Raw genomic sequence first — 57,671 nt, forward strand, 5'->3', positions numbered from 1 at the left:
GGAGGTGGCGTCCTCAGGACGGCGCCGGCGGCCGTTGCTCATCGTCGGAGTGACGGTGGCCGTGCTGGCGCTCGGTGGCGTGGCCTTCTCAATCGTCCGACGTTCAATGCAGCCGGAGCCGTCGCCATTGCCGCCGAGTGTGGATGTGAATCCGCAGCCTTAAAGCACTCGAGCGTTGGCTTGCCGTTGGCGGCGCGCCATCTACAAGAAATGTTCGCTGGCTCTCGCCGATGGGCCTGAGTAGTTCGGTACTCGTTTCCGTCGCACAGCGTCCCGCCACTGCCTGGGATACGGCGGCGGAGGACACACGAGCTGGCATTGCCGAACCTGCGACGCCTTGCTCGGTGGGCCGCCGATGGCGAAGCACTGCACGGCATTAGAGGGGATCGGGCAGCACCTGGCCGCCGTCCATCGTTGAGCAGCTAGGGTCCGGCGGCGCAGGCACGAAATTCGAGGTAAGCGAGGCCAGGGTGTGACCGATGTCGTCTCCAAGCGACGCCGGGGACGGTCTGGTGACGCCCGGCTGACGCCGCGGGCGCAGCGTTGAGGGCCGTGATGGCCCTGCCCCCGCAGCATGTCTCCGACCCGCCGGGCGCCCGGCGCGCCTTGGAACGAGCGCGCCCCGGAACCGAGCCGGGCCTGGGGGCGCCCCGCAGCCCGGTCGCCGGGATGGCAGCCCGGCCGAGCGCGGTTCCCGTGCAGCGGGCCTGCGCCGGCGGCGGGAGCGGGGGCGGGGGCGATTGCCATTGCGACGAGAAGGAGGAGCCCGCCGCGGCCCCAGTCCAGCGGCGGGCAGGAACCTCCGGCGGTGCCGCTCCGGCGACGGGCCTGGCTGCCGGCGTCGAGGACGTCGTCCGCGGCAGCGGCGCCCCGCTGGACGCCGGCCTGAGAGCCAGCATGGAGGCCGCGCTGGGCGCTGACCTCGGTGCCGTGCGCATCCACACCGGCCCCGGACCCGCCCGCTCGGCCCGGGCGCTCAACGCGGTGGCCTACACCACCGGAACCCACGTCGTATTCGGGGACGGGGCCTATGCCCCCGCGACCACCGAAGGTCGGCGCACACTCGCCCACGAACTCACGCACGTCGTCCAGCAGTCACGGGGACCAGTAGCCGGTCAGCCAACCGCCGACGGGCGGCTCGCGCTGAGCGCGCCCGCCGACCCCTTCGAGCGGGAGGCCGATCAGACAGCGGCCCGGGTGATCGGGCGGATACCGCCTGCCACGGTGCCGGCGACTCCCCGTCTGATCCGGCCGGCGTCGCGGGGCGGAACCGCCCCAGTGCAGCGTCTCGCCCAAGGCGAAAGCGAATACAAGGGCCTGAAATGCGACCTCGACCACCTGGACACCGAATGCGGAGGAGCCGCTGCGAGTTGCCAGACGGTCGCCGAATACTGCAAGAAGTACCCGGACGCCGCGGCCATCGACACCTTGCACGCCAACGCCGTAGCTGGTGCGACACAAAAAAAGGAGAAGCTCCCGAATGCCGCCGCCAACCTGCTCCACTTCCTCGACGGCTCCGGCACCGAGCGGGTGCTGCCCGTCCCGCTGGTGCGCGACCACCCGGCGACCAAGGACAAGCTGGACGGCGAGCACCTGCAGAAGTTCCTGGAGGGCGCCAAGAAACGCTTTGACAAAGGCGAGCTGAAGATCGGGGGCACGGTGGACATGAAGTGGACCGGTACGGCCAACGCTTTCACGGGCAGTCTCGACGACGACCTTGGCCTGGCCCTCGGCGGGTACACGCTGTGCTCCAAGGTGACCGCCAAGGCGGAGAACCCGAAAGACGTCGGAGGGAACCCGGATTTCCTATGGGTGCACCTGGAACCCTGGACGGTGCAGGCGTTCGATTGCTACAACTGGGACCCCGGCAAGGGCATCAACTTGCCGGGCGCCACGGACAACGACCTGTGCTGCCTGCAGAATGCAGGGAAAGGCAAGCACTTCCGGGTCCACACCGATGCCTGGTCGCGCCCGTCTCAGCTCGAGGCCATCCGCATCGTCCCCGAGAAGCCTGCCGCCCCACCGCCGCCCAAGAAGGAGAAGAAGGAGGAGTCCAGCCGGTAGACCGGGTGCCCCCGCCGATTTAGAGCGGATGGACTGGAGCGCCTCCGTCTACCGCACAGGAATAGAGGCTCCCCGTCCACTATGAGGCCTTCATAGACAACAGACACAGCCGGGAATAGCCCGGCCTCGGTCTACCTTTCGGGCAGCCTGCCCTAGAGCACCTCGACGCCCGGCACCGGCCCGTCCGATGTGGAGGCCGTTGGGGTGGCCGTAAAATAACTTGCTGACGGCGGGGATTACTCGCAGGTGTGGGCAAAATGTGGGCACGGATGAGAAAAGCGGCCTCGGTAGCTAGTACCGAAACCGCTTCTGAACTGCTGTTTTGACTTGTGGAGCCTAGGAGATTCGAACTCCTGACATCTGCCTTGCAAAGGCGAATCACTGTGCTGTTCAAGGGGTTACAGTCTCCCCAACCTGCGTAAACACATGACAGCGGTTCACGGTAGTTATCTGTAACTGTGTCCATTATGTGTCCACGATGCGCCCAGAACCGGTCAGATCAGCGGAACGCCTTGTTGAACTCGCGGAAGTTGCCTGCAGGTAAGTAGACCCCGAATCACGGGCGTTTATACGGGGAAAATACGGAGTAGCCGCAACTACTGCGGACGGCGGCAGCCACAGAATCGAACTTAGTCGTCGCCACCCTGCCAGTTGCCACCCTGCGAGTCGCCGTCACCACCGTGCCAACCTGGGCGCCATCCGTCCCAGTGCGGCCCCCACCATCCGGGCCCGTTCACGCATGCGGATGCATACCCGAAAGGGCCGGTGACGCAGGCACCTGGACCATGATCTGCTGACGCTTGACCCGCGCCGGCGACCGTGAACGCCGCCGGCACTGCCAGCGCGCCGAGTCCCACCGCGGCCTTTCGGAGAATTTCTGACCAGCTCATGCTGCCTCCAATCTCGCCGACCCGCGTATTGGTGAATGTCCCTGGGCGAGCCCGTTGAAACGCGCAGGCCTGACCAAACCTGACCCAGCCCACGGGAGCAACTGCAACCATCGACGGTCAGTGACGACTCGCCCGCTACCGGTCCGGCCTACCACCGGGTGCCGTCCATCCCCGGAATCACGCACCGGCCGTCAGCGGCCACCCGCCCAATCAGCATGCCGTCATACCCCGTGCACGATGAGTTGAGCGCCTCACAGGTGTTGATGGACGTGATCACCTTGTCGGGGCCGCAGGCGGAGCCGGGTCCTGGCGGGTCGGCATTGGCGACGGGGGTGCTGAAGCCCAACGTCAGTATTGCTGCGGCAGCAACGACGAGTGAGCGAGTCGCGTCGAACATGATCGGTACCTCCGGCCAATGGCCCCCGACAAGCAGTAATGCTACCCGTGTGGTCCTAAGCCGTTTCCGATGATCGCGCGCCAGATTTGCTAGGTGAGCTGGAAATGCACACCGACGCAGTGCCTGCCGGCACGTTCGCCTGCGCGGCCGTTTTCCTGTGGACAATCCACCAGTCCCGTTCTGGACGCCCAGCCTCTAAGCCCTAATCGCTCCCGGCGGCAGCCACAGTGTCGCGGTCAACGAGGACTGTTGGTTGCCGCTGCGGACGCTCAGTTCGACAACCGCGATCCACGAACCATCCGCTCGCCTGACCCAAGCCAATTGGCGGGCTGGCATCTCGTAATCGATCTGTAGGCCGCCGGCCTTGACCCAGAGGGGTAGTTCGTCGCGGCGAGTCCCGGAGGTTGGCAGGCAACTCGTGTTGACCATGGCTGTGCGATCGCAGGGGATCAGGGTTCGATAGCCGGCGATGTTCTCCCACGACTCGAACATGCATTCGATTATCGCATTGAGTGGGTGCCACCGGGACGTCGACCGTGATGGACCGGCCAACGGACCGACTACTCGACTGGCGGCTCACGACCACGCAGACTCATTCGCGTGAATTGTGAACTGTGCCACGAACCCATCGACCCCCCGGCCCTGTATGTCCCCGTACGGCGACACATCCCCAATGCGGTGATCTTCAGACCCGAGTCAGACCGCGGCGTCCACATCACCTGTCTCGCACTGAGCGATAACGGATAGGCGACTCTGGCACTGGCCAATCGGTCTACGCGAATTCATCCTCGAACAGAACTGAGCCCTCAAGTCGGCAGCTGGCGTTTGGCCATGATCAGAATCAAGGCCTGCACAGCGTCCATTGCGACCTATCTAGATATCGACAGACGCAGCTCCACAGGGGCACACTGCTTGACATGATCGCAATGACCGAAAAGCAGATCATCGACGAACTCTACGGCCGACTCGTCGCGTCCTACCAGCAGGTCGAACCGGACCAAGTCCACCGCATCATCGAAGAGGAGTACGCCCGGTTCGAGGGCAAACCAGTGCGCGACTACGTCCCGCTGTTCGTGGAACGTCACGCCAAGCAAGTGCTCTCTAGCCTCGGCGCCGCAGATCTTCCTCGTCAGGAAACCGTCGCCCCAGCGCTCTGAGCATTCGATCAATCACACCCAAGTCACGCTCAGTTCTGCAGATCGCGCGACGTTCATCGCTGGCCGCGGCCACGGCGTCCACCGCCATGCACCTTGTCAACTGACGTGTCTGTACAGCAAGAAGCGCCTGCAGCTCGGATTTCTCCTGCTCGAGGACGCCGCGATAATACTCGGCTTGAGCCATGTCAGCCACGCCCGCCAAGTGATGCCGCCCCAACATTCGAGTCAACATAGCCCTGGCGGTCAGCGAGTGGGGAGGATTTCTCACACTCGGCTTTTGGGGCAGTCATTCCAATATGGACACAACAACATCTCAACCAAATGCCTCGCAACACGAAGGCTGCGATGATGCGAGTCGTGGACGATGCAAACACCGCGCAGGCCCGCGTTCTGCTGGCCGCGCTGTGGGAGCAGGTGAACGAAACGTCATCGAAGCTCGAAGCAGCCGAACACCGGCTGGCGCATAAACACTCGCAGCACTGCCGACGGGCCGCAGCCGACCTGCGACATGAGCTCTACCACACACATCGATTGATCGACGGGCTGCATCGTCGCTTTCCCGCGACGCGCCCGGAACGCACCGCCACGCCATAGCGGCCACGCAGACAAGGCGACTGGCGTCATGACTGGTCTTTCGGATTCAAAGACTGGCACCAGCGCAACACGGAGTGGTCCGTCACTGCCCGACACTTCCCCAAGACGCGGTTGAATTAGCAGCATGAGCGGGCCACTGGCATGGACCGAGGCCGACGACGAGGGCGTGATGAAAGCGAGCCGGTTTGGCCGGCTCTACCGCATCTACGCCATGAGCGGTGACCAGTGGATGGCGACCCTCTACAACGCCGAGAACCCACAGTGGACGATCACTCGGGGTTGGGCGCCGAACACAGAACGAAGCCATGGAGATAGCCGAAGAGTGGGACGAGTGCTTAGCAAACACCAGGACCATATCCCGCGCGCCACTTACTTAGCGGAAAGCAGCATTGCGCAAAGGAATCGGGTTCTAGGTCCAGCGTTTGTCCATGATCTCCATCAACGCCAGCCGCGGCAAAGACCAACGGTTAGGGCCGCCGGCGCATCGACGGGATCGCGAGTGCCAGCAGTCCGCGGATTGTTCCTTATTACCGATGGGATTACTCGAAAGTGTGTCCATGGCGTGTCCACGGACAAGAACAGCGGCCCTGGCGAGTAGTGCCAGAACCACTGTGACCTGCTGTTTTACTTGTGGAGCCTAGGAGATTCGAACTCCTGACATCTGCCTTGCAAAGGCAGCGCTCTACCAACTGAGCTAAGGCCCCTCGATGGTGTCCGATTGAGCTGTGTGCCAGACCTCGGCGCCGTGGTGGCTTCGCCACACGAGCACCGCCGCGATGGCGGCCGCGGCGCTGATGAACAGCACGACCAGCCTCAAGGTGCACCCTTCCGGTGAGGGAGTCGGTTGTACCGACTTCCGTGGGCCTAGGAGGACTCGAACCTCCGACCTCTTCGTTATCAGCGAAGCGCTCTAACCGCCTGAGCTATAGGCCCGGAACTGGCCTTGCGGCCGAGCGATGAGATTACCGTATGGGGTCCTCTCCGCCCAAAACGCGATGCCAGTCGCGCTGACGAGGCAGCAATCAATCCCGGTCTGCGAGCGTTACTTCGATGCCGCCGACCAGGTCTGTCGTCAGGTTGTAGACGAATGCTGCGGTGGTCGCCATCGCCGTCATCAGCACGATGTTGACCAGTCCGATGAGAGTCGCGCCGCCAAAGATGGTGCCGGCCGAAACCAGCTCCCCGCCGCTGCCGCCGCCGCTGGTGAGCAGATCACCGACGTTGCTGTTGAGTTTGCTCCACACACCCATACCGCCGAGCACGAGGTAGAGGAACGCCACCGCGATCATCCAGACGAAGAACAGCGCTACCGACAACACCAGCGACACCTTCAGCACACTCCATGGATCGAAGCGGCGGACTTGCATGTTTGCCCGCAACGGGGCCTGCTGCCGACTGGACGATTCTCCCCGGGTGACGGAAACTGGTTGGCGTGCAGGAGGATTCGCTGCACGCTCAGCTGCGCGTCGCTGTGCCACCTTCGGGCCGGACAGGTCCGGCAACTCGCTGGCGTACGTGTCCGCCGAACGGGTCTCGGTCCGGACGGTCTCGACCACCCGGGGCGCGGCCGGGGGAGCCGCCTTGAGAGGGACATTGCCCAGCGCAGTGACCGCCGTAGTAGTTACTGCAGACGCCGGCGGATTTGCCGAGGCCGCTGGGGTCTTGGTCGTTTCCGCATCATGCGTGGCAGCGGGTCCACCACTGACGAACCGGTTCAGCCGATCATCCAGACTCTGGCCGGTCCCGGCCGGAGGGGCCACCCGCGGTCCGTCGGCGGCGGGCCTGGCCCGGCCACGCTGCCAAGGCGGTGCATCGGTGGCCTGCGTCGCGTCAACGGCTGCGGCCTCGTGCGCCCCGGCACCCGCACCGGTCAGGGCCCCGTTGCTGCCTGTGGGTCCAGCATCGGTACGGGCGTGTCCCGGCTCGTTCGGGGAACTCACCTGACGGCTCCTTCAATCAGGCCGACTGCGGTCAGGCAGCCGGCGGTCGTACTATGCCCCGTCGGTCTCGGGGCCGTCGTCGCTGGCATCAGTCTCTTCCGCGTTGCGCGCGACGGCAATCAGTGTGTCGCCCTCACCCAGGTTCATCAACCTCACACCCTTGGTCTGCCGTCCGGCCTTGCGCACCTGACGTGCCGCGGTCCGGATGACACCACCGCCCGAAGTAATGGCGTACAGCTCGGTCTCGTCATCGACGATCAACGCTCCAACCAGACTGCCACGCTTCGGGTCGTACTGGATCGTCAGGATGCCCTTTCCGCCGCGGCCCTGCGCCGTGTACTCGTCGATTGCCGTCCGCTTGGCGTAACCACCCGCCGTCGCGACCAACAGGTAGGTGTCCGCTTCCACGACGTTGAGCGAGAGCAGCCTGTCGTCCTCGTTGAACCGCATGCCCTGCACACCGGAGGTCGCGCGGCCCATCGGCCTCAGCGCCTCATCGGTGGCCGAGAACCTGATCGACTGGCCGTTGGCGGACACCAGCAGCAGGTCGTCCTCGGCCGAGCAGAGCACCGCGCCGACCAGTTCGTCACCGTCACGCAGGTTGATCGCGACGATGCCGCCGGACCGGTTGGAGTCGAAGTCGACCAGCTTGGACTTCTTCACCAGGCCGTTGCGGGTAGCCAGCACCAGGTATGGCGCGTCCTCGTAACTCTTGATCTGGATGACCTGGGCAATGCGTTCCTCCGGCTGGAAAGCCAGCAGATTCGCCACGTGCTGGCCGCGCGCCGTACGCGAAGCCTCGGGCAAGTCGTAGGCCTTGGCCCGGTATACCCGGCCCTGCGTGGTGAAGAACAGGATCCAGTCGTGCGTCGAGCACACGAAGAAGTGGTTGACGATGTCGTCCTGCTTGAGGCCGGCTCCCTGCACACCCTTGCCACCGCGCTTCTGACTGCGGTACAGGTCGGTCTTGGTCCGCTTGGCATACCCGGTCTCGGTGATGGTCACCACGACGTCCTCGCGCTGGATAAGGTCTTCGTCGGTGACGTCGCCGTCGGCGGCGATGATCCGGGTGCGACGGTCGTCGCCGTACTTGTCGGCGATCTCCTTGAGCTCATCGCGCACGATGGCGCGCTGGCGCTCGGGTTTGGCCAGGATGTCCTCGAGGTCGGCGATCTCGGCTTCGATCTTGGCCAGATCGTCGATGATGCGCTGGCGTTCCAGAGCGGCCAGACGGCGTAGCTGCATGTCCAGGATGGCCTGCGCCTGGATTTCGTCGACGTCGAGCAACTCCATCAAGCCGCTGCGCGCGACGTCGGCGTTGGCCGAGGCCCGGATCAACGCGATGACTTCATCAAGGGCGTCAAGGGCTTTGACCAGGCCGCGCAAGATGTGCGCGCGCTCGTTCGCCTTACGCAGCCGGTAGCGGGTGCGCCGGACGATCACATCGAGTTGATGGGCCACGTACAGCCTGATCATCTGATCGAGGCGCAAGGTGCGTGGCACACCGTCGACGATGGACAGCATGTTGGCGCCAAAGCTGGTCTGCAGCTGGGTGTGCTTGTAGAGGTTGTTGACCACAACCTTGGCGACGGCGTCGCGCTTGAGGTCGACGACGATGCGCAGACCCACGCGGTCGCTGGACTGGTCCTCGATGTTCGAGATGCCGGCGATCTTGCCGTCGCGTACCTGCTCAGCGATCGAGGTGATGAAGTTGTCGTGGTTGACCTGGTATGGCAACTCCGTAATCACAAGGGAGGTACGGCCTTTGGTGTCTTCCTCGATCTCCACGACACCGCGCATGCGGATCGAGCCGCGGCCGGTCTTGTAGGCATCCGAGATACCCTGGGTCCCGACGATCAGACCGTGGGTGGGGAAGTCGGGTCCCTTCACCCGTTCCATCACGGCCTCGAGGGTGCTCTCTTCGTCAGCCTCGTGATTTTCCAGGCACCAGTACACAGCCTCAGCCAACTCGCGGAGGTTGTGTGGCGGGATGTTGGTGGCCATACCGACGGCGATACCGCCCGAGCCATTGGCCAGCAGGTTGGGGAACCGGCTGGGCAGAACCGTGGGTTCCTGCACGCGGCCGTCGTAGTTCGGGATGAAATCGACTGTCTCTTCGTCGATTTCGCGGAGCATCTCCATGGCCAGGGGAGTGAGCCGAGCCTCGGTGTTGTGACTGACGAAGCCATTCGTAACGAATGAGTGGTCATCGGTATCGACGCGAAGGCTGTAGACCGGTTGGACACCGGCGTCGGTGACGGATTCAACCTCTGCGTAGTAGAAGCGGCCGTCGGTCAGATCAGAAGCAATCGCCCGCACATCCGGGTCGGCGATACGACCCAGAATTTCGGCACGGTCCCGCTGCCAGCGCGACAGACGATCGACGTTGTGCCGCTCCAACCATGCGCGATCAGCACCCTCGCTGCCACTGTGTTCTCGGATCAATCGGGCCAGCCCTGGCACGTGATCCTTGTCCAGACCTGCTGGACGAGCGGGCAACTCGGCAAGGAGATCCTGCAGTTTCCGCTGTTTCACCCCGCCAAAACCGATCTGAGACGCAAAGAGCTCAGCATGTGTGCGGTTGGTGACGACGACCTTGTGTTCGCCGGTGGCGTGCAGGTAGCGGCGTGACACCACACCGAATTCCAGCAACATCTGCTGGACGTCGTGGGCCAATTGGGAGCTGCGGGTCGAGTACGAAAGCTGAACGGTGTTGCGCAGCAATGCCGAGCATGATCCGTCCCCTTCGAACAATGCCTGCAGGAACGCGCGCTTGACCATGATCGGCGATTGCCAGAGCCACTGCGGCACCGATTTGTCCGCCGACCGCTGACCAACAAGGCAGCCGAGGCGGCTGTTGCGCAACGCTTCCAGGTTCTGCACATCGAGTTCGAGAAGAGTTGAGCCCGAACGAATCACGCGCTCACTCAGATATCTCTGACCACCGACGACCGCGTCGTAAGCAGCCACCACCGTTTCGAAGAAGTCGCGGTCCAGGTTGTTGAAACCCGCCCTGGACTCGGACACGAACCCTTCGCTGATCAAAGCACCCAGCAGCAGCGCCTCAAGCGTCTCGAACCAGTCAGCGGGACCGAACTCGGTTGCGGGAGTGCGCTGCATCGCTACCCGATCACCCGGGCGGATTTCCTCGATCAGCTTCCACAACAGCGTCGGGACGCCGGCCACATCGACCAAGCAGAGCAGCGGATGATTCGCTGTTCCGGTGACCGTGTAGCCCTCTGAAGTTCGAACGGTGAACGTCTCGTGGTCGCCGGAGTGGAACAGGCGATTGGCTGCAACAAGATCGCCGTGCCGTCCAACGACTTTCAAGTCGATGACGGTGTCCGTATTAGGACGAGCGCCCGGTACGACGTCGGCGATGCGGACCGAATATCCCATCGGCAGTCGAACCAGCGCGTCACCGGTAACGCAATAACGCATGGCCGCGGCGGGGTCATTACCTGGGGAGCCGAAGTTGCCCTGACCGTCGACCAACGGGTAGCGCAGCGACCACGGCTGGGCCATGCGCACCAGGGTGTCGTAGATCGAGGCGTCACCGTGCGGGTGGTAGTTACCCATCGTTTCGGCAACGGAGCGAGCCGATTTCGCGTGAGAACGGTCCGGTCGGAAGCCCGAGTCGTACATCGCGTACAGCACCCGCCGGTGCACCGGCTTGAGGCCGTCACGGACCTCCGGCAGGGCGCGACCGACGATGACGCTCATGGCGTAGTCGATGTAGCTGCGCTGCATCTCCTGCTGGATGTCGACCGGTTCGATGCGGTCGCCTTCTGGGGGCAGGGTGTCGGTCATCGAATTCCTTCTGCGGATTGTTTCACGTTAAACATCGTCTTTTGGTGGTCGGTGCTCTCGCCCGGAATCACAGTGCCGCGGTGTGGTTGTATTCCCACTTCTCGATCAGCGGGCCCATCTCGGAGAGGAACGTGGCCACGTGCGCGGTCGTGCCATGCAGATCCATCGCCTCTCGGGAGTCCCAGTGCTCGAAACAGTGGAACAACGCCGGGTCATCGTAGGTGATGCAGCCCGGTTCAGCCAATGTCGGCTGGACCAGCTTGCGCATGGCCGCGGCCGCCTGATCAGCCGTCTCCGGTGCCACCTTGACCCGGATGAACGCCGTGTGCACTCAGCCCTCCCGGCTAAACATCAAGGAACCGAACGTCTTTGGCGTTCCGTGTGATGAAGCTGCGGCGTGCCTCGACGTCCTCGCCCATCAGGATGGAGAACAACTCGTCCGCCGCGGCGGCGTCGTCGAGAGTGACCTGCCGCAGCACGCGAACCGTCGGATCCATGGTGGTCTCCCACAGTTCCTTGGCGTCCATCTCACCCAGACCCTTGTAGCGCTGGATGCCGTCGTCGGTGTTGATTCGCTTGCCGGCCTTCTTGCCGGCTTCCAGAAGACCGTCACGTTCCCGGTCGGAGTAGGCGAATTCTGGTTCGCTGCGTTGCCATTTCAGCTTGTACAGCGGCGGTTGGGCCAGGAAGATGTGGCCGTTTTCCACCAGTGGCTTCATGAAGCGGAACAACAGCGTGAGCAGCAGCGTGGAGATGTGCTGGCCGTCGACGTCGGCGTCGGCCATCAACACGATCTTGTGGTACCGCAGCTTGGAGATGTCGAACTCGTCGTGGATACCGGTGCCCAGCGCGGTGATGATGGCCTGGACTTCGGTGTTCTTTAGCACTCGGTCGATCCGGGCCTTCTCGACGTTGATGATCTTGCCGCGCAACGGCAGGATCGCCTGGAACATCGAGTCGCGGCCACTCTTGGCCGAGCCGCCGGCCGAATCACCCTCCACCACATACAGTTCCGACTTGGTCGGGTCGGTGGACCGGCAGTCGGCCAGCTTGCCAGGCAGGCCGCCGATGTCGGTTGCGCTCTTGCGCCGCACCAACTCTCGTGCCTTACGTGCCGCCACCCGGGCCTGCGCCGAGGAAACGGCTTTGTTCACCACCGTTTTGGCTTCGGCCGGGTTGGCCTCGAACCAGTGGGTCAGCTGCTCGTTGCAGATTTTCTGCACAAACGACTTGACCTCGGTGTTACCCAATTTGGTCTTGGTCTGCCCCTCAAACTGGGGCTGGCCCACCTTCACCGAGACGACGGCGGCCAGACCCTCCCGGATGTCATCACCGGTGAGATTCGCTTCTTTTTCCTTGAGCAGCTTCTTGTCTCGCGCGTACTTGTTGACCACAGAGGTCAGCGCCGCCCGGAAACCTTCTTCGTGCGTACCGCCCTCATGGGTGTTGATGGTGTTGGCGAACGTGTGCACCGACTCGGAGTATCCGGCGTTCCACTGCATCGCGATCTCGACCTCGTGGCCGACGCCCTTGCCGCCAAAATCGATGATGCTCTGCTGAATAGGGTTTTTGGTGCGGTTGATGTGTTTGACGAAATCGACCAGACCGTCGGGGTAGTGGAAGGTGCGGTGCTTGACCTTGTGCGGAGCCGACGCTTCGGCCGCCTTTTCGTCTGCGGTCTTAGGGGCTTCGGCGGTATCGCCAACCACCTCGTCGACCACCGCGTTGTCCGCCACCCGTTCATCGGTGAGTTCGATGGTCAGGCCTTTGTTCAGGAAGGCCATCTCCTGCAAGCGCCGGGCGATGGTCTCGAAGTCGTAGACCGTGGTCTCGAAGATGTTCGGGTCGGCCCAGAACCGGATGGTCGAACCGGTCTTCTTCGTTTTGTCACCCTGACGGAGCGTTCCCGGCACCGACTTGTCGTACGTCTGGAACCACTCATAGCCGTCGCGGCAGATGTCCGCCTCCAGCCGGCTAGACAGCGCGTTAACCACCGACACACCCACGCCGTGCAGACCTCCGGACACCTGGTAGGCGCCCTCTTCGAACTTCCCGCCGGCGTGCAGCACTGTCATGACGACGTCGACGGTCGGTACCCCTGTGGCATGCATTGCGACCGGGATACCGCGGCCGTCGTCGGTGACTTGAACGCCGCCGTCCTCCAGAATCCGCACATCCACCTTGGTCGCGAAGCCGGCCATGGCCTCATCGACCGCGTTGTCGACGACTTCCCAGATCAGGTGGTGCAAACCTCGTTCGCCAGTGGAACCGATATACATGCCCGGACGTTTGCGAACCGCTTCCAGACCTTCGAGGACCTTGATCGCATCGGCGCCGTACTCGCTGGGAGCGTTCTTTTTTTGGGCAGCCACGTCGGACGCGTCTCCTTGGGTTCGCGGGGGCGGTGAGAACACCGCGCTTAGATCCGTGACGAGTCTACCGGTAGAGACGGGCCGGACCGTCGCTCTGACGTAGTTTTGACCTACCTGTCCGCGCCGTGCGCGCAATTTTTCGGGTCAGCTCGCGTCCGGACGCTCCGGAGCCATCAAGTTGGACGTGTCGGCGCGCTCAGCCGTAGGTGTCGCGGGGCCCGCGCCCGGCGACATGCCGGGGTCCCTTGCGCCACGACGGTCCGGCGGGGCCCTGAATTCTGAGCGATGTGACGACACCGTCCCCCACTGCGGCGGCGATTTTGGCCAACACCTGCGCCTGCACCATCCGCAACTGGGTAGCCCAGGCGGTCGACTCGGCGGTGATGGTCAGGATGCCGTCGCGCAGCGATACCGGCGCCGCGTGATCGGCGATCTGGTCACCGACCACTACAGGCCACTGCCCAAACACGGACCCCTTGGCCATGCGGCCGGACCATCCCCGGGTGCGGGCCAGATCCATGGTGGCCGAGCCCAGCAGTTGCGGATCACGGCGATCCGGCCCCGGGCCAGACCACGTTCTGCGGCCACCGCGACCCCGGCCGCGGGGGACCGGCGTATTGCGGCCCCGGCCGACGTCCTTACCCTGGCTGCGCGCTGCGCCGCGCGCTTCCTCGAGCGTCCGGCGAACCAGATCCATACCCTTCAGATGCGCCAGATGTGGTGGCGGAAAGGCTTTTTGGTTTTCGTCCGCGTCCTCGGTCAACTGTCCACCACCGAAATCCGTCCGCCGTCGTAATCCTGCATCGTGACATTGATCCGGGTGCCGTCCCAGCCCGACGGAACATCGTCCGGCACCGCCGCGGTGACGAGCACTTGCTCCGCTGATTGTGCCACGTCGGCCAGCGCGCGGCGACGCGCCGAATCAAGTTCTGCAAACACGTCATCAAGTAGTAACACCGGATCGGTGCCGTCGGCCTTCAACAGTTCGTACGAGCCCAGCCGCAACGCCAAAGCCGTCGACCACGATTCCCCGTGGCTGGCGAAGCCTTTGGTGGGTTGGTCACCAAGGCGCAGTTCCAGGTCGTCCCGGTGCGGCCCCACCAGGCAAACCCCGCGTTCCAATTCTGCAGACCGACGGCGGGTCAATTCCGCCAACAACATCTCCTCATACACCGCCGCGTCCGTCGAGCCGGCTGCAGCCTGCTCTTCCACCTCCGACACCGAACTGCGGTAGCGGGCCGAAGCTGGCCGCGATGCCGGTGCCAAGAGCTGGTAGGCGCCCACAAACTCAGACTGCAGATCATTCATCAACGCGACCCGCGCCGCGATCAGCTGCGCACCGTGGCCGGCCAGGTGACCATCCCAGACGTCGAGGGTTTCCAGTGTGCTGGCGTCACCGCGAAAACGGTTGCCCGCAGCCGATTTCAACAGTGCTGTCCGTTGCCGGACCACTTTTTCGTAGTCCGCACGCACCCCCGCCAACCTCGGTCGACGGATACTGGCCAGCTCATCGAGGTAGCGGCGGCGCTCGCTGGGGTCGCCGCGGACCAACGACAAGTCCTCGGGCGCGAAGAGCACCGCCCGTAAGGCACCGAGGATCTCCCTAGCCGAGCGGACGGGGGAGCGGTTCAACCGCGCCTTGTTGGCCCGACCTGCAGTGATGTCCAGATCGACCGCAAGTTCACGACCATCATTGACCACAATGGTCGAGATGACTGCGCGGTCTTGTCCGGTCCGGATCAGCGGTGCATCCGAGGCTACGCGGTGTGAGCCTAAGGTGGCCGTATACCACAGGGCCTCAATGACATTGGTCTTGCCGAACCCGTTCTGACCGATCAGCACGGTACGGCCCGGCTGTAATTCCAGCTCCAGGCGCTGCCAGGACCGGAAGTCGGTCAGCCCGATACGTCGGATGTACACCTAGCCTGACTTACTGACCCTCTGCACGGCGTGGCCACCGAACTGATTCCGCAGTGCGGCAACAGCTTTCATAGTCGGAGAATCCTCCTGCCGGGACAAGAACCGGGCGAACAACGACGCCGCGATGCTCGGTACCGGAACCCGAAGCCGAATTGCCTCCTCGACCGTCCAACGGCCTTCACCGGAATCCTCGGTGTAGCCGCTGATCTGGGCAAGCTTGGGATCTTCCTTCAGCGCTTTGGCCAGCAGTTGCTGCAGCCACGAGCGCACTACCGTGCCATTGGTCCAGGCCTGGTACACCGCTTGAGGATTGGTGATCAGGTCTTCGGCGGCGAGCATTTCGTAGCCCTCGCCGTAGGCGGTCATCAGCGCATATTCGACGCCATTGTGCACCATCTTGGCGAAATGTCCGGCTCCGACCGGTCCGGCATGAACGTAGCCGTCAGCGAGTTCACCTTCGGGTCGCAACGTGTCGAAAATCGGCATCGCCCGCGCAACGTCCTCGTCGGAACCGCCGACCATCAGCCCATAGCCCTCAGTCAGACCCCAGACACCACCCGAAACCCCAGCGTCGATAAAGCCAATTCCCTTATCTCCCAACAACTTTGCGTGCGGACCGTCTTCCGTGTAGCGCGAATTTCCACCGTCGATCACCAGATCGCCTGACGACAGCACTTTGGCCAGATCGACGATGGTGTCATGAGTGATCTCACCCGAAGGCACCATGACCCACACCACGCGCGGCGCGGCGAGACTGTCAGCCAAAGCCTGCAACGACGGTACGTCGGTGACTTCCGGCCGCGGGTCGTACCCGATGACCTTATGGCCACCGGCGCGCAGCCGTTCGCGCATGTTGAAGCCCATCTTGCCCAAGCCGATCAACCCCAACTGCATGAGCGCCCCTCTCCCGGTTCTGATCTGAGTCAGCCGGGCAATCGCACCGGCATCAGCAAGTACACGTAGTCGGTGGCCCCGGCCGGGAATGGCCCGGAACCGGCGTACTGGCCGTCGACTGCCGGCCGCAGCACTGCGGGTCGGCTCGGGGTGGTGAATCCGAAGGTGACCCGGTCGGCGTGCAATGAACCGAGTCCGTCGGTCAGGTAGGTCGGGTTGAATGCGATGGTCAGCGGTTCACCGTAGAACTCGACCTGCAGGTCTTCTTCGGCTCGACCGACATCGTCGGCACCGGCGGCCAGTCGCAGCACATCGTCGGCGAATTCCATGCGCACCTGGGCTCCGCGATCGGCAACCAGGGCCACACGTTTGATGGCCTCGGTCAGCTCGGCCACCCCGATGGTGGCCGCCGCGGTGTGCTCGGCGGGCAGCAGCTGGCGGAACTTAGGGAATTCGGCATCCAGCAGGCGCGTCGTGGTGCGCTTGCCGTTGCTTCGAATGCCCAGCATGCCGTCCTTACCCACGGCCTGGCCTGCGCCCAGGGACAGGTGCACCTCGGTGCCGTCGGAACCGGATTTCGCTGATTCGGCCAGGGTTTTGGCGGGTACCAGCACGGCAGCCTCGAGATCCGGAACCGCGGAATTCCACGTGAGCTCGCGCACAGCCAACCGGAACCGGTCGGTGGCGGCCAAAACGACCTTCTCGCCGGAGATCTCGACCCGCACGCCGGTCAGCATCGGGAGCGTGTCGTCACGCCCGGCTGCCACTGCCACCTGGCCGATGGCCTCGGAGAACACATCAGCCGGAACAACACCGGTCTCGTCGGGCAACGCGGGCAACGCCGGGTAATCCTCGACCGCCATGGTCGGCAATGAGAACTTGGCACTGCCGCAGCTGAGCAGCACCCGAGTGCCTTCGACGCTGAGCTCGACGGGCTTGGCCGGCAACGCCCTGGTGATGTCCGAAAGCAGTTTTCCGGATACCAAAACACTTCCGGGAGAAGAGATTTCAGCTGCAACCCGGACTTCGGCGGACACTTCGTAGTCGTATCCCGAGATGGTCAGACCGTCATCGGAGCCGGTCAGCAGCACACCGGCCAGCACTGGGTTCAACGGCCGGGACGGCAGGATGCGAGCCACCCACGCCACGGCGTCTGCGAAGTCTTCCCGAACCAGACGGAACTTCAAATCGGTTAGACCCGCTGTCGTCGCCACGTCCATAGCGTCCCTTCGCTGTTACCCCACCACGCATGTCTGCGGAATCCGACACTCAGGCGCTGTGTGCTTTCGCGGCACCGAGTTGGAGTCCGGCTTTCGAACAACACCGTAGAGCGTCCGGACAGAAGTTGAAAGCTAAACGACAGCAGTGCACGTTCAGCACGGATTGCCGTGGATCCGGCCGGGAGTTGTGCTTTCCCCAAGACCCTGCTTTTAGAAGGAGATCTAGAGAGATCTATAGGTATCAGTATTAGGTCCTGTGCAGGTTGTGGATGGAGGCCTGCTCTCGCTGGTAGAGCGCGTCCCATGGCTGTGAGCAGACTGTGGATTTACAGTGAGCCGGTAACCGCCAATTGTGGAGTAACAGCGGGGTGTGGACGGATCCGCGTGCTGTTCACCGGTTGGTCCCAAGTTGTCCACAGCCCAGTCCACATCCGTTTATGGGGCGAAAGGTGCGGTTGATGCCAAAGTTTTTTCGGTTCGGAACTCGATCCGTGGCCGGATTGTGGCCGCAGATCCGGGTCGTTTGAGATTTTCTGGACGCCGGATCGGACGGGCATCGACCCCATGAGAAAGACCCGGACCCCTGATGGGCCCGGGTCGGTTAGTGGGTGCGTGTTGGTGACAGATCAGCGCTTGGAACGCTGGCGGATACGGGTGGTCAGTTCTTTGACGTTGTCGAAAACCTCACGGCGGGAAGCCATTTCTTTGCGGATCTTTTTCTCTGCGTACATCACCGTGGTGTGATCGCGCTCGAAGGCCTGGCCGATCTTGGGCAGGGACATGTCGGTGAGCTCGCGGCAGAGGTACATCGCGATCTGGCGGGACAGCGCGACGGCGCGGGTCTTGCCCGGGCCGCGTAGCTCCTCGACGGTGGTCTCGAAGTACTCGGCGGTGGCGGCCATGATCGTGGCGATGCTGATCTGTGTGGTGCTGGCGTCGGCGATCAGGTCGCGCAGCACGATTTCGGCCAGCGACTTGTCGATCATGGTCTTGTTGAGCGAGGCAAAAGCCGTGACCCGGATCAAGGCACCTTCGAGCTCGCGGATGTTGCGATCGATTCGGCTGGCGATGAGTTCGAGGACATCGTCGGGAACATCGAGTCGGTCCATCTGCGCCTTCTTGCGCAGAATGGCGATGCGGGTTTCCAGCTCAGGCGGCTGAACGTCAGTGATCAGGCCCCACTCGAACCGGGTTCGAAGCCGATCTTCCAGCGTCGCAAGCTGTTTGGGCGGCCGGTCCGACGAGATGACGATTTGCTTGTTGGCGTTGTGCAGGGTGTTGAAGGTATGGAAGAACTCTTCCTGAATACCTTCCTTGCCCTCGATGAACTGGATGTCGTCCACCAGCAGCACGTCGATGTCACGGTAACTGCGCTTGAACGACGCCTTGCGGTCGTCGCGGAGCGAGTTGATGAAGTCGTTGGTGAATTCCTCGGTTGAGACATACTTCACTCGCATGCCAGGAAACAGCTTCTGTGCGTAGTTGCCGGCGGCATGCAGCAGATGTGTCTTGCCCAAGCCCGATTCACCCCAGATGAACAGGGGGTTGTACGCGCGGGCCGGAGCTTCGGCGATGGCCAGGGTGGCTGCGTGGGCGAACCGGTTGGAAGCTCCGATGACGAATGACTCGAACGTGTAGCGCCGGTTGAGGCTGACGTCGGTCGATTCTTGATTGCTCGGCCGGTTGAAGTACCGGGGCCAGGACTCTTCTGCGCTGGCCATCGCTTCGGATTCTTCGTCGAAGTCGTCCGGCTCGGCGGCGGGCATCGGGGTGCCGACCGGCTCGGGGGCTTCGGTCGGCTCAGACTCGGGTGCGGCGATGCGGACCCCGAGATCGACGCGCTGGCCGAGGTGGTGGCTCAGAGCGGTGATGATCGGCTCCCGCAGGTGCCGTTCGATCTCGTTCTGGACGAACTGCGTGGGCACCGAGAGCAACGCGAAACCTTCGGTGAGGACGAGCGGCTGGACCATTCGCAACCAGGCGCGTTGTTGGCCGGTCAAGGCGGTGCTGCCGGTGAGATCGCCGTTGAGTTCGGCGACGACGCTGTTCCAGATCTCGGTGAAGGTGGGGGTGGGGTCTGCAGTCACTGCGGCGTACCCCCTCGATACCGCCTGAATGACGGTTCAATAAAACGACGACAATCTGTCCACATAGTTATCCACAGACTGTGGACAAAGCAGGAGAATGTCGTCGTGTTGTCGCTTGCATGCAGATGGCCCGCGCGCTGTTGGCTGATCACAGGTAGTTCTGTGAGCTGTGGCGTCGGGACCTCTCTGGTTGGGTTGTCAGGTGGTGCTTGATGAACGGCCTTGGCAGAAGCTAACAAGTTTTTTGAAGCCGTGCCAACCGTTCGGTCACATTCGTTCGAGGTTTTTGGGCGTGTCGGCTTGCCACGCAGTGATTAGCGCAACAGTGACGATGGGGTAACGGGCGACGGCGAGGTTTGACCCAGGGAAATCCGCTCAAGTACCCTCGTACAGTCGCCCACACGTGGCGATACGGCTGCGACCGCGGATGTTCTGCCACGAACATCTATCGGTACCGCGCCGGCTAGCAAGCAAGATGCGCGAACTTACCAGCGACGACCGTGCCCACCGGCATGACAGGTTCATGTTGGTGGGAGGTGCGGGCGTCACATAGTTGAGGAGATACAGCCGTGGCCAAGGGCAAGCGGACCTTTCAGCCGAACAACCGCCGTCGTGCCCGTGTTCATGGGTTCCGGCTGCGCATGCGGACCCGCGCGGGTCGTGCCATCGTGTCGGCGCGTCGTGGCAAGGGCCGTCGTTCGCTGACTGCGTGATCCGGCGCAGGATTTAGCACATTGCTTCCGGCTCGAAACCGGATGACGCGCTCGACAGACTTTGGAGTCACAGTCAGCCGGGGTGTGCGTGCGGCTCAACCAGATCTGGTGCTCCATGCATTGGATGCCGGAGTTGCTTCTGACCTCTTGGGGGCAGTGCCCTCCGACAGTCCTGGCGCACCGCGCGTCGGTCTGATCGTGGGTAAGTCTGTAGGTAATGCCGTGGTGCGACACCGGGTGTCGAGGCAGCTGCGTCATGCGTGCCGCGACCTACTGGCGGATCTGCACGACGGAGAGCGAATCGTCATCCGGGCATTGCCGAAAAGCGGTGCTGCACCGACCACCCGGTTACAGGCTGAGCTGCGTGACGCACTCGCCGAGATCCGAATGAAATCCCCGAACACAGGATCCCGCAGATGAGCGGTCCTGTCACACGCGTTCTGATTTTTCTGATCGAGCTTTACCGGCACACCATGTCGCCGCTGCGGCCGCCGACGTGCCGTTTCACCCCGACCTGCAGTCAGTACGCTGTCGAGGCCCTCACCGAACATGGGCTGCTGTACGGCAGCTGGCTGACAGTAGTGCGGCTGGCCAAGTGTGCCCCCTGGCATCGTGGGGGCTGGGATCCCGTCCCCGAACGACGGTCCGCGGACGATACCGCGCAGTCAAGGAGCGATTCGCTTGTCATTTAACTGGTTCAGCCTGGACTACATCTACTACCCGGTCTCAGGCATCATGTGGCTCTGGTACAAGGCATTTGCCTTGCTCTTGGGTGAGACGAACTTCTTCGCCTGGGGACTGTCGGTGATGTTCCTGGTGTTCAGCCTGCGCGCGATTCTGTACCGGCCGTTCGTCCGGCAGATCGAGACCACGCGTCAGATGCAGGAACTACAGCCGCAGATCAAAGAACTTCAGAAGAAGTACGGCAAGGACCGGCAGCGGCTGGCTCTGGAGATGCAGAAGCTGCAGAGCGAGCACGGTTTCAACCCGCTGCTGGGCTGTCTGCCGATGCTGGCGCAAGTTCCGGTGTTCCTGGGCCTGTACCACGTTTTGAGGTCGTTCAACCGCACACAGGGCGGTTTTGGTCAGCCCCAGCTGTCGACGGCGGAGAACCGCGGACTGGGTAACTATTTCTTCAGCGCGACCGACGTGGGCCACTTCCTGGACGCCAACCTGTTCGGGGCTCCGCTGGGTGCCACCATGATTCAGACCAAGGGCCTGGATGCGTTCGCGCATTTCGATCGCTTTGCCGTGGTTGTCGTGGCGATTCCGTTGATGTTGATCGCAGGCTTCGCCACTCATATGAACAGCCGGGCGTCCGTGGCACGGCAGAGCGTCGAGGCGCAGCAGAACCCACAGACCCAGATGATGAACAAGCTGGCGCTGTATGTGTTCCCGCTCGGCGTCGTCCTCGGCGGCCCGTTCCTTCCGATCGCCATCCTGGTGTACTGGGTGTCCAACAACATCTGGACGTACGGCCAGCAGCACGTGGTGTTCGGCCGGATCGAGAAAGAAGAAGAGAAGGCCAAGCAAGAGGCTTTGGAACGTCGAGCGGCGAATGCGCCCGCGCCAGGGGCCAAACCCAACCGGGCCAAGAAGTCTGCATCGGCGGTTGCGGCAGGACCGGACGCGGCAGGCGAGTCGGGCGCCGACAGCGCCGCCGAGCCGAATTCCAACGCGAGTTCCAAGCCGGCACCGGGCGCACGCCCCAAGAAGAAACGTTGACCGGAACCGACTCGGGTAACGATCCGAGCCACGACCGGTGCAAGAGGGAGAAGGCACAGATATGACAGACACGGATACTCGGCCGGACGCCGAGGACCAGACCGCATCGCGTACGGACGATCTGGAGGAACGGTTGGTTGCCGAGGGCGAGATCGCCGGCGACTACCTGGAGGAGCTGCTCGACCTGCTCGACTTTGATGGCGACATCGATCTGGACGTTGAAGGCGACCGCGCAGTCGTAAGCATTGATGGTGGCGCCGACCTGAGCAAGCTGGTTGGCCGCAAGGGCGAGGTGCTTGACGCCCTCCAAGAACTGACCCGTTTGGCAGTGCATCAGAAGACCGGTGAGCGCAGCCGGCTGATGCTTGATATTGCGCGGTGGCGGCGGCAGCGTCGCGATGAGCTCGCGGCGTTGGGCAAGCAGGTGGCCGAGCGCGTGGCGCAGTCCGGACAGCGCGAGGAGCTGTCGCCCATGACTCCGTTCGAGCGCAAGATCGTGCACGACGCGGTGGCAGCGGTAGATGGTGTGCACAGCGAGAGCGAAGGCGTGGAGCCGTCCCGCCGCGTCGTCGTTCTACCCGATTGAGCTCAATAAATTACATCGATGTGGTTCGTCGGCGGTGTGCCGGCGGGGAGTGCGGAGGATGTTTCACGTGAAACATGACAAAGCACCGTCCCCTCCGGACACCGCCGCCGCTGTGTTTGGGGACAGACTGGAGCTGGCTGAGCGATACGCCGAGATGCTCGCCGGCCCGGGGATTGAGCGCGGGTTGATGGGTCCGTCAGAGCTGAGTCGGCTTTGGGAACGCCACATCCTCAACAGTGCCGCCATCGCCGAATTGGTGTCCGACGGCGAGCGGGTAGGTGATGTCGGCAGCGGCGCCGGTCTGCCCGGAATCCCGGTGGCGTTGGCGAGGCCCGAAGTACGGGTGGTGTTGATAGAGCCGTTGCTCCGCCGCGCGGACTTTCTTCGCGAAGTGGTATCCGAGTTGGGTCTCGATGTGACGGTCCTCCGCGGGCGCGCGGAGGACAAACCCGTCAAGGCTGCCGTGGGGGAGCTGGATGTCGTGACGTCCCGGGCGGTCGCTTCTTTGGACAAGCTGACCAAATGGAGCCTGCCTCTGCTTCGCGAAGGCGGACGCATGTTGGCCCTGAAGGGCGAGCGCGCCAGCGATGAAATCGTGGAGCATCGGCGCGTTCTCAACTCACTCGGTGCGGTCGATGTAAGGGTGGTGAAATGTGGCGTGAACTATTTGACTCCGCCCGCAACCGTGGTCGTGGCGACGCGCGGAGCGAAACGCATGGGGACCAATCGACCGGTCAGGAGCAGACGATGAATCAGCCCGATTCAGGGAATGAGATACCAGGTGTGGGTGCTCCGGCCATGCCGACCACACCCGTGAGTCAGAGCAATGTTTCACGTGAAACGTGGCAGACTCCGACAATGGACACTCCGATTGGCGCCGAGGCCGAGCGCGCAGTCCGTCTCCTCCACAACGCCAAGGGTCGGCAGTTGCCGCGGCCAGATCATCAGCGGGTGCTCACCATCGCCAACCAGAAGGGCGGCGTGGGTAAGACTACGACGGCGGTGAATGTGGCCGCGGCTCTGGCGCTACAGGGACTCAATGTTCTGGTCATCGACCTCGATCCGCAGGGCAACGCAAGCACGGCGCTGGGCATCGAACACCGCCCCGGGACGGCGTCCTCGTATGAGGTGTTGATCGGTGAGATCACCTTGGAGTCCGCGGTGCAGCGCAGCCCGCACAACGAGCGGCTGTTCTGTGTGCCGGCCACCATCGACCTCGCCGGTGCGGAGATCGAACTCGTCAGCATGGTGGCACGTGAAACTCGGTTGCGGAATGCGCTCGCAACCCTTCGCGACCACAATTTCGACTACGTCTTCATCGACTGCCCACCGTCGCTGGGGCTGCTGACCATCAACGCGCTTGTCGCCGCTCCAGAGGTCCTTATCCCAATCCAGTGCGAGTACTACGCCCTGGAGGGCGTGGGACAGCTGCTCCGCAACATCGAGATGGTCAAGGCGCACCTCAATCCGCAACTGGACGTCACTACCGTCGTCCTGACCATGTACGACGGCCGAACCAAACTGGCCGACCAGGTGGCAGCTGATGTCCGAGAACACTTCGGCGATAAGGTTCTGCGCACTGTCATCCCGCGAAGCGTCAAGGTTTCCGAGGCTCCGGGATACGGCATGACCATTCTGGATTACGACCCGGGATCACGTGGTGCCATGAGCTACTTGGATGCCAGCAAGGAACTTGCCCATCGGGGCCAGCGGGGAGTGAGGACGTAACGATGACGCAGCCACGCAAGCGCAGTGGACTTGGCCGGGGGCTGGCGGCGCTTATTCCGACCGGTGGTCCGGAGGATGAACAGCAGAACATCTCGCTGCGGATGGGCTCGGCTGCGGCCGACGTCGTCATCGGCGGGGCTCCGATTGCGCCTATCTCTCCCGCACCGATAGCGGCGGTCCCAGACGGGGTGGACGTTGTCGGCGCGGTGTATCGCGAGATCGAGCCGTCGGCTATTGAACCGAACCCACGCCAGCCGCGCCAGGTCTTTGACAACGAAGCGCTTGCCGAGCTGGTGCATTCGATCCGTGAGTTCGGCCTGATGCAGCCGATCGTGGTGCGCGAGATCCCACAGCCGTCGGGACCACATCGCTACCAGCTGATCATGGGGGAGCGGCGGTGGCGTGCTTCGCAAGAAGCCGGCCTGGCCACTATCCCGGCGATTGTCAGAGAGACCGCCGACGACAGCATGCTGCGCGACGCGCTGCTGGAGAACATCCATCGAGTGCAGCTCAACCCGTTGGAAGAGGCGTCGGCGTACCAGCAGCTGCTGGAGGAATTCAACGTCACTCACGATGAACTGGCGACGCGCATCGGTCGGTCGCGGCCGGTGATCACCAACATGATCCGGCTGCTGAAGTTGCCCATCGCGGTCCAGCGCCGAGTCGCTGCGGGCGTGCTGTCTGCGGGCCACGCCCGGGCGCTACTCGCGCTCGAGGGCGGGCCGGAGAAGCAGGAAGAGCTCGCGGCGCGCATCGTCGCGGAGGGCCTGTCGGTCCGCGCCACGGAGGAAGCCGTCACGCTGGCGAACCGGGAAGGCGACAAGCCGGCTCCGGCGCCCAAGCGCAAGCCGATCCAGATGCCTGGATTGCAGGATGTGGCCGAGCAGTTGTCGACCACATTCGACACCAAGGTGACCGTGAGCCTCGGGAAGCGTAAGGGCAAGATCGTGGTGGAGTTCGGTTCGGTCGACGATCTGCAACGAATCGTCGAATTGATGAAGACCTCGGAAAGCTGACCAGAGCGAACCAAACCGGCCGCCAAAATGCGGTGAATTGGTGCTGAAGGAGCTGATCCAAGGACACAGCACCGTTCCGTCACTGTGACGGCAGCCGAATCAATGGTTAACGTTGCCTGTTGAGGAGAAGACCGGTGCGCCAACAGCGGAGCATCAGATGTCGACGGGATCGATCAGCCCACCAGAGCGCCCGTGATTGGCCGAGCGAAAGCGGGCCGACGCCGCAGCATTCTCCTATCCTGGGAGGGCAGCCCATTTCAGAAGGGCAGTCGACGGGAGTCTTGTGACGTCACGAATCACGCCGCTGCGGCTCGAATCGTTCGAGCAGCTCCCCAAGCACGCTCGCCGCTGCGTGTTCTGGGAAGTCGATCCGTCGGTCTTGGGCGGCAACGAACATCTGGCGGATCCCGAATTTGAGAAAGAAGCGTGGCTGTCCATGGTCATGCTGGAGTGGGGATCGTGCGGCCAGATCGCGATGGCCTGCGACCCGGACAGCATCGATCCACCCGTAGGTGCCGAGGACCCGTGCCTGGGCTACGTGTTCTACGCTCCTCCACGAGCCGTTCCTCGTGCACAACGATTTCCCACCGGCCCGGTGAGTCCTGATGCGGTTCTGTTGACGACGATCGGGGTGGAGTCTGCCGAGCATGCCGATACCTTGCCGCGGGGTCTGATCGCTGCAGTAGTAGCGGATCTGGTCCGACGCGGAGTGCGCGCGCTGGAAGCCTTTGGGTGCACGCGTGAGGTAGCGGAGCTGACCGACCTGAGGTCGTTGGATCCTGAGTTGGCCGCCGTGGTGGAAACAGTCGGCGACTGCGCGGCGGAACGGTGTGTGATCGACGCTGACTTCCTGACCGATAATGGATTCAAGGTTGTTGCGTCACACCGTTATTTCCCTCGGCTGCGACTGGAGTTGGAGCAGGGTCTGGGCTGGAAGGCCGGCGTCGAGGCAGCACTGGAGCGGCTGCTGGAGAGCACCCCGCTGAAGCAGGCAGTTGGGGCAGTGGCCAGCCCAACGCTGTGCGCCCCTGAATCCGCTGAGTAGTTCGCGTGGTCTGACGGCGGAGTCGCTGTCGCGCGCGTCGGACTGAGTGCGTTGTTTCACGTGGAACATGGCCGGCGCTTATCAGTGTGACGGGGGAGCGGGGCTGCGGTAAGGCGCGTGGATCAAGGGTCTGCTAGTTAAAGCCCGCGTAATGGACCACGGCCGCATAGGCCCGGCTGTAGCGGCGTCCGTCGGGGGAGGGGACCAATAGCCAGTACAGAGCACGGCGGCGTCGCGCAGCGGACTCCTAAGCTTGAGGTGACTCAGAACGCCGAAAGGCCAGTCACCACACACGAACCGTGAAAAAGCGTGTGACAACTGGCCTTTCGGCGTTAAGCAGAGAGGTTAACTCTGAGCGGCGTGGCCGGCCTGCTCGACCGACATCTCGTGGGCAAGCAGCTCGGCGAACGTGAAAGTGCCTGTGGGACGGTCGTTTTTGCCCAACAGGTACAAACGCTTCACCGCGGCCAGGATGCCCTCGGCAATGGAATCACGGGAACCGGGGGAGGTCAGCAGCGCGCGATCGTGTGCATTGCTGACATACCCGACGTCGACCTGCACGGTGGGCATCCGGGTCAGCCGCAGCAGATCCCAGGTCCGGCCATGAATGCGACAATCGCGGAAACCAGTGCGCGCCACGACTTCTCGCTGGATGAAGTCGGCAAGGTTGCGGCCGATGGTGGACACCGAGCCGTGTGAGTTACCGAAATGGAAAGACGCGACACCGTTGGCAGCCGTGCTGGGCAACTGTGTGCAGCGCAGGCTGATCATCAGGTCGGCCCCGACGGCGTTGGCGGTATCAGCCCGCTCGGCGTCTGACGGACTCCGGCCGACCGGCCGGGACAGGAAGGTATCCATGCCGATGGCAGTCATGCGGCCTTCGAGCCGGCTGGCCAGGTCCCACAGCACGTCGGCCTCGCTGACCGGGCCGGACCGACTGGTCATGATCAGCCCGCGATCCTCACCGCCGCGGCCCGGATCGATGATGATGCGCTTGCCGGACAGCCGTGGGCCGCTGCGTCGCACCAACTCTTCCTCGCGGATGGCGTGTGGGGAGCCGCCGGTAACGCGGGACCCCAGGAAGTACAGGGACCGCAACGTCTCCGGGCCACAGATACCGTCCGGGAACAGCCCATACTCGCGTTGGTAGGACATCAACCCGTTGTGAGTCTGCAGGCCGAAGTGGCCGTCGACCATGCCGGTGTAGAAGCCGAGATCCTGCAGGCGAGCCTGCAGGGAGGCGACATCGTCGCCGTACATCGGGGCGCCGAACTGGTGAGCGAGCGTGCGAGCCCCCAGTCGGTACGAGGCCTCTTTCAGCGATCGGTAGGTGGCATCACCGACCGTGCCGTCCACCAGGAGCCCACGCTGCTGCTGGAAGGCCCTAACGGCCTGGTCCAAACTCTCGTCGAACAGATCGAGTGCGATGTGCTTGCCGGTGGTCAGGTCCGCATCGGGGTTATCCAGCAGTCCGAGTGCCGTCAGAGCCGCCCGAATCTCGGTGACCGAAGCTCCCCGGTCACCGCGACGCAGTATCGACATTCCTGGCCTTTCAGTCACGGACGCCGGGCGAGCGAACGACTACGCACCGGCGCGAATGGCTGTCTCTATTGTCGCAGACGCCTCGCGGAATCCTGAAACTTCGGCACTATGCTGCCGAAGGCTTTTCGGAGTAGTGATCGAGTAGTGATCTGGTTCAGATCGCGTCGCCGAGCTCGCGCAACAGCGCCGCCTTACCCTTGGCGCCAACCAGTCGCTTCACCGGCTGGCCGTCCTTGAACAGGATCAGCGTGGGAATCGACTGCACCTGGAAGGCACGCATGGTCTCCGGGTTCGCGTCGACGTCCAGCTTGGCCACAGTCAGCGCGCCGGCCTTCTCGGCGGCGAGCTCTTCGAGCACCGGAGCGATCATCTTGCAGGGGCCGCACCAGGTGGCCCAGAAATCGACCAGCACGGGCGTGCTGCTCTTCAGTACGTCGCTGTCGAAGGAACCGTCGGTAACGGTGACCGTCGCGCTCATGGGTGCTCCTGTCTGTGAAGGGTTACGGGCATCGGCGAACCGATGATGTCAATGCCGTTCGGCGAGCCAGCGCTCGGCGTCGATTGCCGCCGAACAGCCGCTGCCGGCTGCGGTGATGGCCTGCCGGTAGGTGTGGTCGACCAGATCGCCCGCGGCGAACACCCCGTCCAGCGAGGTGTTGGTTGTGCGTCCCTGTACCTGCACGTAGCCCTCGTCGTCGAGCTCCACCTGGCCGCGCACCAAACCCGAGCGGGGGTCGTGGCCGATGGCCACGAACACGCCAGTGACCGGCAGCTTGGATTCCTCACCGGTGACGGTGTTGCGTAGCCGCAGGCCACTGACCTTCGAATCCCCTTCCACCTCAAGCACTTCGGTGTTGGTGACGAAGGTGATCTTCTCGTTGGCCTGGGCCCGCTCCAGCATGATCCTGGACGCGCGGAACTCGTCGCGGCGGTGGATCAGGGTGACGCTGCGGGCGAACCGGGTGAGGAAGGTGGCCTCCTCCATGGCCGAGTCGCCGCCGCCGATCACCGCGATGTCCTGGTCGCGGAAAAAGAACCCGTCGCAGGTGGCACAGGTGCTCACGCCCTGGCCGATGAGCTCTCGCTCGCCTGGTGCGCCGAGATGGCGGGCCGCGGCACCCATCGCCAGGATGACCGAGTGTGCCCGGTAGGTCTGGTCACCGACGGTGACGGTCTTGACCGGTCCGGTCAGGTCGACGGCGTCAACGTCCTCCATCCGCAGGTCCGCACCGAAACGCAGCGCTTGCTCGCGCATCTCGTCCATCAGTTCAGGGCCCGTGATGCCCTCTTTGAAGCCTGGGTAGTTCTCCACCTCGGTGGTGGTCATCAGCGCACCGCCGAACTGGATACCCTCGAACACCAGCGGCTTGAGCTGGGCACGGGCGGTGTACACCGCCGCGGTGTACCCGGCCGGACCGGAGCCGATGATGATCACGTCATGCACGGTGTCTGGGGTGGTCATTTCCGCCTTTCAGCTGGCGCTTCCGGTTGCCGCGGGTCGGCACGCATATAACACCAGGGTAGGCGGCACTGTTCCCAGCCTGGTGTCGGGCCGCGACTCGGCGGGCCGCCACCGGTTACCTGCCGCCACCGCCCGCTCGCTCGATGACCGCATCGGCCACCAGACCTGCGTCCTGAGCATTGCATTTGTCGGATACCAGTAGCGCCATCACTGATGGTGTCCCGGTCCGGGGCAGCACCAAAAGGACCTCGGGCCGGCCCAGCGCCGTCACTCGCGCAGCGCCGAGTACGTGGGCATCCGAGTAGCCCAGACCCTGCAGGCACGAAGGCAGGCGGCCACTGTCGGCCAGGGTCCCCAGGTCTGCCGGCCGGGCCAGCAGGCCCAGGATCTGCTGATCGGACCAGGGCATGCCGGCCTGCCGCGGCACGGTGACCGAGGCCGCGGTGGGACCTGTGGAGATCGGGTGATCCGGAGTACTGAGCAGCTGGGCGCCACCCACGCCGATGGCCACCAGCGCGGCGGCTGAGGCCACTGCGACAGCGGGCCGTCGCAGCAGGCGCTGGGCACCGTGGCCAGTTGAATGCGGGCGTCGACCCACCACGCGGTGTTCGGGCGCCGGCGCATCGGCTGCCCGTAGTGCGGCGCCTATCCGGGCTGCGACGTCGGCGGGGATCGCCGGCGCGGTGTCCGCGCGCAGGTTGGCCACGGAATGGCGGACCTGCTCCAATGCTGCGAACTGGCGGGCGAGTTCGGGCTCGTCGCGGATGCGTCGGCGCAGTTCGGAGGCGGTGGTGTCGTCGACCAGGCCGGCCTGCAGATCGGCGAGTTGGCTCAGCGACACAGAAGCTTCAGCGGCACGGCCGCTGGCCGCGCCAGTGGACTCGGCCTGCTGGCCGTCCGATTCGTGTTCGTCGTGCAACCGGCATCCCTCCCCGCGGCACAAGCCTAATGGCCCGTCAACGCTGGGCACGGCAGCCCTCAATCGCGGTGGTGCACGAGATGGGAAAGCGACCGGGCGAGCTTGGTCCGGGCCCGGGCGCAGCGGCTCTTCACCGTGCCTTCGGGGATGCCGAGGAGCACGGCAGTCTCGGCGACGGAGTAGCCCTGCATGTCGACTGCGACGACCGCCGCCCGCTGCTCGATGGGCAAGCGCAGCAACGCGCGCTCGATGGTCATGGTGGTTTCCACCCCGGCCGCCGGATCAGCGACATGGAGGCTGGCTTCGTCGAGCACCTCGGACCGATGAAAACTGTTGCGGCGCAGGCGGTCCAGACAAGAGTTGACGACGATGCGGTACAGCCAACTGCTCACCGAACTGTCGTGGCGGAAACCCGGCGCGTGCCGGTGCGCTTTGAACAGCGCGTCCTGCAACGCATCGTCAGCGTCTTCAGGGCCGTAGCTGGTCAGCCGAGCCAACCGATACAGCTGATGGTGGTGGCGGTAGAAGAGCTCCTCGAAGGCGTAACGGTCACCGGCGACGTGAGCCGCAAGCAGCTCTGCATCTGTTGCCGGCGATCGTGGCGCCCCCCAACTACCCACATCCGAACCCTATGTGGCGGTGGAACCCGGATTCGACGGCAATTTACGTGGTCGTTGGCCTGGGCACGCTGAGCTGGGGAAACAGCTGTGAAGGGACTGTGGATAACGCGTCAGGCCGCCGCTTTGACCACGACGTTCGAAATGTCGGTCTTGCTCTTGCCGTCGACCGAACCCAACGTGGATATCCACACCAGCAGGTACGACGTCGGCGACGCATTGCTCACCGAGATGGTGTTGGGCCCGGGCTTCATGGGCGTCGGCTGGCTGAGCACCTTGGTGTCGTCCAGCGAGGCCGGGTTCGCGTTCTGCGCCGCGCGGAGCTGCATCACGGTGCCAGTGCTGGTCAGGTTCAGGCTTACCGAAGCCACCCTGGTGGCCTGCGGCAGCTGCAGCATGAGCCCGACGCCGCTCTTGAAGTTCGGGAACGGCGCGGCGTCGCTATAGGTGTCGGTTGTCCATGCCGCGCCCGGCGCACCGCTGATCGCATTGTTGGCGGTGCTGGGCGAATCGGCCTCACCGCCCGGTGAAAACACCGTTACCCCAACGGGTTTGACCGCATTGCCCGGCGTCGGTGCGGACGTGGTCGGCGAGGGGCCGCTGGTCGAGTGTGGACTGCTCAGCCCGAGCTGCTGACGGTCCAGCCCGCCGCCCACGTCGCCGAAGATGTTCTTGAGGACGGAGACCAACACCAGCAGCGCCACCAGCAGAACTGCGGCGCCGATGCCGATTCCGATCATCAGCGCCTTGCGGCGGCGAGCGGCGGCATCCTCCTCGTCCGGAGTGTCGGTGCGGATCCGGGTGGTGCGGGACTCGGTGCTGCTGATCGGCTCCAGCAGCTCGGTGCGGTCTGCGATGGCGGTCGACTGCTGCAGCAGGTTCAGCAGCGTTGGGGCAGAACGGATTCCGCCGCCCTCCTGGACCGCCCGGGCGGCAGCGGCCGAGATCTGGAACGGGATGGTGCTGTTGACCGACTGCGGTTCGACGGGCTGGCCGGCACCGTCCCGGTCGGCGGGTTGCATGCCGCTCAAGGCACCGGTTTCGGGCAATGGCCACCGGTTGATCAGCAGGGCGTAGAGCACCGCGCCGATGCCCCGGATGTCGTCCTCGGGGGTGGCCAACGCCAGGGTGGCGGGGAATGCCAGCACCACATCACCATCGATGCTGACCCGGACCCGACCCGGATGATCGATGGACAGCGCGACCCCGGCGCGGTGGGCGACCTCGGCCGCGGACGCCAGCGACTGGATGGCGCGGGCACCGCCCATGGGAGACGGCGCGGTGGCGGCCACCTCGGGCAGCGAACCGCCACGGACCCATTCACTGACCACCAACCCGCCACGTCCGAGGTACGTCACGTCCAGGATGCGGGCCAGCCCGGGAGCCTCGATACGGCTCAATTGCCTTGTGCGGTAAAGGATGTCCGCGATAACAGAGTCCGGCAGCGAGGCCTGGGGATCGATGAAGGTCAGCGCCACCTGGCGGTCCAGCGAAGTGTCCAGGGCGTGCCAGAACTGCAGGTTGGGCGGTCCGCCGTGGAATACCAGCAGGCGGTACCTTCCGTCGCCAACGAGGGCGCCGGCCCGGAGCCGGTCCTCGCCACCGCCACCGAGTTCGCCGGCGGAGACATCGGAGATGTCGGGGATGTGGGCCAACGTCGGGTCGGCGGGTGCGTCCGGTTGAAACTCGTCGGCGCCGGGCCTGGGCATCCGCGTGGTCGAGCCGTCGTCACCAGACTGCCCGGACGGCGAACCAGGTACAGCGTTGCCCGCAGGAGCGTCCGTCACCGCAAATCCTTTCCGCAGCCGGTCCGAATTGCTCTGACCAGCGTACGGGACCGAAGCCTGTGAGACCCCAGGTACCGACGAGCCCGCCGGAGCCGGCTGTGCCAGCAGGCGGACCGGGGAGCGGCCCAGCCTGCGCCGTACCAGCGCGATCGCGGCTTCGGCCTCGGGCACCTTGGCGGCCACCAACACCGCGACCATCACCGGCAGCATGATGATGCCGAGCAGCACCAGCCGAATCAGTGAGCCGGCCGCACCCGCGTTGGCGGTCAGCCGGTCCAGGCCCAGCAGCTGGTCGGCCAGATAACCCAGCAAGCCCGAAGCGAGCGAGGCGAAGATGGTGACCAGGATGGTGCGGATCACCGCCGGTTCGACGAGGCGTCCGCGATGTGGCCGCAGCTGTGACCGCAACAGCAGGTAGCCGACTATGGCACCGGCCAGGAAGCCCAGCCCGTTGGCCAGGCCAAGGTATCCGGCGACCATTTCGCGGTCGTCGGTCAGGTGCGGGGCGATCAGCGAGCCGATGATCTTGACGACGGTGATGACCACAATCAGCGCGATCGGAATCCAGGGTTGCTCGCGCGCGTAGAACACCCGAAGTTCCAGCAGCACCATCGAATACGGGATCAACGTGAAGGCGGACAGGGTGATAGCCATGCCCAGATACCCGGCGTCGGTGGCACCGAAATGGCCATAGGCGAACAGCGCGGTGCCGATCGCCGGGCCTCCGACGGTCATGAACGCCACGATCGGGATCAACGTCAGCATGGTCAGTCGGGTAGCCAGCGAGAAGTCGGCCAGCACGGCGGGATTGTCGTTGGCCGCGGCGTTGCGGGACAGCCGCGGCATGACCACGGTCAGCACGGTGACGCCGATCATGCCGAACGGCAGTTGCAGCACCAGCCAGGTGTAGTTGTAGATTGCCGGGCCGGAAGCCGCTGCGTGGCTGGCGATTTGATTGCCGACGATCAGGCCGGCCTGACTGATCAGGACGTACAGCATCATCGCGGTGGCCATGGTGCCGAACTTCTTGATCCGCTTATCGATGCCCCACAGCGGACGCAGGTCCACCCGTTCGCGGAGCAAGGCCACCAGAAGCATGCCCGCCTGCGCGACCACACCGAGCGTGGTGCCGATCCCGAGCACCAACAGTTTGGCGTTGCCCATCTTCACCGGATCGACCGAAAGTTCTCCGGGGACAAGCACATATACGCCCAGCGTGAGGATGGCGACGACGTTGTTGACCACCGGTGCCCAGGCTGTCGGGGCAAAGATGTTGCGGTTGTTCAGGATTGCCATGTAGACCGAGGTCAACCCATAGAAGATGATCTGCGGCAGAAGCAGATACGCGAACGCGGTGGTGAGTGGCTGATTCACCTGCGGGTCGCCGCCGAGCATCAGCCGCACCAGCAGCGGGGCCGCTGCCACCGACAGCACCGTCGTCACCAGCAGCAGTGCGGTGGCCAGCGTCACCAGCCGGCGCACGAAGGCGGCGCCGTGGTCGGGGTCGTCGCGTTCGGCGCGCGCCAGTACGGGCACGAAGATGGCGGTGAACGTCGCCTCCAACACCAGCGCGGCCACCATGTTCGGCAGCTGGTTTGCCACCGAGAACGAACTGGACAGGGCAGCGCCGAGAATGGCGGCCAGCAGCACGATCCGGAAGAACCCGGTGATCCTGCTGATCAGGGTGGCGAAGGCCATACCCCAGGACCGGGAGACCACCGCGGCATCGGACAGTTCCTGGCGGGGCGGCGCGGGTTGGGCGTTCGCGTCGGGCCGGGTCATGTGTCCTCCGGCGCGTGGGCGATCGCTACATCAAGCGGATCGGGCCGGTGACTGGAGTGGTCGTGGTCGGCGTGCCGGGTGGGTCCGTGCGGGCCGGGGTGAATGATGGGCCGGTCGAGGTCGGCTCGGTCGGGCTGGCCGCGGAACCGGTGCCACAACCGTCGTCCGGCCAGCAGTACCAGGACCGCGCCGGCTGACAGGGTGATAAAAAACAGCACCTTGCCGTAGGCGTTGGAGTGCACCGACAGTCGCACCGGCTCGCCCAGCGCCAGCCCGTCGGCGGTGCGCAATGAGACATCGACCGCCACCCGCTGGGTGAAGTGCACTTCGATGGGTACCCGTAGCGGCAGATACCCCGGTGGCAGCTCGATCTCACCCATGTCGGTGACCGTCATGCCGGGTGGCGCGTCGATGGCCAAGCGGACCCGGATGGGTACCGGCAGGTCATTGCGCAGCGCCAGTGGCAGTGGGCTGCGTTCGGTTGCCAGCGTGTAGGAACCGCCGGGGTTGACCACCGTGACGGACTGGTACAGGTCGTTGACCGAGTTCTCGGTGGTGGTGACCCGCTGCTGGGCCGACGCGTCGCGGATATCCAGCGGCACCGACTGGCTCAGCGCCCGGAGCATGTCTTCGCGAAGCGGAGCAGTGAACTGATCGCCGGTGAGCCCGGTCTGGGTGTCAACGGTCAGGGCGGCGTTCAGTCCCCAGATCCGGTCGGTGACGTTGCCGATGTGCTCGGTGATGGCGTCGGAGACATGAGATCGCGGGTCGCCGCTGCTCTGGGTGGGCGATGGCTGTACAGAATCCGCGGGTAGCGCGCGGGTCTGGTTGATCAAATCGGGCAGCGACAGCGGTGTGGCCAGCCCGGCGTGCATGGCGGTGGCGACTGCGGTCAGGACGGCCTGCGCGTCGTCCGGGGCGAGGTCCCAGGCGAATGGGGGCATCAGGACCTGCGTGCGGGGCTCGGTATCGGGTGACAATCCGCGCCACAGCACCGCGGCCATCGCGTCTTGGCGGCGGGCCACCTCAGAATCGTGTGCCAGCGGCACCTTCAGCGCCGGATCCAGGTAGCCCGGCGCGATGGGAACCCGGCCCGCCGCGGCCAGGGTGGCGGCCACAGCGGGATCGAAGTGTGCCGCGGTCACCTTGGCCGAGTAACGCTTCGGGGAAGTGTCGGCAGCCGTGGACTCACCGGACTCACCAGAGTCGCTGGCAGGTGCCACAGCGATCGCGACTGTTGGGTCGGGCTGTCCGGACAGCAGTTGAACCGCTTGCGCGGTGAGTGGGCTGTCGCCCAACAGGGTTGCGCCGGGTACCGAGGTGATGCCGAGGATCTGGTTCACGATGGGCCCGGCCTCGCTGGTCGCGGTGCCGTTGAGGCCGGCGTCGCCGACCTGCTGCAGTGCCCGCAGGTCGGCCTGGGCGTACACCGTCGGCGTCACGCACAGGTGCTGGGCCAGGGTGCGTAACCGGCCCAGCCAGTTGATCGCCGCCTGCTGCCCAGCGCCAGGGTGGGTGGGGGAGTTCAGCGCCGCGGACGGGTCGTCGGCCACCACGTAGCCAGCCGTCATGGCGTTGACGGTGATCAGCAGGTCGGGGTCGACGGCCAGGCAGATTGCCCGGCGGACCGGCCCGCCCGGGTCGACCGGATCGCTGGTGGCGAAGTCGGCCGCCGACAGCAGTGTGTCCAGCCGACCGCCGTTGGCCAGCGAGGTGGCCAGGTCGTCGTCGGTCAAGCGAACGGGCGTGGTGCGGCCGGGCACCCCGGCGGCCAGGCGTGGCCGGTCGGCCAGCGGCCACAGCAGCGTGGTCTGCACAGGATGCGCGGTGTCAGGCGGGACCAGCCCGCCCAGCGGCGCCGACGGATTGACAGAGGTGTCTGCATTCTGAGCGGAGCCGGCCGGCACGCCGAGCACGGGCAGCAGGAAGCGGGCGTCATCGAGGCGGGCGGCGGAGCCGTAGTCCGGGGTGCCGTTGACGTTGACCAGTAGCGGGTATACCCCGGGTTTGTCGATGTCGAGTGCCTGCGCTCGGGCTGAGCGCACCGGGTAGGACAACCGGAAAGGCACACTTTGGCCGGTCGCGAGCTCCGGGGACACCGTGGTGAAGTCGCCGACTGCCGAATAGTCGGAGGGTTCGCCGCTGAGCGTGGTGCGCAGCTCCGTCGACTTGCTGAGTGCGGCGGCGTGTTCCAGGCGGACCATGACGTCGTGCACGGTCCGGTCGCCGACATTGCTCACCGTGCCGGTGACCGTGACGGTCGGCTCGCTGGTGGTAGTCACGACGTCGGGGGTGACGTGGTCGATCCGCAGTCGCAGGAAATTGGTGGGGGCAGGCTGGCCGAAGGCCGGCTGCGGCATTGCCGGTGAAACGAACAACAGCAGCAGGACGGCGACCCCGAGGATCCGCAACAGATGTGCCGGCCAGGCTGCCGACCGGGCGTTCACGAACCTGGACCGCAGCCGTTCGCGCGGCGGCCGGGCTGGGGATGGGCGGAGTCGTCTGTGCGAGGGTTGCGGGTGCGCGAGTGGGTCTGGGGCCGGCGCCGCGGTGTCGTACGCGGCAACGGCGGTAGGCCCCCTGGTCCGTCGGCATGAAGTTTGTCGATCAGTTCACCGGCCACCTCGGCGAGCTTGCGCTCGTCGGCATAGGCCAGACGCGAGGGCAGCTCGCGCAGCGGCACCCAGGCCACCTCCGTGACCTCCACGTCGTCGTCGGATAGTTCGCCGCCTAGAAACCGCATCAGGTAATGGTGCACCGTCTTGTGCACCCGGCGCCCCTCGGTGACAAACCAGTAGTCGATGCTGCCCAACGCGGCGAGCACACTGCCTTGCAGACCGGTCTCCTCGGCGACCTCCCGGATGGCGGTCTGCTCAGCGGTCTCGCCCATCTCGATGTGGCCCTTGGGCAGCGACCACAACATGCGGCCGCGCCGGTCTATACGACCGATGAGCGCGGCCTTCTGCGTGTCCTTGGGCCCGTCCAGACCGTCGATCACCAGGCCGCCGGCCGAGGTTTCGTGCACCGTCCGCAACCGTTCCGGGGTCCGGCGGCTGGGATGCGGCTTGCGATCGGCTGACGCTGTCGGGGACATTGACGAAGTAGAGGACGGGGCTGGGGCAGCCTCGGCGCCGGTAGCGTCCGGGTGCGGATTCGATTCGTTCAGTGGCGTGTCGTCGGGGGATGTACCGGCCGAGCGTCGACCGCGGCGCCGACCCCGGCGCCGTCGTGGTTGGGCACGCTCGCCTTCCGACACCCAAGCGATAGTAGTTGTCGAGCTTGGAGGGCCTGGCCCCACTCGCCGGTCAGTGGCCCAGTTGTGACCGCTCCGCGATGCGTCCCACGGTTGGTTGCGGTGGGTTGAGGTGCTCGCTTCGGAATGTCAGGACAGGCACATTAGGCTTGTTGGACGTGCCGAACGACGCGAGTGCCGATGCCGGATCTGAGCGGAGCGACCCGACGACATCGGAGCGGAGCCTGCGGAGCGACCCGACAACGTTGCTGACTGCCGCTGCGGTCGCATTGAACAGGCATGCGGACTTGCTGACCGACCTGGGTCGGGTATTCGCCGACGCCGGTCATGAGCTCTACCTGGTGGGCGGCAGCGTTCGTGACGCGGTGCTGGGCCGCTCGCTGAACGACCTGGACTTCACCACAGACGCCCGTCCGCACGAGCTACAGAAGATGCTGCGTGGTTGGGCGGAAGCCTTGTGGGACACCGGAATTGAGTTCGGCACCATCGGCGCTGCAAAGGCCGGCCAGCGAATAGAGATCACCACTTTCCGCGCCGACAGCTACGACCAGGTGTCACGCAACCCCGAGGTGGTCTTCGGTGACCGGCTCGAGGACGACCTGGTGCGCCGCGACTTCACCGTCAACGCAATGGCGGTGCGGATCGATCCGACGCGGCCAGGTGGCATCGGCGAGTTCCACGACCCGCTGGGTGGACTGACCGCGCTCCGGGACCGGGTGCTCGATACGCCGTCGGCACCGCAGGTGTCGTTCGGTGACGATCCGCTGCGCATGCTGCGCGCCGCGCGGTTCGTCTCTCAGTTGGGGTTCTCGGTGGCGCCCCGAGTGCTCGAGGCACTGATCGAGATGTCGCTGCAGCTGGGCCGGATCACCGCCGAGCGGGTGTCGGCCGAGTTGGACAAGCTGATTCTGGGTACGGACCCTGTCGCCGGTATCGACCTGATGGTGCAGACCGGCTTGGGGGACGTGGTGCTGCCCGAAGTCGGTGCCATGCGGATGGCGATCGACGAGCACCACCAGCACAAGGACGTCTACCACCACTCGCTGACGGTGCTGCGGCAGGCCATAGAACTGGAGGAGCCCGAGAGCGGGCCTGATCTGGTGTTGCGCTGGGCGGCGCTGCTGCACGACATCGGCAAGCCGGACACTCGGCGCCACGAGCCCGACGGGGGAGTGAGCTTCCACCACCACGAGGTGGTCGGCGCGAAGATGACCCGGAAGCGGATGCGCGCGCTGAAGTACTCCAAGCAGATGGTCGACGACGTATCCCAGCTGGTCTACCTGCACCTGCGATTCCACGGCTACGCCGACGACCGCGGCACCGGCAAGTGGACCGACTCGGCGGTGCGCAGGTACGTCACTGACGCCGGGCCGCTGCTGAGCCGGCTGCACAAGTTGGTGCGTGCCGACTGCACCACCCGCAACAAGCGTCGAGCGACACGGCTGCAAGCCAACTACGACGGCTTGGAACAGCGCATCGCCGAGCTGGCCGCCAAGGAGGATCTGGCGCGGGTACGGCCGGATCTGGATGGCAACGAGATCATGCGGATTCTCGATATTCCGGCGGGTCCGCAGGTCGGCGAGGCGTGGCGGTTCCTCAAGGAGCTGAGGTTGGACCGCGGCCCGCTGGACCATGACGAGGCGATCGCCGAGCTCAAAAAATGGTGGAACGCACGTGGCTGACCCTGCGTCTAATCGGGTATGGATTTCTGCCTGAGTGACGGGGACGGGTCGGCATCGTGGTGGCCGGCTCAGTTGTCGGTGGATGTGGACGGGGACGGCACCCTTGACGGGGTTCTGTTGGATGTCGACGGCGACGGGCTGTTCGACGATGCCCTGGCCGATCTCGATCATGATGGCCTGGCCGACCATGCCGTGATCGACATGGGCTCGAATGGGCCGCAGTTCACTGACGACGGGTCGGGCACCTGGACGGTCGGCGGTGCGGGACTGCGCTGGTTCGGGCTGGACGGCGTCGAACACAACGGCGGGCCGTTGATCGACTTCGACGGTAACGGGGTGGCCGACGACAGGTTGATTGATACCGACGGCAACGGTCTGGCTGACCGGGTGCTTACCGGAGCGCAGGCCTACGTCGACATCGACGGTGACGGGCGTTGGGACATCAAGTTGTCCGACACCGACGGGGACGGTGCCGCCGATTCGACGGGTGCGGTCGAGCGCCCTTGACTCTGCGCCCACGTTGCTCGCCACTCGACATCCTTCCGCGTGGATTCAAAGTCAACGCCGAAAGGCGCCTAACCCCGGCCCTTCCCCGGCGGACCAGCGAACGCCTGCGCAATGGTGAGCCACTGGGCGGCGTCGTCGCCAACGGCCGTCACATCCAGATCTCGCAGTGCCCGCCGCTGGGTGACCAGCAGGCAGAAGTCTTCGGCCGAACCACTTACGCGCTGTGTGGCGTCGTCCGGGCCCCAGGTCCACACCCCACCGCCAGGTGCGGAAAGTTCCACGTGAAACACGTCGGTCGGCGGAGTCAGTTCGTTGACGGTGTAAGCGAAATCCCTAGTGCGCACGCCGATGTGGGCGATCGAGCGCAGCCGGTCGGTGGGCTCGCGCCGCACTCCGAGGGCGTCAGCGACGTCGACGCCGTGCGCCCAGGTCTCCATCAGCCGGGCACTGGCCATCGAGGCCGCGCTCATCGGCGGCCCGAACCAGGGCAGCTTGCGGCCGGGTTCCACAGTCAGAAGCGACTCGTGCAGGCGGTGTCGGGTCGTGCGCCACTGCGCCAGCAGATCGGTAGGCGGAGTCTGTGCCAGTTCCTCGGCGGCCGCGTCGACGAACCCGGTCGGGTTCTTCCAGGCCTCGGTCAGAAGCTCGGCGAATCCGTCCTCGTCGGTCACCGACACCACGGCGACGCGGTCGGTCCACCACAGGTGCGCAATCTGGTGCGCAATGGTCCAGCCCTCGGCCGGGGTGGCACGTGCCCAGTCGGCGGCCGGCAGGTCGGCGACCAGACGGTCCAGATCGTCACTTTCCGCGTGGAGGTCTGCGATCACATTCGCAGCAGCGTCAGCCATGGCTGAACATTAACCCGCGAGATTCGGGGCGCCGCGTCCGAGCGCCGCGTGCGCGGCCAGCCCAAGCACGTACACCGCGGCCCCGCACGCTATCAGCGTCGATGAGCGCCCGTCCGCCGGAATCACCGACGCCGAAGCCGTGATCGCGAGGATGAAGGCCATCCAGAACAGCGAGTCCTGCACGGTGAAGACGTGGCCGCGGAGAGCGTCGTCAACGTCGAGCTGGATCGCCGAGTCCGCGCACAGCTTCACCACCTGACCGGCGGTGCCGAGCAAGAAGCCGCTGCCGATCATGATAGGCAGGTCCAGCCCGACGCAGGCGAGCTGCAGCAGCACCGCGAATGCCAGCGCACCGTTGGCGGTCGCGTAACGGCCCCAGCGTCGGACCATCGCCGGAGTCAGGACGTTGGCAGCAAAGGAGCCCAACCCAGCCGAGGCGACGAACAACACAACCACACCGAAACCGGCGACGTTCTGAGCGTTGCCATGCCGCACGAGGACGAGCACCACCAGGGTGTTGATGCCGAACACCGCCCGATGCGCGGCGAGGCCACTGAGCGTCGCCGCCACGCTGCGTACGGCAGCCACCGAGCGCAGGCCGTAGCCCCAGCCCGTCACCACCACGTACAACACCGAGCCGTGCACGGCGCGCACGCTGTCGTCGGGTCCCAGCATGTGCGGGTGAATCCGCACCGCCAGCCACAAAGCAAGTAGCACAGGGATCCCCGACAACCAGATCGTGGCGGCGCCCGCGTGGTCGCCGGCGCCCAACGCCCAACGTGGCAGCAGCATGAAGTTGGCGCCGAGGAAAGCTGCCACCGCACCCAGCGCGGTGGCTACCGAGTTCATCGACACCACTTCGTGTTTGGGCACCACGTGCGGCAAAGCCGCAGACAGGCCCGACGAGACGAACCGCGTGAACCCGTTGACGATCAGCGCCCCGAACAGCACGGGTCGATCTGGGGCCCCGACGGCGAACAGCGCCCCGACTCCGATGAGCAGCACGAACCGCGCCACGTTGGCGACGATCAGGACCTGACGGCGGTCCCATCGGTCGAGCAGGGCGCCGGCGAACGGACCCAATAGCGAGTACGGCAGGTACAGAGCGGCGAAGCTTCCTGCGATGGCCCACGGGGTGGGCGCACGCTCCGGACTGAACAACAGCGCGCCCGCAAGCCCGGCCTGAAACAACCCGTCGGCGAATTGGCTGACGACGCGCATTTCCAGCAGCCGACGGAACTCGGGCAAGGCCCGGACCGTCTGCAGAACGGCGACGTGTGCGGGTGAGTCAGTCACGTGAAGATTCGTGGTCCTGGGGTGGAGTGGGCTGACCGAGATCGGGCAGTCGGCTCCACAGTACAAATATCGATGAGGGTGTGTTCGATGGTCACGGATGCCGGACGTCAGTGCCATTATGGACTAGTGGCGCACTCAGAGGATCCGGAAGATTTCATGCGTGGCCCGGATGCCCCTGCCACGCCCCGAATACGCGCGGGGACGCTGCTGCTGGCCAACACCGATCTGCTCGAACCGACGTTCCGACGCAGTGTCATCTACATCGTCGAGCACAATTCCGGCGGCACGCTGGGTGTGGTGCTGAACCGGCCGAGCGAGACGGCTGTCTACAACGTGTTGCCGCAATGGGCAAAGCTGGCCACCAAACCCAAGACCATGTTCATCGGCGGTCCGGTCAAACGCGATGCCGCGTTGTGCCTGACGACGTTACGGGTCGGCGTGGACGTGGGGACGGTGCCAGGGCTACGGCACGTGCAGGGGCGTATCGCGATGGTGGATCTGGACGCCGACCCCGAGATGATCGAGGCGTTCGTGGAGGGCGTCCGAATTTATGCCGGCTATTCCGGTTGGTCGGTGGGCCAGCTGGAGGGCGAGATCGAGCGCGAAGATTGGATCGTGCTGTCCGCACTGCCGTCCGACGTGCTGGTCGAGGCTCGGGTTGATCTATGGTCCCGGGTGTTGCGCAGGCAACCGTTGCCGCTTGCGCTACTGGCTACGCATCCGATCGACGTGAACCGAAACTAATCGCAGGACAGCGTGCAGCTGGCGCAGCTGCCGCCACAACCTTCACCGGCCGCGGCGTTCTCGCGGGCGAGCATGCTGGCTCCGGCCTTCGCGCCCTGGTAGCAGCCGGCCGCGAGGGTGCTGACCGCACCAAGGACGCACACGGCGAGCACCGTCACACCGGCATTTCCGGGTGCGGCGAGAGCGCCGGCACCACCGGCAGCCAGGATGACGGCCGAGGCCAATTGGATTGGGGCAATGGACCGCAACACGGTGGGAACCGGGCCGTCGGAGGCCGGCCGGCGCAACGACCAGAGGCCTACGGCTGCGGTCGCGACGGCCGCGCACAGGCACAGCACGGCGGCGATCAGCATGCGGGTAAGAGTACGGGGTGTCCCGTCGGCTGGCCCAAGCGGCTGGTTCGCAGTATGGGTCTCGCCAGGTCAGTCAGCGCGTCAGACCGACCGGCACACCGGGGACCGCGGGCGCGGCCGGGACTGCGGCTGCGCGGGCTGGTGCGGGAGGTGCTGCTGGGGGTGCTGGTGGGGCAGGAACGGCGGGCGCCGGCGCGCCTGGCGCGCTGACCCGGAAGCCGTTGACGATGGCGTCGGTGGCGGCGCCGGTGGCCACTGACACCTGTGCACTGGTGGTCACTGACAGCGTCACCAGGTAGCGGTCAGTCCCGGACATTGCAACGACGTGCCTGCGCGAGGTGTTCAGCGTCAGGTTGTTCTCGCGGTAGGTGCCTTCGATGACCGAGGAAGGCATGCCACCCCAGTCCGCCATCGAACCGTCGGTGGAGCGCCACGCAGTCTGCTGCTGGCTGTCGATGAAGCCGTGGCTGATCGCTTCCTTCGGATCGAAGTCGCCGACCAGCTTGTAGACCTGCAGTGCGGCGTTGGGCGTGTACAGCCCGTCGCCGCCGGAGCGGTCGGCGATCACGGCGAATGCGTCGGGCACGTTGGGATCGGGAACGGTGCTCCAGCCGGTGGGCATGGGCAGCACGATGTTCAGCGCTGTGAAGCCTGCCGCGGTCTGGCGTTGCAGGGTGACGTTGTGGGCGTGGAAGTAGTCCGCGATGGTGCCGGAGGCGGCCGGGGCAATGGTCGGTGGTTGCGGGGCCGGTGCGGGCGGCGGGACGGCGGCCGGCTGCGGAAGGGCCTGGGGCAAGCCGGCCGGTTGAACGGCGGGCACCGCGGGAGTTGCGGCCAGCCCCTGGACGGGGGCAGGAGGTGCGGCGACGGGGGCCGGGGCGGGTGCGGCCTGGACGGCGAGAGGTGCGGTGACGATCGGGGCCGGCTGCGGTGGCGGCGGGACCAGGGGCTGGGCCGAGGCGGTGTTCCCCGCGAAGCTGACGACGCCCGCCAGACCTGCGGCGACACCTCCTGCCAGAAGCCGCCAACGGCGGACGTTCGTGAACATTTGACGCCGATCCTTCCCGGTTCACTGGTAGCTCTGGGCAGACAGTAATGTCGGCCGACATTTGCCGAATAGGGGCGACGCGCACTTGCAACCGTGCTCTGATCGCACTGCAACGGAACCGAGACCAAGGCTGATCGGCTGGCGTGGTGCAGGTCGCTCGCGGTCCGTTGACTACCCTGTTGCCGTGAGTGAATCCCCGAATGCGCAGGCCAACGCGCGTCCCGAGGCGACAACCGGTGCTGAGGGCGATGCTGAGACCGGTGTTGCGGCCGACAGCCCGCAGCACCGTTACACCGCCGAACTCGCCGGGCGCATCGAGGCTGACTGGCAGCAGAAGTGGGACGTCCTCGGTACTTTCCACGTGCCCAACCCGGTGGGTTCACTGGCGCCGACGGACGGGTCGACCGTGCCCACCGACAAGATGTTCGTGCAGGATATGTTCCCGTACCCGTCCGGCGACGGCCTGCACGTCGGGCACCCGCTGGGCTACATCGCCACCGACGTCTACGCCCGGTACTTCCGGATGACCGGCCGCAACGTGCTGCACGCATTGGGGTTCGACGCCTTCGGTCTGCCGGCCGAGCAGTATGCGGTGCAGACCGGAACTCACCCGCGCACCCGGACCGAGGCCAATATCGTCAACTTCCGGCGGCAGTTGGGCCGGCTGGGTCTGGGGCACGACGCCCGGCGCAGCTTCGCCACCACCGACGTCGACTTCTACAAGTGGACGCAGTGGATTTTCCTGCAGATCTACAACGCCTGGTTCGACCCGGCGGCCAACAAAGCGCGCCCGATTTCTGAGCTGATCACCGAATTCGATTCCGGTGCAAGGACTCTCGACAGTCGCGAGTGGTCGGCCTTGTCGGCCGGCGAGCGCGCTGAGGTGATCGACGGCCACCGCTTGGTGTACCGCGCCGACTCGATGGTCAACTGGTGCCCGGGGCTGGGCACCGTGCTGGCCAATGAAGAGGTCACCTCTGACGGTCGCAGCGAGCGCGGCAACTTCCCGGTGTTCCGGAAGCGCTTACGGCAGTGGATGATGCGCATCACCGAGTACTCGGATCGGTTGCTCGACGACCTCGAGGTACTGGATTGGCCCGACAAGGTCAAGACCATGCAGCGCAACTGGATTGGCCGCTCGACGGGCGCCTCGGTTTTGTTCGGCGCCGGCTCTTCAGACATCGAGGTGTTCACCACCCGACCGGACACCCTGTTCGGCTCGACCTATCTGGTCCTGGCGCCCGAGCATGACCTGGTCGACTCCCTGGTGGCGGCACAATGGCCTGCCGATGTGGACGTGCGCTGGACCTACGACACCGCGACCCCGGCCGAGGCGGTGGCTGCCTACCGCGCCGCGATCGCCGCCAAGTCAGACTTGGAGCGCCAGGAGAACAAGACCAAGACCGGTGTGTTCACCGGTGCCTATGCCACCAATCCGGTTAACGGCCAGCAGGTCCCGATCTTCATCGCCGACTACGTGTTGGCGGGCTACGGTACCGGCGCCATCATGGCGGTGCCTGGCCACGATCAGCGCGACTGGGAGTTCGCCACAGCATTCGGGTTACCCATCGTGGAAGTGATTGCGGGCGGCGATGTTTCGGAAGCCGCCTTCACCGGTGACGGGGAACTGGTCAACTCGGACTACCTCGACGGCCTGGACGTCGCGGCTGCAAAGGAGGCGGTGACCGAGAAGCTGGTCGCCGCCGGACGCGGCCAGGGCAGGGTCGAATTCAAGTTGCGCGACTGGCTTTTCGCCCGGCAGCGCTACTGGGGCGAGCCGTTTCCGATCGTCTACGACGCCGAAGGGCGGGCCCATCCATTGCCGGATTCGGCTCTGCCGGTGGAACTTCCGGATGTGCCGGATTACTCGCCGGTGCTGTTCGACCCGGACGACGCGGCCAGCGAGCCGTCGCCGCCGCTGAACAAGGCCACCGAGTGGGTGCACGTCGATCTGGATCTGGGTGACGGGCTGAAGTCCTACACGCGGGATACCAACGTCATGCCGCAGTGGGCCGGCAGCTCGTGGTATGAGCTGCGGTACGCCGACCCGCACAACTCGGAAACGTTCTGCGCCAAGGAGAATGAGGCGTACTGGATGGGTCCGCGGCCTGAGATCCACGGTGCGAATGATCCGGGTGGTGTTGACCTGTACGTCGGCGGCGTCGAGCATGCGGTGCTGCACCTGCTGTACTCGCGGTTCTGGCACAAGGTGCTGTTCGACCTCGACCACGTGTCCTCGCGCGAGCCGTACCGCCGTCTTGTCAACCAGGGCTACATTCAGGCGTTCGCGTACACCGATTCGCGCGGCGCCTATGTCCCGGCGGCGGAAGTCGTTGAGCGAGAAGGCAAGTTCTACTGGACCGGGCCCGACGGCGAGATTGAGGTCAACCAGGAGTTCGGCAAGATCGGCAAGAGCCTGAAGAACTCGGTGTCACCGGACGAGATCTGCGACGAGTACGGTGCCGACACCTTGCGGGTCTACGAGATGTCGATGGGCCCCCTCGAAGCGTCCCGGCCGTGGGCCACGAAAGACGTCGTGGGCGCACATCGCTTCCTGCAGCGGGTGTGGCGTGCAGTCGTCGACGAAACCACCGGAGCAGCAAGGGTTTCCGATGACACGCCGTCCGACGAGACGTTGAAGCAACTGCACAAGACCATCGCCGGGGTGAACGAGGACTACGCGGCACTGCGCAACAACACTGCCGCGGCCAAGCTGATCGAGTACACCAACCACCTGACCAAGGCCGGCGTCTCAGCGCGCGCTGCCGTTGAGCCACTGGTCCTGATGGTCGCGCCGCTGGCGCCGCACCTGGCCGAGGAGTTGTGGAGCCGGCTCGGGAACGCCGAACCGCTGGCCCACGGGCCGTTCCCGGTGGCCGACCAGAAGTATCTGGTTGAGGCCACCGTCGAATACCCGGTTCAGGTCAACGGCAAGGTCCGCGGCAAGATCACCGTCGCTGCGGATGCCGACAAGGCCGCGCTGGAGGCTGCCGCGCTGGCCGACGAGAAGGTCCAGGCCTTCCTGGCCGGCGCCGCGCCCAAGAAGGTCATCGTGGTGCCCGGCCGACTGGTCAATATCGTCGCCTAGCCACACAGCAAATTACGTAATCTCAGGCGAAACGTAGCGCGCCGCCGTGCAGCGAATGAACATGCGCAAAAGGTTCACGGCAGCGTCAATAGCTAACTGCCCTGCTCGAGGCATACTTCAACGGTTCTGTTACACCAGGCAAATTGTTTGCAAATTTGCGCGCGGATCGGCTGTGGGGGGGTTTACCGTCATATCGGGATTAGCGCCTAGCTACCCATAGTTCACGAGAACCGGGGAGTGCAATGGCTGGAGGAATCGCAAAGAGTGACGCTGTGCACCGCATCCTGCGGGCGGCGGGCATTGCCGGAGTTACGGCTGGTCTGGTCGCGACATCCGCATTCGGCATGGGCACCGCCAATGCAACCTGTGTGTCGATCAGCGGCCTCACCCTCGGTAGTGGCTGCACCAGCACATTCGGCAGCATTGCGCTCGTCATAGGGACGGGCACAGCGGATGCCGCGGGTCTGACTGCGGCGATCGCAACTGGGACAGACACGACGGCGGACTCCACTGGTTTCTTGTCGCTGGCGTATGCGGGTGGCACGAGCACGACGGCCACGACTTTCGGTGGTCTTGGCATTGCCATCGGCGTCGGCACAGGTGTCAGCGCGCAAGCGGGAACCAACAATCTTGACACCGCCAACATCGCCATTAACCTAGGCGCTGCAAGCGACGGCACTACCAACCAAGTTGTGGCCGGGGGCATGGGCGGGGCCGGCTTCTTCAACTTTGCACTCAACTTTCTGGGCAACTCCAATGCGTCGGGGCCGGACCCAGCTACTAGCTCCAACATGCTGGTCCAGGCGATCGGCAGCGCCAACGCGGCGATCAATACCATCGGCGACCGCAACGAAGTGTCAGCAGTGGGCCTCGTGAACGCCGCCATCAATCTAGGGGCGTTGTTTCGGTCCCCGAACGGAAGCGACAACGTTGTCACCGCCGGCGACACGACGAGCTCCAACCTCCTGACCTTGGCGTTCAACAGCGCTGGCGCGCAGGACATTGTGCAGGCGATCGTCGGGCCATTGGCCATCGCCGCGGCCTTCCTGGGCGCGATTGGTCAGACCGTCATCCAGACCGGGCCCGGTATCACAGTGAGTACCGGCCTGAGCAACGCCAGCGCTGCCGCGCCCACCAACACCACCAGCGCCAGCGCGACCCTGAGCACCGCCAGCCCCCGTGTGACCACCAGCACCGTCAGCCCGCTCGCGGCGACCACCAAGTCCACAACCACGTCGACCACCAAGGCCGAACTCGGGCTCGCCCCCGCATCGAATGCCAAGCCGCCCGTAACCGCAAAAGCCAGCGCCGTGGCGAAGCAATCCACCCAGGCAGTCGGCAACGTGACCGGTGATTCGAAGAGCAGCAACAAGAAGACTTCCACCGCAGCAAAATCGGTGACATCAAGCAAGAAGAAGAATTAGCGATTTGTGCACGATCTAGGGCGCTCACCGCCCTAAATCGTGCACAAATTCAAGGGGTCAGCGGGGGCGGATGATGACCTCGTGCTGGTGGGCGTCCGCCGGCGTGGCCACCACCTGCGCGATCACCTGAGCCACGGTCGACGGCTTCAAGAAGCGCGAAGGCTCATAGGTGCCGCCCTCGTAGGCCACCAGGTTCCACTGCATGTCGGTGTCGATCCGCCCGGGATACACCGTGGTGACCCGCAGCGAGGGTTCGTCGGCTCGCAAGGAGTCGGCGAACGCCCGCAGGGCGAACTTGCTAGCCGAATACGCGGCCAATCCCGGCGACGGCGTGCGCCCCGCCCCGGAGTTGACGAACACCACCTGCCCGCGCGCGGCCCGCAGTGCCGGCAGCAGTGGCAGCGTAAGTGCCACGGCGCCAACGACATTGACCTCCATGGTGGCTCGCCACTCCTCCACCGAGGATTCGGAGACCCGGCCCGGGTAGGCCACGCCGGCGTTGTGCACCAGCACATCCAATTCGACGATCGGTTCGACGCACACCTCGATGGACTCGGCGTCGGTCAGCTCCATCGGCCAGGTCGTCGCGCCCAGCCGCTCGGCCACGGCGTCGAGTTCGGCCGACGGCCGGCCGGCCAGGAACAGAGTGTGGGTCGGTGCCAGAGCTTCGGCTATGGCCACTCCGAGGCCACGGGATGCGCCGGTGATCATCGCGGTCGGCATGTGTGGCAGCGTACCGATCTGCGAATCCGGGCAACCCGTCGCACAATGGACGGCGATGCCACCCGATCCAAGCTTTGCGCCCACCCAGCTCGCGGCCCGGGCCGCGTACCTGCTGCGCGGTAATGACCTAGGGGTCATGACCTCCGCGGCGCCGTTGCTGTATCCGCACATGTGGAGCTGGGACGCGGCGTTCGTCTCGATCGGCCTGGCCTCGCTCAGCGTTGAACGAGCCGTCGTCGAACTCGACACCCTGCTCTCGGCGCAGTGGGCCAACGGGATGATTCCGCACATCGTTTTCGCCAACGGTGCGGACGGATACTTTCCCGGACCAGCGCGCTGGGAGACGTCGCGACTGGCGGTCCAGGCGCCACGGAACCGGGAGACCTCGGGTATTACCCAGCCACCGGTGCATGCCATCGCAGTGCAGCGGATTCTGGACCATGCGCGGAGCCGGGGCCGGTCAACGCGGGTGGTCGCCGAGACGTTCCTGGACCGCCGGTGGAACGATCTGGTGCGCTGGCACCGCTGGCTGGCTGAAGCTCGCGACCCGGACGAGCACGGCCTGGTGACGCTGTACCACGGCTGGGAGTCCGGCATGGACAACTCGCCGCGATGGGATAGCCCCTACGCCAACGTGATTCCCGGCGTGGTGCCCCAGTATCAGCGCGAGGACAACACCATCGTCACGGACGCCAGTCAGCGTCCGTCCGACGTCGAGTATGACCGGTACCTCTGGCTGCTGGAGGAGATGAAGTCGGTCCGCTACGACGACACTCTGCTGCCCAAGGTGATGAGCTTCGCGGTGCAGGACGTTTTCGTCTCGGCCATCCTGTCGGTGGCGTGTACGGTGCTGGCCGAGATCGGCGAGGATTACAAGCGACCGAATTCCGATGTGCGCGAACTGTATTCGTGGGCCGAGAGGTTCAGCAAGGGCGTTGTCGGCACTGCCGACGAACGTACCGGCGCGGCAAGGGATTTCGATTTGCGTGCCGAACGCTGGATTGCCAGTGAGACCGTCGCGCAGTTTTCCCCGCTGCTGTGCGGCGGCCTGCCGCACGACCGGGAGCGAGCGTTGCTGCGCCTGCTCGAAGGCCCGCGCTTCTGCGGGCATCCGGATTTGCGCTACCCACTCATCCCGTCGACCTCGCCGGTGTCTCGGGACTTCCGGCCGCGAGAGTACTGGCGTGGCCCGGTATGGCCGGTGATGACGTGGCTGTTTTCCTGGTGCTTTGCCCGGCGCGGTTGGGCCGAGCGGGCGTCGAAGCTGCGTCGGGAAGGTCTGCGGCAGGCCAGCGATGGCACCTTCGCCGAGTACTACGAGCCGTTCACCGGTGAGCCGTTGGGCAGCATGCAGCAGTCCTGGACGGCTGCGTCGGTGCTCGACTGGCTGGGCTAACCAAGCTCTAGTTGTCGCTAACCAAGCTCTAGTTATCGGAGCGAGTAACCAGCTTCTCCAGCGGAGCCAGCGCTTTGGCGACGCTATCGACCTCGTCGGGGGTCAGCCGGGCCAGCATGGACGCCAGGACTTGGCGGCGGGCCTCCAGAGCCTCGCGATGCTGCACCAGGCCGCGCGGCGTCACATCGACCAGGACGGCACGCAGGTCGGAGGGATCGCGGGACCGTTTGACCAGGCCCAGCTTCTCGAGCCGCCTGATCGCCACCGTGGTGGTCGGGGTGCGTACCCGCTCGTGTGCAGCCAGCTCGGTCATCCGGATGGGGCCCTGGTCCAGCAGGGTCAGCAGGATGGAAAGCTGGGCCAGGGTGAGATCAGCTCCGGACTCGTCACCCTTGGGTTCGGTACGGCGGCGCATGACGTTGAACAGCTTGGCCAGGACCTGCTGCAGCTCGCCTGCGAGGTCCGCGCACTGCGGTTCCGTCGATGACATAGTTCGACAGTCTAACCTGTCGTACTGGCCGCGGACCGTTTTAGATGACCTGTGCCAGAAATTGGCGTAACCGTTCGGTTTCGGCGGCCGTGAAAATTTGCTCTGGCGGGCCGGCCTCGATCACCCGGCCGCCGTCCATGAACACGACTTGGTCTGCCGCGCGCCGGGCGAAGTCCATCTCGTGGGTGACCACCACCATGGTCATACCGTCGGCGCCCAGTTCGCCGATCAGCGCCAGAATCCCTTTGACCAATTCCGGATCCAGTGCCGAGGTGGCCTCGTCGAAGAACATCACCTGCGGTGACATGGCCAGGGCGCGAGCGATCGCAACCCGCTGCTGCTGGCCGCCGGACAGGGTCGACGGGCGGACATCCGCCTTGTGTCGCAGCCCGACCCGGTTCAGCAGTCCCAACCCGAGTTCGCGGGCCGCGTCGGTGTTCAGATGTCGCAGTTTGCGCGGGGCCAGCGTCACGTTCTCCAGCACGGTGCGGTGTGGGAAAAGGTTGAAGTGCTGGAACACCATGCCGATTCGCTGGCGTAGCTGATCGGGGTTGTCGGCCAGCACCGAACGCCCATCGAGCAGAACGTCACCACGGTCGGGTTCGTACAGCCGGTTGAGCGTGCGCAGCAGGGTGGATTTGCCCGAGCCGGACGGTCCGATAACGGCCGTCGTGGTGCCTGCCGGCACATCCAGGTCGACGCCGCGCAAGACCGTGTTGGGTCCGAACGACAGGTGAATATCTCTGGCGGCCAACGAAACTGGTTGCGGATCAGTCATGCGGCCACCTCCTCGGGCTGGGCCGGCCTGCCCTGGCTGAGCCTACGGTCGATGTAGTTGACCAGATGCGTCAGCGGAACCGTCAGGGCCAGATAGAACAGCCCGGCCGCCACCAGGGGAGACAGGCTTCCGGTCTGCGCATTGAGGTCCCGGCCCACCTGGAACAACTCGCGTTGACTGGCGATCAGCCCCAGGAAGTACACCAGCGACGACGCTTTGAGCAGCGAGATGAACTGGTTGACCAGTGCCGGAAGCACGCGCCGAACACCTTGCGGCACAACGACCAACCGCATCGACGCCGGATAGCCGAAGCCAAGCGCCCGCGACGCCTCCAGCTGACCGGCGTCCACGCTCTGAATGCCCGAACGCAGAATCTCGCCGATATAGGCGCCGGCCATCAACCCGAGCGCGGCGATACCCAACGGGTACGGGTTGTTTCCGGTGAGCCCGCCCACCACCGGTCCGATGCCCAGGCCGATCACCAGGATGATCACCACCTCGGGAAGACCGCGGAAGATGTCCGTGTATACCCGGGCCGGCCAGCGCAGCCAGCGCGAACGGGAGATGCCCGCTACCGCCAGCGCCAAGCCGATCACCAGTCCGATCACGCTGGCGCTGACGGTCAGGATCAACGTGTTGGGCAGGCCTGTCTTGAAGAGGTCCGGGATGGCCTGTTTGTACAGCTTCCAGTCCAGGAACGCGGTCTTCAGTTGGGCCAGTGTCGATTTCGGAGCCACCCTACTTGAGGTGGCTGCGCCGTGCCGGGCCGCGATAGCGGCGAAGTCCGGAAGCTGCGGCGCCGGGGCGGCCTTGGAGCCTGGCTTCCAGCCCGGCGGTAGGGCGCGCGGTACCCAGTCGGAGTAGAGCCGGGCCCAGGTGCCGTCGGCAATCACCGCGTCCAGTCCTGAGTTGAGCGCGTCGATCAGTGGCCGGTTCTCCTTGGCCACCGCGTAGGCCACGAAATTGTCCAAGCTGAAGGTGTTTTCGACGATTCGCGCCGGGTCGGACGGTTGGACGGCGCCGGACGCCTGCTGAGACGGGGCCACCCACGCGTCGATCTGGCGGGTCTTGATATTGGCGTACGCCGTGTTGTAGTCCGGGAACTTCACCGGCTGCAGGTGCAGGGTGTCGATGACGTAGGCCTCCTGCACGGTGCCCTGCACCACGCCGATGCGCTGCCCCGGCTTGAGCGCACTGAACCCGTTGATCGGCGAGCCGGTGGGTACGACGAGCGAGAAGTACCCGAAGTCATAGCCATTGGTGAAGTCGACGGTGTTGCGACGGGCGTCGGTGGTGGTGATCGACGACGACCCCACGTCGAACCGGCGCGAGGCCACCTGGGCCAGTAGCCCCGAGAAGTCGGTCCCGACGAACTTGATCCGCAGGCCAAGCTTGTCGGCGACTGCCCGCAACAATTCGTTGTCGAACCCGGTGAACTGGCCTGCGGAGTTGATGCAGATGCTCGGGGGTGCATCCGACAGGGTGCCGACCGTCAGCACGCCAGGAGTGCCCAGCCCAAGAGCGTCGAGGTGGATCGACGAAAGTGGTTGTACGCCAGGGGTGGTGTACTTGTCGGCGCCATCGCCCTGGGCCGCAGTGGCCAGGTTGGTGGGCAGCTGGCTGGCGCTGTCGACGCCAGGCGGCGAGCACTGATCAGCGGCCGCGGGTGCGGCCAGGCACAGCGCACCGACCAGTAGCGAAACCAGCACCGCTACCGCCGCGCGCAGGAATGACGTCACGAACTGGCACTAGCGGTGATCGCGCCAACGGCACAGCGCTTCGGCATCTGCCAAGGCGTAGTCCGGTCCGTTGACACCCACCGTCAGCAGCGAAACACCCAGGGAGGTAAGGGCTTTGGCGTTCGCGATCAATCCGTCGCCGCTGTGGTCCACGCCGGCTGACCGGACGATGGCGGACGGGTCGCGACCGACGTCGGCGCAGTGCCGGTCCAGGACCGCAGCCTTCTCCGGGTAGGTCTGCGGGGTGGTGAAGCCGTGCCACATCTGGGCGTACTGTGCGACCAGCTTGAGGGTTTTGCGTTCGCCCTGACCACCGATCAGTATCGGGATGTCCCGCACCGGCTGTGGATTCAGCTTGCCCAGCCGCGATACGATGCGCGGCATGGCGGCTGCCAGGTCGTCGAGTCTGCTTCCGGCCGTGCCGAATTCGTAGCCGTACTCGACGTAGTCCTTCTCTTTCCAACCCGACCCGATACCCAGGATCAGCCGGCCGTCGGAGATGTTGTCGACGGTGCGGGCCATGTCGGCCAGCAGCTCCGGGTTGCGGTACGAGTTACAGGTGACCAATGCACCGATCTCGATCCGCGAGGTCTGCTCGGCCCAGGCGCCCAACATGGTCCAGCATTCGTAGTGCGCGCCGTCAGGGTCACCGTACAGCGGGAAGAAGTGGTCCCAGTTGAACACGACGTCGACGCCCAGGTCCTCGCAGCGGCGCACCGCGTCGCGCATCAGGCCGTAATTGGGGGAGTGCTGGGGCTGCAACTGAACCCCGATGCGAATGGGAAGGCTCATATGTCCCACGTTATCCGGCTAACACGCCCCGCAGGATCTCAATCAGGGCAGCCGGTTGGTCGCCCTGTACCGAATGCCCGGAGTTTTCGACCATGTGGGTGCGCCGGAATCCAGGTGCCCCTGCGGCAAAGGCGGCGGCGTCATCGTCATTGACGAAGTACGACTTTGCGCCCCGCACCAGGGTCGTCGGCATGGTGATAGACGGGACGTCGTCCCAGAGTCCGCTGAAGCTCGAGTAGCCGTCGCCACTTCTAAACGAGTCGTAGCGCCAGGTCCAGGTGCCGTCGTCAAGCTGCTTGGAGTTGTGAAACACTCCGCGGCGCAGAGAGTTTCGATCACGGTGCGGCGATGCGGCGACGGTGACGTCGAGCATGGCGGCAAAGCTCGGGAAGGTTCGGTCACCTTGAACCAATGCGACCGCGCCGAGCTGGGCCTTGGTCATCTGCTCGTGCCGTTCCGGGGCCGACGGGGTGACATCGACCAGCACCAGTTCGGGCACCAGGTTCGATTCTGTGGCGGCGACGCGCAGCGCGGTCAGCCCACCCAGAGACATCCCGACCACCAACCGGGCCTTGGGCGCATGCGCGCGCAGCACCGGCCGCAGGGTTTCGGCGTTGAGCCTGGGCCCGTAGTCGCCGTCCTCACGCCAGGCCGAGCGGCCGTGGCCGGGCAGGTCGATCGCCAGCGCCGGGACGCCGAGCCCCACGATGACGGTGTCCCAGGTGTGCGCGTTCTGGCCGCCGCCGTGCAGGAACACCACCTCGGGCGCGGCGGTGCCCCACTTGAGCAGGCTGATGGGCCCGTCTTCGATCCGGTTCACCTCCGGCAGCGGGCCGGTGGCGCCGATTTGGGCGGCGTTCTCGGGCAGCAGCGCGAATTCGTCGAGGGTCAGCAGGTCGTCGTCGGAGATCTCGGGGGCCACGCTTGCGGACATTACCCCGAAACAATTCTGCGCCCGGGGCCGGTGCTACTCGCACATACGGGCCCCAGGCGCAGAGTCAACGCTAGGAATCAGCCTTCGATGAAGGTCTCCAGCTGCGCACGCGCAACGTCGTCCGGCAGCTGCTTCGGCGGGCTCTTCATCAGATAGGCCGACGCCGGCAGGATCGGGCCACCCAGGCCGCGGTCCTTGGCAATCTTGGCCGCACGCACGGCGTCGATGATGATGCCGGCCGAGTTTGGTGAGTCCCACACCTCGAGCTTGTACTCCAGGTTCAGCGGCACGTCACCGAAGGCGCGACCTTCGAGGCGCACGTACGCCCACTTGCGGTCATCGAGCCAGGCCACGTAGTCCGACGGGCCGATGTGCACGTTCTTGTCGTAGACCTTGTCGGCCAGCGAGCCGGTCAGGTTGGAGGTCACGGCCTGGGTCTTGGAGACCTTCTTGGACTCCAGGCGCTCGCGCTCGAGCATGTTCTTGAAGTCCATGTTGCCGCCGACGTTCAGCTGGTACGTGCGATCCAGCGTGACACCGCGGTCTTCGAACAGCTTGGCCATGACGCGGTGGGTGATGGTGGCCCCGACCTGGCTCTTGATGTCGTCACCGATGATCGGCACGCCGGCGTCGGCGAACTTCTTGGCCCACACCGGATCCGAGGCGATGAACACCGGCAGCGCGTTCACGAACGCGACATTCGCGTCGATGGCGCACTGGGCGTAGAACTTGTCGGCCTCTTCGGAGCCGACGGGCAGGTAGGAGACCAGGACGTCAACTTTGGCGTCGCGCAACGCCTTGACCACGTCGACCGGCTCGGCGTCGGAGACCTCGATGGTCTCGGAGTAATACTTGCCGATGCCGTCGAGGGTCGGGCCGCGCTGCACGATGATGTCGGTGGGCGGCACATCGGCGATCTTGATGGTGTTGTTCTCCGAGGCGCCGATGGCCTCGGACAGATCGAAGCCGACCTTCTTGGCGTCCACGTCGAATGCGGCGACGAACTTCACGTCCCGGACGTGGTACGACCCGAACTTGACGTGCATCAGGCCGGGAACGGTGCTGTTCTCGTCGGCTTCGCGGTAATAATGCACGCCCTGGACCAGGGAGGACGCGCAGTTGCCCACGCCGACGATAGCGACCCGAACCTCGTTCGACTCAGACATGTGACGGTCTCCTTTTCCTACGGTTTCAATGCGTTCGCCGGAGCGTGTGCGTTCAGGTTTGATCGGCGCGACCCTGCGCCACACGTTCGGCTGCAATCAGCTCGTTGAGCCATTTCACTTCGCGCTCACTGGACTCCAGCCCGAGCTGATGGAGCTGGCGGGTATAGCGGTCGAGCGAGCTGCTGGCCCGTGCGATCGCCTCGCGCAGACCTTCGCGGCGCTCCTCTACCTGACGGCGCCGTCCTTCCAGGATTCGCATCCTGGCCTCGGCGGGCGTGCGGTTGAAGAACGCCAGGTGCACACCGAAGCCGTCGTCGGTGTAGTTCTGGGGTCCGGTGTCGGCGACCAGTTCGGTGAATCGTTGCTTGCCGGCATCGGTCAGTTGGTAGACGCGGCGGGCCCGGCGCACTTTGGTGGACCCGAGCGGCGCGGCGTCCTCGACGATCAGCCCGTCGGCCTGCATGCGGCGCAATGCCGGGTAGAGCGAGCCGTAAGAGAAGGCGCGGAAGGCACCCAACAAGCCCGTCAGGCGTTTGCGCAGCTCATAGCCGTGCATGGGGGATTCGAGGAGCAGCCCGAGAATTGCGAGCTCCAGCATGAACACACCCCCTTGGTCGGTACTGTCTCGCCGCTACGACGGTTCGACACCTCGCTCAACTGTATCGCGCCGATATATTGAGTGCCAAGCGGAAGCGCATTTTGGTGGGCCAATGCCGAGGTAGCGGCTGGTAGCTCAAGTGGGGTAGTTGATCCGCTTCTGATTGCCGGCGGGATCCAGTTCGATATAGCCGCTGTTGTTGAACTTGCCAGATACGTAGATCGAGATGGTCACCGTGTCCGGCGGCGCGGTGACGTCACCGCTGGCCTTGATGTCCACGTAGACGGTGTTGATCTCGTTGCGTTTGATACCGAGCGTCTCGGGGGCGCCATGCATGATCGCGGTGATTTTCTCGACGTCGAACTTGCCCAGGTCCACAACCCGTTCGTCACTGCCGACCGACGTGGTGTCGGGGTCATCCCAGCCACCGCGGTAGTCGTAGCGCAGCACCCGGCGCGGTTCGCCCGGGTCGGGGCGTTCCAGGATCGCGTAATCGCTGTAGATGCTCAGCTCGTAGCCGGTGGTGTCACCGAATTTCTGCTTCA

53 protein-coding genes and 2 tRNA genes (2 of these 55 cut by a window edge) are annotated in these 57,671 nt (G+C 65.0%); 19 read left to right on the plus strand and 36 right to left on the minus strand.

Annotation, left to right across the window (positions count from 1 at the left end; translation table 11 throughout):
- Both cwsA and M2432_RS09860 read left to right on the plus strand, forming a co-directional pair.
- Positions 1–163: the 3' end of a cell wall synthesis protein CwsA gene (gene cwsA, locus M2432_RS09855; RefSeq protein ID WP_280826614.1), read on the plus strand. 245 nt of this gene lie to the left of the window's left edge; 163 of the gene's 408 nt are visible here — the last part of the coding sequence; its start codon lies off the left edge, out of view; it ends in the stop codon at positions 161–163.
- Between the two features lie 392 nt (positions 164–555).
- The gene (locus M2432_RS09860) at positions 556–2,064 is read left to right on the plus strand and encodes a DUF4157 domain-containing protein (protein ID WP_280826722.1); all 1,509 of its coding nucleotides are present in this window, start codon (positions 556–558) and stop codon (positions 2,062–2,064) included.
- A gap of 629 nt (positions 2,065–2,693) precedes the next feature.
- Here M2432_RS09860 and M2432_RS09865 read toward each other — a convergent pair.
- The 3 genes from M2432_RS09865 to M2432_RS09875 all read right to left on the minus strand — a co-directional run bounded on the left by M2432_RS09865 (position 2,694) and on the right by M2432_RS09875 (position 3,843).
- On the minus strand, positions 2,694–2,954 hold the full coding sequence (locus tag M2432_RS09865) for a hypothetical protein (RefSeq protein WP_280826615.1): 261 nt from the start codon (positions 2,952–2,954) through the stop codon (positions 2,694–2,696).
- A 148-nt stretch (positions 2,955–3,102) separates the two neighbouring features.
- Positions 3,103–3,351, minus strand: coding sequence for a hypothetical protein (locus tag M2432_RS09870; RefSeq protein ID WP_280826616.1), 249 nt, complete (start codon positions 3,349–3,351; stop codon positions 3,103–3,105).
- Between the two features lie 195 nt (positions 3,352–3,546).
- A complete protein-coding gene (locus M2432_RS09875; protein WP_280826617.1) occupies positions 3,547–3,843 on the minus strand; it encodes a hypothetical protein in 297 nt (98 codons plus the stop codon).
- 425 nt (positions 3,844–4,268) lie between these two features.
- On the opposite strand from M2432_RS09875, the gene M2432_RS09880 reads away from it, so the two are divergent.
- Together M2432_RS09880 and M2432_RS09885 are read left to right on the plus strand one after the other, a co-directional pair.
- On the plus strand, positions 4,269–4,508 hold the full coding sequence (locus tag M2432_RS09880; protein ID WP_280826618.1) for a hypothetical protein: 240 nt from the start codon (positions 4,269–4,271) through the stop codon (positions 4,506–4,508).
- Between the two features lie 357 nt (positions 4,509–4,865).
- On the plus strand, positions 4,866–5,102 hold the full coding sequence (locus M2432_RS09885) for a hypothetical protein (protein ID WP_280826619.1): 237 nt from the start codon (positions 4,866–4,868) through the stop codon (positions 5,100–5,102).
- Positions 5,103–5,733: 631 nt separating this feature from the next.
- Here the strand turns inward: M2432_RS09885 and M2432_RS09890 are convergent.
- The 12 genes from M2432_RS09890 to dnaA all read right to left on the minus strand — a co-directional run bounded on the left by M2432_RS09890 (position 5,734) and on the right by dnaA (position 19,345).
- Positions 5,734–5,806, minus strand: a tRNA-Ala gene (locus M2432_RS09890).
- Positions 5,797–5,919 carry a hypothetical protein gene (locus M2432_RS09895; RefSeq protein WP_280826620.1) on the minus strand — a complete coding sequence of 41 codons (123 nt, stop codon included), beginning with the start codon at positions 5,917–5,919 and terminating at the stop codon, positions 5,797–5,799. Before M2432_RS09895 ends, M2432_RS09890 begins: the two co-directional genes overlap by 10 nt.
- A gap of 42 nt (positions 5,920–5,961) precedes the next feature.
- Positions 5,962–6,035, minus strand: a tRNA-Ile gene (locus tag M2432_RS09900).
- 89 nt (positions 6,036–6,124) lie between these two features.
- Positions 6,125–7,042 (minus strand): DUF3566 domain-containing protein, encoded by a 918-nt coding sequence (locus tag M2432_RS09905; protein ID WP_280826621.1) that lies wholly within the window; start codon positions 7,040–7,042, stop codon positions 6,125–6,127.
- Positions 7,043–7,093: 51 nt separating this feature from the next.
- On the minus strand, positions 7,094–10,852 hold the full coding sequence (gene gyrA, locus M2432_RS09910) for an intein-containing DNA gyrase subunit A (RefSeq protein WP_280826622.1): 3,759 nt from the start codon (positions 10,850–10,852) through the stop codon (positions 7,094–7,096).
- Between the two features lie 67 nt (positions 10,853–10,919).
- A complete protein-coding gene (locus M2432_RS09915) occupies positions 10,920–11,183 on the minus strand; it encodes a putative quinol monooxygenase (RefSeq protein ID WP_280826623.1) in 264 nt (87 codons plus the stop codon).
- A gap of 13 nt (positions 11,184–11,196) precedes the next feature.
- Entirely contained in the window at positions 11,197–13,224 is a 2,028-nt protein-coding gene (gene gyrB, locus M2432_RS09920; RefSeq protein WP_280826624.1) for a DNA topoisomerase (ATP-hydrolyzing) subunit B, read from the minus strand.
- Between the two features lie 196 nt (positions 13,225–13,420).
- Positions 13,421–13,987 (minus strand): DUF721 family protein, encoded by a 567-nt coding sequence (locus M2432_RS09925; RefSeq protein ID WP_280826625.1) that lies wholly within the window; start codon positions 13,985–13,987, stop codon positions 13,421–13,423.
- The gene (gene recF / locus M2432_RS09930; RefSeq protein ID WP_280826626.1) at positions 13,984–15,144 is read right to left on the minus strand and encodes a DNA replication/repair protein RecF; all 1,161 of its coding nucleotides are present in this window, start codon (positions 15,142–15,144) and stop codon (positions 13,984–13,986) included. The genes M2432_RS09925 and recF overlap by 4 nt, the downstream gene beginning before the upstream one ends.
- The gene (gene gnd / locus M2432_RS09935) at positions 15,145–16,038 is read right to left on the minus strand and encodes a phosphogluconate dehydrogenase (NAD(+)-dependent, decarboxylating) (RefSeq protein WP_280826627.1); all 894 of its coding nucleotides are present in this window, start codon (positions 16,036–16,038) and stop codon (positions 15,145–15,147) included.
- 29 nt (positions 16,039–16,067) lie between these two features.
- The gene (gene dnaN, locus M2432_RS09940; RefSeq protein WP_280826628.1) at positions 16,068–17,258 is read right to left on the minus strand and encodes a DNA polymerase III subunit beta; all 1,191 of its coding nucleotides are present in this window, start codon (positions 17,256–17,258) and stop codon (positions 16,068–16,070) included.
- A 626-nt stretch (positions 17,259–17,884) separates the two neighbouring features.
- Positions 17,885–19,345: a chromosomal replication initiator protein DnaA gene (dnaA, locus tag M2432_RS09945; protein WP_280826629.1), complete on the minus strand. Its 1,461-nt coding sequence runs from the start codon at positions 19,343–19,345 to the stop codon at positions 17,885–17,887.
- A 569-nt stretch (positions 19,346–19,914) separates the two neighbouring features.
- Here dnaA and rpmH point away from each other — a divergent pair.
- The 9 genes from rpmH to M2432_RS09990 all read left to right on the plus strand — a co-directional run bounded on the left by rpmH (position 19,915) and on the right by M2432_RS09990 (position 26,158).
- Positions 19,915–20,058, plus strand: a complete 144-nt coding sequence (gene rpmH, locus M2432_RS09950) for a 50S ribosomal protein L34 (RefSeq protein ID WP_073695092.1) — start codon at positions 19,915–19,917, stop codon at positions 20,056–20,058.
- A gap of 21 nt (positions 20,059–20,079) precedes the next feature.
- A complete protein-coding gene (gene rnpA, locus M2432_RS09955) occupies positions 20,080–20,478 on the plus strand; it encodes a ribonuclease P protein component (RefSeq protein ID WP_280826630.1) in 399 nt (132 codons plus the stop codon).
- Entirely contained in the window at positions 20,475–20,750 is a 276-nt protein-coding gene (yidD, locus tag M2432_RS09960) for a membrane protein insertion efficiency factor YidD (protein WP_280826631.1), read from the plus strand. Before rnpA ends, yidD begins: the two co-directional genes overlap by 4 nt.
- The gene (yidC, locus tag M2432_RS09965) at positions 20,740–21,783 is read left to right on the plus strand and encodes a membrane protein insertase YidC (RefSeq protein WP_280826632.1); all 1,044 of its coding nucleotides are present in this window, start codon (positions 20,740–20,742) and stop codon (positions 21,781–21,783) included. Before yidD ends, yidC begins: the two co-directional genes overlap by 11 nt.
- Positions 21,784–21,844: 61 nt before the next feature.
- Entirely contained in the window at positions 21,845–22,369 is a 525-nt protein-coding gene (locus M2432_RS09970) for a R3H domain-containing nucleic acid-binding protein (RefSeq protein ID WP_280826633.1), read from the plus strand.
- 58 nt (positions 22,370–22,427) lie between these two features.
- A complete protein-coding gene (gene rsmG, locus M2432_RS09975) occupies positions 22,428–23,120 on the plus strand; it encodes a 16S rRNA (guanine(527)-N(7))-methyltransferase RsmG (protein ID WP_280826634.1) in 693 nt (230 codons plus the stop codon).
- 47 nt (positions 23,121–23,167) lie between these two features.
- Positions 23,168–24,097 (plus strand): ParA family protein, encoded by a 930-nt coding sequence (locus M2432_RS09980; RefSeq protein WP_280826723.1) that lies wholly within the window; start codon positions 23,168–23,170, stop codon positions 24,095–24,097.
- A gap of 2 nt (positions 24,098–24,099) precedes the next feature.
- Positions 24,100–25,113: a ParB/RepB/Spo0J family partition protein gene (locus M2432_RS09985; RefSeq protein WP_280826635.1), complete on the plus strand. Its 1,014-nt coding sequence runs from the start codon at positions 24,100–24,102 to the stop codon at positions 25,111–25,113.
- Between the two features lie 283 nt (positions 25,114–25,396).
- Positions 25,397–26,158 carry an acetyltransferase gene (locus tag M2432_RS09990; RefSeq protein WP_280826636.1) on the plus strand — a complete coding sequence of 254 codons (762 nt, stop codon included), beginning with the start codon at positions 25,397–25,399 and terminating at the stop codon, positions 26,156–26,158.
- Positions 26,159–26,503: 345 nt separating this feature from the next.
- On the opposite strand, the gene M2432_RS09995 is transcribed toward M2432_RS09990, so the two are convergent.
- The 8 genes from M2432_RS09995 to M2432_RS10030 all read right to left on the minus strand — a co-directional run bounded on the left by M2432_RS09995 (position 26,504) and on the right by M2432_RS10030 (position 37,523).
- Positions 26,504–27,700 carry an N-acetylmuramoyl-L-alanine amidase gene (locus M2432_RS09995; RefSeq protein ID WP_280826637.1) on the minus strand — a complete coding sequence of 399 codons (1,197 nt, stop codon included), beginning with the start codon at positions 27,698–27,700 and terminating at the stop codon, positions 26,504–26,506.
- Positions 27,701–27,854: 154 nt separating this feature from the next.
- Complete coding sequence (gene trxA, locus M2432_RS10000; RefSeq protein WP_280826638.1) at positions 27,855–28,178, minus strand: thioredoxin; 324 nt, start codon at positions 28,176–28,178, stop codon at positions 27,855–27,857.
- A gap of 48 nt (positions 28,179–28,226) precedes the next feature.
- Complete coding sequence (gene trxB, locus M2432_RS10005; RefSeq protein ID WP_280826639.1) at positions 28,227–29,162, minus strand: thioredoxin-disulfide reductase; 936 nt, start codon at positions 29,160–29,162, stop codon at positions 28,227–28,229.
- Positions 29,163–29,277: 115 nt separating this feature from the next.
- Positions 29,278–30,081 (minus strand): hypothetical protein, encoded by an 804-nt coding sequence (locus M2432_RS10010; RefSeq protein WP_280826640.1) that lies wholly within the window; start codon positions 30,079–30,081, stop codon positions 29,278–29,280.
- A gap of 59 nt (positions 30,082–30,140) precedes the next feature.
- Positions 30,141–30,701, minus strand: coding sequence for an RNA polymerase sigma factor SigM (gene sigM / locus M2432_RS10015; RefSeq protein WP_280826641.1), 561 nt, complete (start codon positions 30,699–30,701; stop codon positions 30,141–30,143).
- A gap of 110 nt (positions 30,702–30,811) precedes the next feature.
- On the minus strand, positions 30,812–34,267 hold the full coding sequence (murJ, locus tag M2432_RS10020) for a murein biosynthesis integral membrane protein MurJ (RefSeq protein ID WP_280826642.1): 3,456 nt from the start codon (positions 34,265–34,267) through the stop codon (positions 30,812–30,814).
- Positions 34,264–36,627, minus strand: a complete 2,364-nt coding sequence (locus tag M2432_RS10025) for a hypothetical protein (RefSeq protein WP_280826724.1) — start codon at positions 36,625–36,627, stop codon at positions 34,264–34,266. Before M2432_RS10025 ends, murJ begins: the two co-directional genes overlap by 4 nt.
- 83 nt (positions 36,628–36,710) lie before the next feature.
- The gene (locus M2432_RS10030; RefSeq protein ID WP_280826643.1) at positions 36,711–37,523 is read right to left on the minus strand and encodes an NUDIX hydrolase; all 813 of its coding nucleotides are present in this window, start codon (positions 37,521–37,523) and stop codon (positions 36,711–36,713) included.
- Positions 37,524–37,744: 221 nt separating this feature from the next.
- Here M2432_RS10030 and M2432_RS10035 point away from each other — a divergent pair, with 221 nt between their 5' ends.
- Together M2432_RS10035 and M2432_RS10040 are read left to right on the plus strand one after the other, a co-directional pair.
- Positions 37,745–39,202, plus strand: coding sequence for a CCA tRNA nucleotidyltransferase (locus M2432_RS10035; protein WP_280826725.1), 1,458 nt, complete (start codon positions 37,745–37,747; stop codon positions 39,200–39,202).
- Positions 39,203–39,220: 18 nt separating this feature from the next.
- The gene (locus tag M2432_RS10040; RefSeq protein ID WP_280826644.1) at positions 39,221–39,709 is read left to right on the plus strand and encodes a pullulanase; all 489 of its coding nucleotides are present in this window, start codon (positions 39,221–39,223) and stop codon (positions 39,707–39,709) included.
- Positions 39,710–39,777: 68 nt separating this feature from the next.
- On the opposite strand, the gene M2432_RS10045 is transcribed toward M2432_RS10040, so the two are convergent.
- Positions 39,778–40,557 (minus strand): TIGR03084 family metal-binding protein, encoded by a 780-nt coding sequence (locus M2432_RS10045; RefSeq protein ID WP_280826645.1) that lies wholly within the window; start codon positions 40,555–40,557, stop codon positions 39,778–39,780.
- 9 nt (positions 40,558–40,566) lie between these two features.
- Positions 40,567–41,853 carry an MFS transporter gene (locus M2432_RS10050; RefSeq protein WP_280826646.1) on the minus strand — a complete coding sequence of 429 codons (1,287 nt, stop codon included), beginning with the start codon at positions 41,851–41,853 and terminating at the stop codon, positions 40,567–40,569.
- Between the two features lie 87 nt (positions 41,854–41,940).
- Here M2432_RS10050 and M2432_RS10055 point away from each other — a divergent pair, with 87 nt between their 5' ends.
- Complete coding sequence (locus M2432_RS10055) at positions 41,941–42,597, plus strand: YqgE/AlgH family protein (protein ID WP_280826647.1); 657 nt, start codon at positions 41,941–41,943, stop codon at positions 42,595–42,597.
- Here M2432_RS10055 and M2432_RS10060 read toward each other — a convergent pair.
- Together M2432_RS10060 and M2432_RS10065 are read right to left on the minus strand one after the other, a co-directional pair.
- Positions 42,594–42,950 (minus strand): hypothetical protein, encoded by a 357-nt coding sequence (locus tag M2432_RS10060; protein WP_280826648.1) that lies wholly within the window; start codon positions 42,948–42,950, stop codon positions 42,594–42,596. The genes M2432_RS10055 and M2432_RS10060 overlap by 4 nt on opposite strands.
- 73 nt (positions 42,951–43,023) lie before the next feature.
- A complete protein-coding gene (locus M2432_RS10065; protein WP_280826649.1) occupies positions 43,024–43,998 on the minus strand; it encodes an LpqN/LpqT family lipoprotein in 975 nt (324 codons plus the stop codon).
- Between the two features lie 313 nt (positions 43,999–44,311).
- Between M2432_RS10065 and leuS the strand changes: the two genes are divergently transcribed.
- Positions 44,312–47,086 (plus strand): leucine--tRNA ligase, encoded by a 2,775-nt coding sequence (gene leuS, locus M2432_RS10070; protein ID WP_280826726.1) that lies wholly within the window; start codon positions 44,312–44,314, stop codon positions 47,084–47,086.
- A gap of 272 nt (positions 47,087–47,358) precedes the next feature.
- Positions 47,359–48,510, plus strand: a complete 1,152-nt coding sequence (locus M2432_RS10075; RefSeq protein WP_280826650.1) for a hypothetical protein — start codon at positions 47,359–47,361, stop codon at positions 48,508–48,510.
- Positions 48,511–48,567: 57 nt separating this feature from the next.
- Here the strand turns inward: M2432_RS10075 and M2432_RS10080 are convergent, their stop codons facing one another.
- Positions 48,568–49,233, minus strand: coding sequence for an SDR family oxidoreductase (locus M2432_RS10080; protein ID WP_280826651.1), 666 nt, complete (start codon positions 49,231–49,233; stop codon positions 48,568–48,570).
- A 55-nt stretch (positions 49,234–49,288) separates the two neighbouring features.
- On the opposite strand from M2432_RS10080, the gene M2432_RS10085 reads away from it, so the two are divergent.
- Positions 49,289–50,629 (plus strand): glycogen debranching protein, encoded by a 1,341-nt coding sequence (locus tag M2432_RS10085; RefSeq protein WP_280826652.1) that lies wholly within the window; start codon positions 49,289–49,291, stop codon positions 50,627–50,629.
- Between the two features lie 28 nt (positions 50,630–50,657).
- On the opposite strand, the gene M2432_RS10090 is transcribed toward M2432_RS10085, so the two are convergent.
- The 8 genes from M2432_RS10090 to M2432_RS10125 form a co-directional block, all read right to left on the minus strand.
- Positions 50,658–51,119 carry a MarR family transcriptional regulator gene (locus M2432_RS10090; RefSeq protein ID WP_280826653.1) on the minus strand — a complete coding sequence of 154 codons (462 nt, stop codon included), beginning with the start codon at positions 51,117–51,119 and terminating at the stop codon, positions 50,658–50,660.
- 40 nt (positions 51,120–51,159) lie between these two features.
- Entirely contained in the window at positions 51,160–51,897 is a 738-nt protein-coding gene (locus tag M2432_RS10095; RefSeq protein ID WP_280826654.1) for an amino acid ABC transporter ATP-binding protein, read from the minus strand.
- Positions 51,894–53,636 (minus strand): ABC transporter substrate-binding protein/permease, encoded by a 1,743-nt coding sequence (locus tag M2432_RS10100; RefSeq protein WP_280826655.1) that lies wholly within the window; start codon positions 53,634–53,636, stop codon positions 51,894–51,896. The genes M2432_RS10095 and M2432_RS10100 overlap by 4 nt, the downstream gene beginning before the upstream one ends.
- A 9-nt stretch (positions 53,637–53,645) precedes the next feature.
- The gene (locus tag M2432_RS10105) at positions 53,646–54,428 is read right to left on the minus strand and encodes an LLM class F420-dependent oxidoreductase (RefSeq protein ID WP_280826656.1); all 783 of its coding nucleotides are present in this window, start codon (positions 54,426–54,428) and stop codon (positions 53,646–53,648) included.
- Between the two features lie 10 nt (positions 54,429–54,438).
- Complete coding sequence (locus tag M2432_RS10110; protein WP_280826657.1) at positions 54,439–55,362, minus strand: alpha/beta hydrolase; 924 nt, start codon at positions 55,360–55,362, stop codon at positions 54,439–54,441.
- A gap of 77 nt (positions 55,363–55,439) precedes the next feature.
- Entirely contained in the window at positions 55,440–56,528 is a 1,089-nt protein-coding gene (locus M2432_RS10115; protein WP_280826658.1) for an inositol-3-phosphate synthase, read from the minus strand.
- A 52-nt stretch (positions 56,529–56,580) separates the two neighbouring features.
- A complete protein-coding gene (locus tag M2432_RS10120) occupies positions 56,581–57,126 on the minus strand; it encodes a PadR family transcriptional regulator (protein WP_280826727.1) in 546 nt (181 codons plus the stop codon).
- Positions 57,127–57,261: 135 nt separating this feature from the next.
- Positions 57,262–57,671, minus strand: the final stretch of a protein-coding gene (locus M2432_RS10125) for a DUF1707 domain-containing protein (RefSeq protein ID WP_280826659.1). 439 nt of this gene lie beyond the right edge of the window; the window shows 410 of its 849 coding nt (coding positions 440–849); the start codon falls outside the window, past its right edge; its stop codon occupies positions 57,262–57,264.

Origin of the sequence: Mycobacterium sp. OTB74 (assembly GCF_029892685.1) — a bacterium.
Lineage (GTDB): Bacteria > Actinomycetota > Actinomycetes > Mycobacteriales > Mycobacteriaceae > Mycobacterium.

What these genes read in the sequence shown, in the direction of transcription:
- M2432_RS10115 (WP_280826658.1), bottom strand. Translation starts at nt 56,528, where the DNA reads ATGTCTGAGTCGAACGAGGTTCGGGTCGCTATCGTCGGCGTGGGCAAC.
- M2432_RS10095 (WP_280826654.1), bottom strand. Translation starts at nt 51,897, where the DNA reads ATGACTGATCCGCAACCAGTTTCGTTGGCCGCCAGAGATATTCACCTG.
- dnaN (WP_280826628.1), bottom strand. Translation starts at nt 17,258, where the DNA reads ATGGACGTGGCGACGACAGCGGGTCTAACCGATTTGAAGTTCCGTCTG.
- M2432_RS09980 (WP_280826723.1), top strand. Translation starts at nt 23,168, where the DNA reads ATGCCGACCACACCCGTGAGTCAGAGCAATGTTTCACGTGAAACGTGG.
- M2432_RS10045 (WP_280826645.1), bottom strand. Translation starts at nt 40,557, where the DNA reads ATGGCTGACGCTGCTGCGAATGTGATCGCAGACCTCCACGCGGAAAGT.
- M2432_RS09970 (WP_280826633.1), top strand. Translation starts at nt 21,845, where the DNA reads ATGACAGACACGGATACTCGGCCGGACGCCGAGGACCAGACCGCATCG.
- M2432_RS09880 (WP_280826618.1), top strand. Translation starts at nt 4,269, where the DNA reads ATGATCGCAATGACCGAAAAGCAGATCATCGACGAACTCTACGGCCGA.
- M2432_RS10085 (WP_280826652.1), top strand. Translation starts at nt 49,289, where the DNA reads ATGCCACCCGATCCAAGCTTTGCGCCCACCCAGCTCGCGGCCCGGGCC.
- M2432_RS09995 (WP_280826637.1), bottom strand. Translation starts at nt 27,700, where the DNA reads ATGTCGATACTGCGTCGCGGTGACCGGGGAGCTTCGGTCACCGAGATT.
- M2432_RS09870 (WP_280826616.1), bottom strand. Translation starts at nt 3,351, where the DNA reads ATGTTCGACGCGACTCGCTCACTCGTCGTTGCTGCCGCAGCAATACTG.
- M2432_RS10060 (WP_280826648.1), bottom strand. Translation starts at nt 42,950, where the DNA reads ATGCTGATCGCCGCCGTGCTGTGCCTGTGCGCGGCCGTCGCGACCGCA.
- gnd (WP_280826627.1), bottom strand. Translation starts at nt 16,038, where the DNA reads ATGCAGTTGGGGTTGATCGGCTTGGGCAAGATGGGCTTCAACATGCGC.
- M2432_RS10065 (WP_280826649.1), bottom strand. Translation starts at nt 43,998, where the DNA reads ATGTTCACGAACGTCCGCCGTTGGCGGCTTCTGGCAGGAGGTGTCGCC.
- M2432_RS10105 (WP_280826656.1), bottom strand. Translation starts at nt 54,428, where the DNA reads ATGAGCCTTCCCATTCGCATCGGGGTTCAGTTGCAGCCCCAGCACTCC.
- M2432_RS09860 (WP_280826722.1), top strand. Translation starts at nt 556, where the DNA reads ATGGCCCTGCCCCCGCAGCATGTCTCCGACCCGCCGGGCGCCCGGCGC.
- M2432_RS10110 (WP_280826657.1), bottom strand. Translation starts at nt 55,362, where the DNA reads ATGTCCGCAAGCGTGGCCCCCGAGATCTCCGACGACGACCTGCTGACC.
- trxA (WP_280826638.1), bottom strand. Translation starts at nt 28,178, where the DNA reads ATGAGCGCGACGGTCACCGTTACCGACGGTTCCTTCGACAGCGACGTA.
- trxB (WP_280826639.1), bottom strand. Translation starts at nt 29,162, where the DNA reads ATGACCACCCCAGACACCGTGCATGACGTGATCATCATCGGCTCCGGT.
- yidD (WP_280826631.1), top strand. Translation starts at nt 20,475, where the DNA reads ATGAGCGGTCCTGTCACACGCGTTCTGATTTTTCTGATCGAGCTTTAC.
- M2432_RS10090 (WP_280826653.1), bottom strand. Translation starts at nt 51,119, where the DNA reads ATGTCATCGACGGAACCGCAGTGCGCGGACCTCGCAGGCGAGCTGCAG.
- M2432_RS09985 (WP_280826635.1), top strand. Translation starts at nt 24,100, where the DNA reads ATGACGCAGCCACGCAAGCGCAGTGGACTTGGCCGGGGGCTGGCGGCG.
- rsmG (WP_280826634.1), top strand. Translation starts at nt 22,428, where the DNA reads ATGTTTCACGTGAAACATGACAAAGCACCGTCCCCTCCGGACACCGCC.
- gyrA (WP_280826622.1), bottom strand. Translation starts at nt 10,852, where the DNA reads ATGACCGACACCCTGCCCCCAGAAGGCGACCGCATCGAACCGGTCGAC.
- M2432_RS10080 (WP_280826651.1), bottom strand. Translation starts at nt 49,233, where the DNA reads ATGCCGACCGCGATGATCACCGGCGCATCCCGTGGCCTCGGAGTGGCC.
- M2432_RS10120 (WP_280826727.1), bottom strand. Translation starts at nt 57,126, where the DNA reads ATGCTGGAGCTCGCAATTCTCGGGCTGCTCCTCGAATCCCCCATGCAC.
- M2432_RS09865 (WP_280826615.1), bottom strand. Translation starts at nt 2,954, where the DNA reads ATGAGCTGGTCAGAAATTCTCCGAAAGGCCGCGGTGGGACTCGGCGCG.
- M2432_RS10025 (WP_280826724.1), bottom strand. Translation starts at nt 36,627, where the DNA reads ATGCCGCAGCCGGCCTTCGGCCAGCCTGCCCCCACCAATTTCCTGCGA.
- murJ (WP_280826642.1), bottom strand. Translation starts at nt 34,267, where the DNA reads ATGACCCGGCCCGACGCGAACGCCCAACCCGCGCCGCCCCGCCAGGAA.
- M2432_RS09875 (WP_280826617.1), bottom strand. Translation starts at nt 3,843, where the DNA reads ATGTTCGAGTCGTGGGAGAACATCGCCGGCTATCGAACCCTGATCCCC.
- M2432_RS10055 (WP_280826647.1), top strand. Translation starts at nt 41,941, where the DNA reads ATGGTCACGGATGCCGGACGTCAGTGCCATTATGGACTAGTGGCGCAC.
- M2432_RS10040 (WP_280826644.1), top strand. Translation starts at nt 39,221, where the DNA reads ATGGATTTCTGCCTGAGTGACGGGGACGGGTCGGCATCGTGGTGGCCG.